Raw genomic sequence first — 57671 nt, 5'->3', positions numbered from 1 at the left:
TCAAGCCGGCTGTGCCCTCGTTTTAGGGCAGATAAAAACGCTTGAGGAAATTTGGCAGGATACAGCTGTTTATGTGCCCCCTTATGACCCAGCAAAACTGCTTAGGACGCTAAACCATTTAATCCAAGACAAAGAATTGCGGTCAAAGCTGTCTTCCCTGACTTCGTTAAGATCAAAGAATTTTACACAAGAGAAAATGGTGCGGGAGTATCAAAGTCTCTATAAAGAGCTCCTGAGACAAAAAGAATTTAACCATATGGTATCTGCATGAAAGTAGTTATGTTTTATCATTCCCTTGTCTCCGATTGGAACCATGGGAATGCTCATTTTTTAAGAGGATTTGCTCAAGAATTAATCAATCGTGGTTATCAAGTTGAAGTGTATGAACCACAGGGGGGATGGAGTCTATCCAATCTTCTCAATGATTATGGCTCGGAAAAAATGGACGAGTTCAGAACCTATTTTCCGACCCTTGAACCGCATTTTTATGATCCCAAAAATCCGGATTACAACAGTTTGCTAAGTGGGGCTGATTTAGTCATTGTCCATGAATGGAATGAGCCTGAACTGGTTGCAACCATAGGCAAGCTCAAAAATCTATTTGGGTATAAGCTCTTGTTCCATGATACCCACCATCGCGCTGTATCAGATGAACCGAGTATGGCCAGGTATGATTTTTCAGAATACGATGGCGCATTGGTTTTTGGAAAAGTAATACAGGATATCTATCAACACAAACAATGGATTAGCAGAACCTGGGTCTGGCATGAAGCGGCAAACCACCATTTGTTTAGACCTCAATTGACCCAAGAAAAAAAAGGGGATTTGGTGTGGATAGGCAACTGGGGAGACAATGAACGCACCAAAGAGCTCATGGAATTCCTAATCAAACCCGTAAGCGAATTGAATTTGAAAGCCAAGGTATATGGGGTCCGTTACCCGCAGGAGGCTTTAGACGCGCTTGAAGAAGCAGGTATTGAATACGGTGGCTGGCTTCCCAATTATAAAGTACCGGAAGTATTTGCAGAGTACAAAGCGACCGTTCATATTCCTCGTGGTCCTTACGTAAAAAACCTCTCCGGAATACCCACCATTCGTCCTTTTGAAGCGATGTCTTGTGGGATCCCTCTCATTTGCTCACCCTGGAACGATTCAGAACAACTGTTTCATCCTGGGCAAGACTATTTAACAGTAAATAATGGACAGGAAATGAAAGACTGTCTTAAGAGATTATTAAATGATGAGCAACTGTCCCAACAATTAGCGGCTCACGCACGTCAGACTATCTTACAAAGGCATACCTGTTCCCACAGGGTTGATGAACTTGAAACCATACTAGAAGAGCTTTGAAGTGAAAATAAATAATAAATCATTAAAAATAGTATTTTTCGGATCCAGTATTGTTTCAGCGTATTGGAATGGAGCAGCCACTTACTACCGCGGTATCGTTAAGGCTTTGCATAAACTGGGTCATGAAATCACTTTCAATGAGCCTGACATCTATGACCGTCAGAAACATAGAGACATTGCTGATCCTGACTATTGCAGCGTGAAAGTGTATGAAAGTGAGGAATTTGAGATAACAAAGCTTCTCGAGGCTGCCTCAACTGCCGATGTAATCATAAAAGCCAGTGGAGTGGGTAAGCATGACGAATTTCTCGAACGGGAGTTGGTTAAGCTTAAGAATAAGAACAATCTTATCGTTTTTTGGGATGTTGATGCGCCAGCGACCTTAGACAGGATAAACAATAATCCGGCCGATCCGTTTAATCAGTTAATTCCCCAATATGACCTCATCCTCACTTATGGAGGGGGACAACCTGTTATTGATGCATATGCAAAGAAAGGGGCTAAAGCCTGTGTCCCCATTTATAATGCACTTGATACGGACAGCCATTTTCCAGTCGAAGCCAAGGAACATTTCCATGCGAGCCTTGCTTTTTTAGGCAATCGTTTGCCTGATAGGGAGGCAAGAGTGGAAGAATTTTTTCTTGCGCCGGCAAGCCAGCTTCCGGAAAAATCCTTTCTTCTTGGTGGAAGCGGTTGGGAAAATAAACCGATGTCCCCCAATGTTAATTACATAGGTCACGTTTATACCAATGATCATAATGCCTTTAATTGCACTCCTTTGGCCGTGTTAAACATTAGCAGAGACAGCATGGCGAAATACGGTTTTTCTCCTGCAACGAGAGTATTTGAAGCGGCAGGGGCCGCAGCCTGTATCATCACGGATCATTGGAAAGGTATTGAATTATTCTTTGAACCGGACACAGAGATACTGGTTGCTCATAATGGTAATGAAGTGGCCGAAATTGTGAAGAATCTCACAAAAGAACAAGCGCGTGAGATTGGTAATGCGGCTTATAAAAAAGTTTTGGAACGTCATACCTATGATAACAGGGCAAAAATATTGCAATCAGTATTTGCGAACGCGTTATTGTCTGTGGAAGAAGAGCTAACCATTTAAGGAAGACGTTTTATGAAATTTGCGGTAATAGGATTATCCATTACTTCCTCTTGGGGAAATGGCCATGCCACTACCTATAGGGCATTGCTGAAAGAAATAGCTAAGGCAGGACATGAAATTTTGTTTCTTGAGAGAGATGTCCCTTATTATGCAGCCAACAGAGATCTGCCCAATCCTGATTTTTGCTCCTTAAAGTTATACGGCTCAAATGAGGAGCTGTTTAACTTGTACGAAAAAGACATCGCTGCTGCAGATGTTGTAATTGTGGGATCTTATGTTCAGGGGGGGGTTGAGGTTGGTCAGTGGGTTAATGCAAGCGCGAATGCCGTTAAGGCCTTTTACGATATTGATACTCCTGTAACAATGGCCAAACTCCAGAGGGAAGACTATGAATACTTAACACCGGATCTGATTAGCCAGTATGATCTGTACCTGTCGTTTTCAGGTGGGCCTGTGTTAGAGCATATAGAAAGGCATTATGGTTCGCCCGCTGCCCGGCCTTTATACTGTTCAGTAGATCCAGAACATTATTTTCCCGAACGACATCCCAAAAAATGGGCAATGGGATATCTTGGCACGTTTAGTACAGATCGCCAACCGACAGTAGACCTTCTGCTTTGCAAAGCAGCACAAGCTTTAACAAATGAAACATTTATAGTTGCTGGACCACAATACCCCACGGATGTCATCTGGCCAAAGAATGTAGAGCGTGTGGAGCATTTGCCAGCTACTCAACATAGAGAGTTTTATAACAGCCAAAAATTTACCCTAAATGTTACTCGGGCCGATATGATAAAGTTCGGCTACTCTCCCAGCGTGAGGCTTTTTGAAGCTGCAGCTTGCGGAGTACCCATTATTTCAGATTTCTGGGAAGGCCTTACTGCATTGTTCGAAGAAGGGGCTGAAATACTCATTGCAAAATCTACAGAAGATGTAATAAGGCATTTAGAATGTCTTACTGAAGTAGAACGAATGCAAATTGCTGAAAATGCAAGAAAGAAAGTACTAAAGAATCACACTGCTAAAACCCGTGCATACGAGCTACTAGGTTATATTGAAGAAGTTAGGGATCAAAATAATACGAGAGAAAGGAAGCGGAGACATGATAGTAGAGCAGGAAATAAAAAAGCTGGAACCGTGGTTTCATAATATCCATTTACCAGATGGCAATCAGACAGCGCCGGATCATTTTTTAGGAGATTTCCCTTCATTTAAATGGCAAAAAATTCAACACTCCATTCCCCAGGACTTGACGGGGTGGCGTGTTCTGGACATTGGCTGTAATGCCGGGTTTTATTCCGTTGAGTTGGCTAAAAGGGGTGCTGACGTTGTCGCTATAGATCTGGATCCCCACTACTTAAGGCAGGCGCATTGGGTAGCTTCTCAGTTTGGTCTTGAAGACAAGATTACCTTTAAATGCATGCAAGTTTATGATTTGGCCCATACGGATGATGAGTTTGATTTGGTTTGGTTCATGGGGGTATTTTACCACTTGCGCTACCCGCTTTTGGCTTTGGATATAATCACTCAAAAAGTTAAAAACATAATGGTTTTCCAGACCCTCTCGGTTCCAGGTACAGAAGAAATGCAGATTCCTGATGACATTGGACTTGAAGAGCGGGAAATACTTAAAAATCCGGCTTTTCCTTTCATGGCTTTTATTGAGAAGCGTTTGGTAGGGGATCCGACCAACTGGTGGGTACCAAACCATCAATGTGTGCTGTCAATGCTGGCTAATTGCGGATTTGACGTGGCTGGAATGCCTGAGAAAGAAACCTACATTGCAGTGAAGAAAAAAGATTTTAAACCGGATTTTGCTACATGGAACCTTTCTGAGTATTTATCTGCCATAGGAAAGGAGTGGAAAGACACTATTGATAGTAAAGTAAAAAATTAATATTTTTTAGTAAATCGGACATTTGTTTATTGTAGTAAGTTTGAAATATTGAATTAACTCTACTTTTATGAGGCAGGAGCCATGAAAAAAATATTAATAACAGGAGCGGCAGGATTTTTAGGTTCGCATCTATGCGATCGTTTCATAAAAGAAGATTATTATGTTATCGGAATGGATAATCTGATAACTGGAAATCTTAAAAACCTGGAGCATCTTTTCCCATTAAAAAATTTCGTTTTTTACCATCACGATGTAACTAAATTTATAAATATACCTGAACATCTCGATTACATTCTGCATTTTGCTTCACCCGCTAGCCCAATTGACTATTTAAAAATTCCGATACAAACATTAAAAGTTGGCTCTTTAGGAGCTCACAACCTTTTGGGACTTGCCCGAGCAAAAAAAGCCAAGATACTCATTGCTTCGACTTCAGAAGTCTATGGAGATCCTTTTGTTCATCCTCAAAATGAGGATTACTACGGAAACGTCAATACAATCGGGCCCAGGGGAGTATACGATGAGGCGAAAAGGTTCCAGGAAGCCATCACAATGGCCTATCATACCTTTCATGGAGTAGAAACCCGAATTGCCAGGATATTTAATACCTATGGTCCAAGAATGAGGTTAAATGACGGTCGAGTCATTCCCACCTTTATGGGGCAAGCCTTAAGAGGGGAGGACCTCACTGTATTCGGTAATGGGTTGCAAACGCGTTCATTTTGCTATGTCGATGATTTAATCGAAGGAATATATCGGCTGCTACACTCGGATTATCATTACCCCATTAATTTAGGTAATCCGGATGAAATCACTATTAAAGATTTTGCTGAAGAAATAATCAAGCTGACAGGCACCAAACAAAAAATTATCTATAAACCACTTCCTGCCAATGATCCTCTCCAACGGAAACCAGACATCAGTAGAGCTAAAGCACTACTAGGCTGGGAGCCCAAAGTGGACCGTCACAGGGGCATGGAAATCACCTTTAATTATTTTAAGTCACTTAATAAGAAAGAATTGCTCGAAGAAGAACATAAGAACTTTGAAGAGTACATTCACTAGGCATCAGGAATAATCCAGATTTTCAGAGGGTTATCCACAGAACTACATAGAAGGACAGAGAGATGAATATTTCAGTATATGGGGCAGGGTATGTAGGTTTAGTCAGCGCAGCTTGTCTTGCTTCCCTTGGCCACGAAGTTGTCTGTGCTGATATTGATGCTGAAAAAATCGCATTATTACAGCAAGGTGGATGTCCTTTGCATGAAAAAGATCTGAAGGAATTGCTTGATGAAGGCCGTGAGAAAAAGAACTTGCAGTTTACCAAGGATCTATCTTTTGCCATTGCAAACAGTGATCTTCATTTTATAGCTACAGGGACCCCCTCCAGCCCGGACGGTTCAGCGGATTTATCGCAGGTATTTTCTGTGTGTGAAAAAATTGCCAGGGAAATAAACAGGGATGCGGTTCTCCTAATTAAATCTACCGTTCCCGTTGGGACAGGTGATGAGGTGTTTTCTTTTACGAAGGAAATTTTATTAAGAGAAAATAAGAGTTGCACAATTGATGTGGTTTCCAATCCTGAGTTTTTGCGTGAGGGAAATGCAGTATCTGATTTTTTAAACGCTGAGCGCATTGTTGCGGGTGGAAGTGAGGCGGCTTTAAGAGCAGTTCAGCGGCTTTATCAGCCACTTTTGGATAAAGGTATTCCCTTCCTGCGCATGAATCGCCGATCCTCGGAGTTGACCAAGTATGCAGCTAACACCATGCTCGCTTGCAAAATCAGTTTTATGAATCAATTGAGTCGAATAGCTGAAGCTGCCGGTGCAAATATTGACGATATTCGTTTAGGCATGGGTTACGATAAGCGAATTGGAACGGAATTTCTATTTCCAGGGGTGGGCTATGGCGGCTCCTGCTTTCCAAAAGACGTTCGTGCGCTCTGCGCTACAGCAAAGACCTTTCATGTGAATACAAACCTGATTGAGGCCATAGAAGCAGTTAATATCATGCAAAAAAATTGGGTCTATGAGACTTTGGAGACTTTATTCAAAGGCCAGTTTAAAGGGCGGACTATTGGCATTTGGGGTCTGGCATTCAAACCTGAAACGGATGATTTAAGAGAAGCAAGCAGCCTTAATTTAATTCAATCACTGCTCAAAGTTAATGCACGAATGAAGCTGTATGATCCGGCTGCCATGCAGAATGCCCAAAAAGTATTAAGTGGGGAAAAATTGATTCAATACTGCGAATCAGCCAGCCTTGCTGCCACCGATGTCGATGCTTTGGTCATCATGACTGAATGGTCTGAGTTCAAACAGTATTCTCTTCAAAAGCTTAGTCTGCAATTGAAGAATGCACCGCTCGTGGATGGGCGAAATTGCTATTCTCTGGAGTCTATTAAACATGCAGATATTGCTTGCTATGTTTCAGTTGGAAGGCCTGGAGTAAAGAATAGTGTTTGCAGCGAGAATAAAAGTTATGAGAAGGAATCAGCATAATCCCTTCAATTCCATCTTGTGACCTCAATTGGATTGGGGTCATAGCTGCTTAAACGTCGTATTCGTGATTAAGGATTGGTGATGCAGTTATGAAAATTGGAGTTCTTACATTTCACAAATGCATCAATTATGGCAGTTACTGGCAGGCAAAATGTTTGGCTGAAGGACTTCGGGCTCGTGGACATGATGTTTTGATATTGGATCATGACGCAACCACTATAAACCTGGCGGAATGGAAATGCGCCTATCGCCCGACACTTCCCACCCCTGTGGATCAATCTGACTATCCGCTGTACCGGGAGAAAATAAAGCAATTCTTTCGTGCTTTTGAATTGCTGCCTCTTTCACCAAAATTCAATATCAATCAGCCTCAAGGGATGGGGGATTATGATTTAGTGGTGGTAGGTAGCGATGAGGTCTGGAATTTGTCGCATCCATGGTATGGCAAGCTTCCGATTTTTTTTGGAGAAGGGATAGCTGCTAAGCGACTAATATCCTATGCAGCAAGTTTCGGTAATTATAGTGCCTGGAATGGATTGGACCCTTATTGGATAGAAAAATTTAAACAGTTCGACAGCCTCTCCGTACGTGATGAGAATGCTCAGGCTATCCTTAAGAACACGTTGGGTTTCATGCCTGAGATCGTACTTGATCCCTGTCTGCAATTTCCCACAAAGATAGAAGAGCGCAGTTACGAACGCCTCCAAGAACCTTATATAGCCTTATATGGACATAATTTCTCACCTCACTTTGTAACTGAGATGTGCAAATGGTCTAGGCGAAAAAATCTGCCAATCATCAGTATTGGATACCGTAATGATTGGGCTGACAAGCAGTGGATCTCAGCCGGTCCCTATGAATTTGCTTATTTTATGGGTAGAGCAGAAGCCATAATCACTAATTTTTTTCATGGATGTGTTTTTGCCTTAAAAAATCAAAAGCCTTTTATTTGCGAAGTATCGCCTTATCGCAGTACTAAGTTGCTGTGTTTACTGGATATCTTGAGTGGAAAACATCACATTGCCAACAGCGAGACAACAACGGCAACATTTGAAAGAGTACTAAGTGAGCCTTTAGAGGAAAAAATCATTAATAAAATTGAACAGCTTAGTGAGATTTCCAATGCTTTTATTGACCGTGCACTGCAGTGATAATGGACATGAATGAGCGGCTAAGCCCAAAAGAAATGGTGAAAAACGGACTTTGCATAGGCTGCGGTAGTTGTGTCAGCCTGGCCAAAACGGATAAGGCAAACATGAAGTTTGATCCCTACGGCCAACTACTGCCAAATGGCTCTAAGGGATGGATGCAATCCAGATCGGAGTTGTTGGCTAAAATATGCCCTTTCTCCCCGTCTGCTCAAAACGAAAATGAACTGGCGGAAAGATGCTTTCCTGAAACAGGAAGAGATTGCGAAGCTTTAGGTCATTACCAAACCGCATACGTCGGCTATGCGGCCGAAGAAGAATTTCGTCTGCAAGGCAGTTCAGGTGGGATGGTAAGTTGGGTCGCTAGTGAGTTGATGCGACAAGGTCATATTGATGGTCTGGCGCATGTGATAGCGTCTGGAGATCCTCAAAAACAGGAAAGGTATTTTTCCTACAGAATTTCACGAAGCGAAAAAGAAATTAGGGAAGGGGCAAAGTCAAGGTATTATCCTGTTGAGCTTTCCGAAGTGCTAAAAATAATAGCTGCTGAGGAGGGGCGGTATGCAGTGGTTGGAATTCCGTGCTTTATCAAGGCTATACAGTTACTTAGACAAGAAATCCCTCTGTTCCGAAAGAGAATAAAATATACCCTTGGTCTTTTTTGTGGCCATATGAAAAGTGCAAAATTCATTGAGAGTTTTGCTTGGCAATTAAATGTTCCAGTGAATGAAATACAGAAGGTGGAATTCCGCCATAAAGACCCAAATCGTCCAGCCAATTGGTACAATGCAAGGCTTACGCTTAAGAATGGCACAAGTGTCAACAGGGACTGGTGGCATCTTGTAGATGGTGATTGGGGGGCGGGTTTTTTTATGAATTCCGCTTGCAATTACTGCGATGATGTTATGGCTGAAACTGCTGATATTTCTTTTGGTGATGCTTGGATTGAACCGTTTACATCCGACGGTAAAGGTACAAACGTTGTGGTAGTCCGCTCTCCTGAAGTGGAACATATGATAGCTAAGGCTATTGAGGAGAGGCGATTGAAATTGGACCCAGTGAACAACGGGTTTGTAAAAGAAACGCAAGCTGCTGGTTTAAGGCAAAGACGTGAAGGTTTGGCTTATCGATTGGCGCGACATCGCATGAAAATCATACCGCGCAAGCGAGTAAAGCCAGACGCAAAATCACTTACTACAAGGCGCAAGCTGATTTATCGCATGCGCTACTCAATATCGATCTGGAGCCATAGAATGTTTTGGTTGTCGAAAAAGATTAATTTGCCGAAATTATACATCTACTGGGCCCGAGCGGTAGGGTCAATTTACCAAGGGTTAACCTATCAAAGGGGTAAAATAGGTGAGTTCATGAAGTGGTTAGGCTTGGATTAAAGCTTTAAAAAGTAAGGATTTAGCCTTTTGCAATACTTGAAAACCCTGGGCTGCTAAATTTGATCATTTTAGAAAATAAATATAAATTAGACCCTCCAACTAAACCGAATTACTTTTCTAAAGGATCTGCATCGGTACTACAAAGGATAGATTATGATTGAAGCGGTTAAATTCTGGAACGAGGCAAATAACAAATCACACTGGGATTTTGAAATTGATTCCGACTGGAGCATATATTCCGAAATGGTGAAATTGGCGGCAGCAGCCGTTAAATCCGAGAATCCTGATGTAACAAGGGTTTTGGGTGGCATTTCTCCAATCGATCCTTTTTTCATTCAAAGACTGAAAAGCAATGGAGTGTTGGATAACTTAAATGCCGTGGCCGTACATGGTTTTCCGCTTGATTGGAACAATTGGCAGATTCACCAATGGAGAGAAAAAATAGCGGAAATAGAGGCTGTGACTGATTTACCTGTATGGGTAACGGAAGTAGGCGTTTCTACTTTCGGAGCAGAAGAAGTACAAGAGTTCGGATTAGTTCGCACTGCTGAATTGCTGCTCGGCCGAGTTGACAGGATACATTGGTACAGTTTGTATGATCTGCCTAAAGCCTGGTCAGCTACCACCCGGCACAAGGAAGCAGAAGGGTCTTCCTATTACCGGCATTTTTACATGGGCTTATTGAGGGAAGATGGCGAGCCCAAACTGGCCTTAAGAAAATTTGCAGACTATACCCCTGAACTGGGGATTTGCCAGTGGTTTCATTATGAAGACCATCGCCTTGAAGATGCAGTAAAGTGGTTAAAACGATTAGGCGTTAGACATTTACGGACTGGATTAAGCTGGGCGGACTATCTTAGGCCAGGGGGAGAGAAATGGCTCGACAGAATGATGAAAACCCTGGAAGACTTTGAACTTACTGTAACATTCTGTTTTACACCCGAATCCAAAGCGATTCAACCGCATCACACAAGCCCTCCGCAAAGGATTGAGGAATTTGCTGAATTCTGTGTGCAAATGATGCGACGGTATGCAAATTAATTGCAAAACTTGGATATCCAGGCTTTAACAAGGTATAGAAAAAAATGCAGGGACATTTGTACGCAGCCAGGCAGGAGGCAAAATGACAAATTTTCTTCTAATACGGCATGCCACGAATGATACCGTAGGGAAACTGTTGGCCGGTAGAATGAAAGGTGTTACTCTGAATGGTGAGGGGCGCCTTCAGGCTGACCATCTGTCTATCCGCCTTGCGGGGCTTCCCATTACTGCCATATACAGCAGTCCTCTTGAGAGGGCTATTGAAACTGCAGAGCCGATTGCTCGAAGATTTAATTTGCAAATAGAAATCCGTGAGGAATTTACTGATATTGAGTTTGGCAATTGGACGAACTGTAAAATCAGTGACATTGAAGAATCCGAAAAATTTCGACAGTTCAACACGTTTAGAAGTTTCTGCCGTATTCCTGGGGGAGAAACAATGCTCGAAGCACAACAGCGAATGATCACAGGAATAGAGAAATTGCACGATAAACATCCAAATGAAACGATTGCAATCGTAAGTCATGCGGATTTAATCAAATCGGCAGTGGCCTATTATGCAGGGATTCATCTGGATATGTTTCAACGCATTGAGATAAGTCCAGCTTCAGTCAGCATGATTGGTATCAATGAACATTCAGCACGTATTTTTTGGCTTAATGATTCGGGAGAATTAAAAACAGAAAGGATGTGAAATGATGATTAAGGAAAATAAGGTAAAGCAGATAGAAAAGCCGGAAGGAAAACTTGCTGTATTGATTCCTGGCTTGGGAGCAGTTGCAACCACTCTGATTGCAGGTGTTGAGGCGATTAAAAAGAAGATGGGTTTGCCAATTGGTTCATTAACACAGATGGGAACCATCAGGCTTGGGAAAAGGACTGACAGCAAGCATCCATTGATCAAAGAGTTTGTCCCGCTTGCCGAGCTCAATGATTTAGTCTTTGGCGGATGGGATATCCGCGATGATGATGTGTATGAAACGGCGCTGAAAGCAGGGGTACTTGAGCGCAACCTACTTGAATCCCTAAAAGATGAGTTGAAAGCGGTGCGGCCTATGAAAGCTGTGTTCAACCGTTCTTATGTGCCTAACCTTGAAGGAAATCACATCAAGGAAGCGTCGAATTATTATGAACTTGCAGAGCAGTTGATCAATGATATTGAACAATTCCGCCTGGCCAATGCTTGTTCACGCGTCGTGGTAATATGGTGTGCATCAACTGAGAAATACATTGAAGCGTCTGAAGTCCATGCCACAATTGAAAATTTTGAGAATGGTTTAAAGAATAATCATCCCTTAATCAGCCCATCAATGATCTATGCTTATGCAGCCATTAAATCGGCTGTTCCTTTTATGAATGGCGCTCCCAATTTATGCTGTGACATCCCTGCCTTAATTGAACTGGCAAAACAAACGTCAACACCCATTGGCGGCAAGGATTTTAAAACAGGGCAAACGCTGATGAAAACCATACTCGCGCCGGGTTTACAGGCCAGGGCCTTGGGAATAAAGGGCTGGTTTTCTTCAAACATATTGGGCAATACTGACGGCTTTGTCCTTGATCATCCCGACAATTTCAAGACCAAAGAAGTTTCAAAATTAAATGTACTCGAGGAAATATTGCAGCCGGAGCTGAATCCTGAGTTATACAGCAATATGTACCATAAAGTTAGCATCAACTATTATCCTCCACACGGAGATAACAAGGAGAGCTGGGACAATATTGACATCTTTGGCTGGTTAAATTATTCCATGCAGATTAAGATTAATTTTCTTTGCAGAGATTCCATACTTGCCGCACCTGTGGTCCTTGATTTGGCATTGTTCATTGATTTGGCAAAACGGGCAGGGATGTCAGGAATACAGGAATGGCTGTCCTTTTATTTTAAATCGCCTCAGTGTGCCGAAGGCCTTAGCCCTGTTCATGATGTATTCAAGCAGCTTATTAAGTTGGAAAATACACTCCGTCATATGATGAGTGAAGATTTAATCACCCATTTGGGCTTGGATTATTATGGTTTAAGTCAGGATAAAGTATCTGATGTAACCTGCGAGTAAGCTTATTGTAGAATTGGATGAGGGTATTTGTGACTGGTGGTGAATTAATAAATTCTCTTAAGAAGCCAGGCTTTGCAGTCTGACTTCTTAAAATTTTAAAAATCCCAGATGAACCTATCCAAACTAAGCCAAACGTATTTTGCTTAGCATACCTGAGTGAATAAAATGATTGAAACGAATCCACACACTTATGAATTAAAAAAATGGTTAATAGAATCCTGTTCAGATGAGCCACCAAAGAATAGAACATTTGAAATAGATGGGAAAAAAGTAGAATTTGATCCCGTGCGAGCAGCTTTTATTATTGCGGGTACTAATAAAGTATATTTTCAGAAAGAGGTGATTCAAGCGCTCCATGATGAGCAAAATTTAAATAATTTGGTTCATGACATGCTGGCGTAATCAGATAATCGTGTTTCGCTCTTACGGTGGTATATACAACTACTATTCCATCGCGCCCAGCTCGATTTAATCCCCAAAAAATTTGCGTCATGCAAAAGAACCACTGCCCCTGACTTGCCAGTATTTGGGCAAGCACATCAAGCATAAGAAAACTCGACAAAATAAAAACACTCTCAAGGGCATCGCTTCTGTTTCCAAAAATAATTATTCTGCCGTGGATTAACGTGAGTTTATTGATGCGGAGATTTCTAATAGCTTATCTTGATTCGAAGATATTCGGCCAAAACCCGACCTACATGCTTTAGCTTCTAAGAAGTATTTTATTGTCTATAATTTATGCAACTACAAAAACGTAGACCATGGAGGGTTTATGTTTAGGTTAAGAGAGCGAACTTTAAATGCTTATGTAACGCAAGCACGGACAATTACTGTAATCAAAGGTAATTCAGGAGTGCTTTATCCCTTTTACAATTCTTCAGGTTTTAATAGTAAAAGCCTTGGCACCTGGTTCCCCTGGATGGGTTATTTGAGCTACCCGAATGATGACCCAAGCACTCATGAAGTGTATATGGTGAAACCGGTCACTAAAACCGTTTCGGAAGAGACCGCAGAAATCATCAAGAAACACCTTAAGGAAAACGCCGATAATTTTATTTCGCGTATGGGTAATGATGAGGCGGTTGCGATTTCCTGCTCTTTAGGCGGTGGTGAGTGGGATAAATTTCCAAAAATGCGTGAAGAAATTATGGAGGCTAAGGCCACGAGTAAGTTTATCAAGCCGGTGAGCAATATCATTTTTAGAGAGAGCTTCATTGAAGATCTAACTGAGACGGAAAAAAATACGGTTATTGATTTTTCAGGTATCGCTTGTAATGGTCCTGTTAAAAACAGTCATGCGAAAATGGCCTCGCATATGGAAGCAATTATTAACGAGGAATCCGAACGCTATGTTTCAAATTATTCCATCCAACAAAAGAAAGATTTTCCCAGCACCGATGAGGTCAATGAACGGGTTCAGCAGCTTACCCACGCTCGTGAATTAAGGGAGCGATATGTAGGCTCTGTCACACACATGGTCCAACAGGAGAAATGGAAGGAGAAGGCCGAAAGCAATTTGGATAAAGGGCAGATGGCCAATAAATCGCCAGAAGGCGAAAATTCCATAAAACCAAGATGACCGTCTCGTTTTGCATATATTTCTACAAAAATGTAGGTCAAGCGCAAGTTGTCCTTACTCTCAAAATAAACAATCAAAGAGTATAGGTCGGCCTTGCGCAAGATCACAAAGGCAAGAATCTTAAAAAGGGTATTTCGTTTAAGTGGTTTGAATAGCTTTGCCAATAGGTTAACTTATTGGATGTAGATGAATTATTCAATTGCCAGATTCACCGTAAAAAGTTGGCTGCACATGCAGGCGAGCTCGTCGATATTGAATTGGGTTGGATCATAATTTCCTTTTAAATATTTGTTACCAGCGTCTTTGTATTATTCAAGAGATTGTCGGGCCAAGCCCGACCTACCTTACTTGAATTATTTTGTAACCAATAGTGAATAAACAATGAAGCACTAGTAATGAACAGGTAGTTACATAGAAAGTTTCAATATTCCCCACTTATGGAATGACTATGTACCGAGGAAGAAATTGCCCAATTGAGACTAGTACTGTGATGATAAATGAAAAAATTATTGTATATGTTTTATGATTTTTTATTAAAAGAGCTATTGTTGAGAAACATATAGAAAATAACAAACCATACAGAGTAATGAAATAAATAACCAGCAACCACCATCCTTTTGCATCACTATTATTATATGAAAATACTAACGAGAGGAGGCACGCAAACAAGAAGCTAAAATTTAGCACAAATAAATCGCGTGCAAAAATTTTGGATTTTTCTAGATTATGTTCAGGTTGATTAATAAGAGAGGCTAATTTTTCAGAGTAGTAAACTGCAATAATAATCAAAGGCAAGGTTTGGATAACGCCTACAAAGGAAATATTGGTTGTATGATAATGCATTGCAAATATTGCACAAATAAATGCGATAAGAATAGACCAAGAATATCCGTTTAAGCTGTTAAACTTATTTTTTTTTGACGCAGCCATTTATTAATCTATGAATTGCGACGCACTGTTCCCTTCCGAGTGAGCATCTAAAAAATAGTGAGGCTAACATTTTTAAATAAAGTAAGAATACTGCACTTTTACAGTAAAACTAGAAAAAAACTAGGGTTAAAACGGTTAAATTTTTATTTTTCTTTCTTGGCTGTTAAGCAATGTCACTTAACACGTTGATCTTAATGGTGGCCAGAGGCAGAATCGAACTGCCGACACGAGGATTTTCAGTCCTCTGCTCTACCGACTGAGCTATCTGGCCGAAGAGGTTGCTATTAAACTCCGAGAATGCTTTTGAGTCAAGTGTCGTTTCAATTTTTTTATTAAAAAAATAAGATAATTATTGTGTCTGAGCAACTACTTATCTAGACGGTTTACTTTTGCTCTAATTGAAAGCATTAATTCTTGGATGGGGTTTTAAATTTTTGATAGGCGAGCGCGATTTCGGCACCTAAGCGGGCATTATTTTTAATAAGTTCCATATTCGCTTTAAGACTTTGGCCTGCAGTTAATTCGGCAATGCGTTGCAATAAAAAAGGGGTTATGGCTTTTCCTTGGATGCGATTGGCTTCGGCTTGGGCTTGGTTAATCGCAGGAAGAATTTTTTCATGGGGGATTTCTGCTTCTTTGGGAATTGGATTGGCAATGACGATGCCATTGTGCAATTTCAATTGCCGTTGGTAAGCCATAAGCTTGGCGATTTCATGCGCTTCATCGAGCCGGTGAAGTAGGGGAATGCCGCTTGAGTGGCTGTAAAAGGCTGGAAATTCATCGCTGCGGTAACCAATGACCGGTACTCCATGGGTTTCCAGCATTTCCAATGTTTTGGGTAAATCCAAAATGGATTTGGCGCCTGAGCAAACGACCGTAATTGGCGTAGAGGCAAGCTCAATGAGATCTGCGGAAATGTCAAAACTTTCCTCAACCCTCTGATGCACACCACCAATGCCGCCAGTGGCAAAAAGGGGCAAGCCGGCAAGATGAGCACAATACATGGTGGCTGCAACCGTCGTGCTGGCCGAGAGCTCCCGACTCAACACATAGGCTAAATCCCTGCGAGACGCCTTGATGATGTCTTTGCTGGTGGCTAAGTGCTTCATAATCTCGTCATCAATACCAATATGGATTTTTCCTTGATGAAGAGCTATCGTTGCAGGAGTGACTCCTTTATCCCGAATAATTTGCTCAACCATTTTTGCTGTCTTCAAATTATCCGGATAAGGCATGCCATGGGAAATAATAGTAGATTCGAGGGCTAATAAGGGACGGCCATGATCAATGGCTTTTCGCACCTCTGCATTATAATTAAGCAAATCCTGCCGCATACGTTCCCTTAACTATTCTTTTGGTACAAAGCCCGCTGGAGTGGTTGAACCCTCGCCAAAAAAATATTTACTCATTTCCTCTTTTAAAAACTCTCGTGCCTTGGGGTCAATAAGACTTAAGCGGTACTCGTTAATAAGCATGGTTTGATGAGTCAACCACATTTTCCAGGCTTGTTTTGAGACTTGATTATAGATTTTTTCACCGAGAGGTCCTGGAAAGGGTGCTGCTTCCAAACCTTCCGCTTCTTGCTGCAATTTAACGCAAAAAATGGTTCTCATACATCTTACCTGAGCTTATTAATAATCGCCCATTATGCTCTAATCTTAAATCAGCAGCAACGCATTCCCGCTAATCTGCACGACATTTTGATTGAGCTATCATAATGTGTTGCGATAGCAATATTTCCTGCTCATTGGATAGTCCTTCAAACTGGACGGCGGTTCGGTAATGGTTTTCATTATGGAATTGACTGTAAACTACCACCGCATCCACAATAACCGGCAGCATCTTGGGCTTAGTGTAAATAAGGATTTTCATGTGTGAGCGTTCTTTCACCCGCTCTTTGGTTTTAAATGACATGCCACCCAGGCTGATATTAACTTTTCGCAATTGAATTTTATCACCGATCATCAAATGCCTTGCCAGATGCTCAATTTTTGCATTCAATAAGTTTAGGTAATGGGCAATGGCTGGATCTTTTAAGGCCAGGGATTGCGTCAACTCAGACAATTCGTAATCAAGGCTCTGAAAGTATTGCGTCGTTTCCAAATATTGTTTGCCACTTTGCCCGAGTAATTCCTCAGTGAGAGATTTGTCGGAAAATATCTCTTCACCTTCGATTAATCGGTATTCAAAATAAATTTGATCCTCAATGCGGAAATGCTGGCGTCTTTCGTGTACTGGCATGATCACTCCATAAAGTCCATTTATAGGAATTCGAAGGGAATTGTTCCTTTCTATTCATAATATAGACAGTATTTTTTATTATTGAAAAAAAATGAGCGAATTAGCGTGATGAAGCCATTAAGGCTCGCCATCGGAGAATAAAGGCTGAGACCATATCCTGCACTGTTCCTCAACGACTTTGGGCAGACGGCCCAAACGCTTAAAAGACTGCCTTAACAAGTCCGTATCACTCATTCTGTCATGCACTCTTTTTTTAATTTGTTCTATTTCTGTCTCACTGCCAAAGTGCTTCGTGTAGGGGGCAATTAACTCTATGGTTTTGAGAATATCCTCAGCCAACAAGGTTTCCTTAAGTGTGGAAGGGTCGATAAACTGGCCATTTAAACCATAGCGGCTCGCATGGAAGCGATTGTGCGTGTAAAGGTAATATAAATTCTTATCAATGGTTAGGGGTTTTTCTTTCAACAAATAAAAGGCGAGGCTTTGAACGTAGGCTGCCAAATTGATGGCTGTGCACATGGACAATGGGGTGTCGAAAACCCGGATTTCAACGGTTCCATATTCGGGTTTTGGACGAACATCCCAGTAAAAATCTTTCATGCTGACAATGATGCCCATCTTGCGCATAAAATAGTAATATTCTGAGAATTCTGTCCAATTTAATAGAAAAGGGATATGGCCGCTTTGCGGAAAAGAACTGAATACGTTGGATCGTGAAGAGGCGTAGCCTGTATCAATTCCTTGATAAAAGGGAGAGGATGCGGAGAGGGCGATAAAGTGTGGTACATACCTTCCGAGGGCATGCGTTAAGTACAAGGCTTCTTCCGAGTTAGGGCAACCAAAATGAATGTGTTGGCCAAACACGGTAGAGCGTTTCGATAAGTAGCGAAACTTGCTTGAAATGCGTTTATAACGAGGGGTTGGAAATATTTTTTGCCGCATCCAGCGGACGTAGGGATGAGTCCCTCCTCCACAAATGCTGACTCCTAATTTTTCGGCCAAATGCAGTAAAAAAGAATGGATGGAAGCCAATTCTTCACGCAAGGTAGTGGTTGACTGATGAATGGATGAGTTAATCTCTATCATGCTCTGCGTGATCTCAGGCTTGATGATAGCCTCATAAGGCTCAGCCTTTAAACTTCGAATAAAGTCCTTGGAGCGTGAAATTAAATAGGAAGTGTTTGGATCGATGAGCTGTAGCTCAAGCTCCACACCAATTGAACCCGTTTTGGATTTTTTGAATGGTAGTTTCTTCATCCTAGTCTGGCACCAATTACCATGAATGTCCCTGCAGTTAAGTATAACTGATGTGGCAACAAATTTTGGGATAACCAATAACGAGATTAGCGCATTATTTTAGTGGCTAACCAAAAAATCGTTAAATGGGTGGGGTAGTAAACGTAGAAGAAATAAGGAATTCGAGCTATTTTAAAGTCAATTTGAGTGGCTAAAAAAATTAAAGGTAAACTGACAAGCGCCCAATGATTGCCATTTAAATAATCCAGTAAACCGTAGGAAACTAAGAAAGCGGCTAAACTTAATGGCGTTGAGTTTTTGCAAAAAAACCAGGCTGCTATGCAAAATAGGATGCCAATCCAGCTGTACTCTACAAAAATTCCAGCCACAAAAGCAACCAAACTCCCCAGAAAGAGATACAGGATTCCACCCATTTCGCAGCAGTAAAAGAAAAAAGCAGCCGCAAACAACATGAACATGATGTTTAAAGGCCAGAGATGCTGTAAGTGACGCATGGCCATGTAGGCGGGGGTGGCTAGGATACCGAATGCAATCAATCGCTTGAACGATTTATAGTAAGCTTGACGTTCCAGCGTTCCTGGCCTGGAAAGGTTGTAGGCAAAAATAAAGGCAAAAATAGGCATGGCCAGGCGGCCAACATCGTAAGCTCCCTCGACGCTGCCATTAAAAAAGAACCGGTTGAAATGATCAATGGTCATGGACGCAACAGCTATCCATTTCAGCGCCTCAATGGAGCCGCTTTTTATGTTTATAGAAAACAGTGCGTTTAAATGTTTGGTGTTGGCAGAGCTTGTCAAACTAAGAGTCCTTTAGCAATTAACAAGATTATCATACTGTCTAATGATGCAACTACAAAGAGATTTTGAATACTTGGCGTTTATTTTGCTTATTAATCAAGTTATTAAAATACCGAACCGCTCTAACCTGAGGTTTTTGGATCATTCTATCCACAGAATCTGTGGATAACTTTGTGTATTGCCTGGAGATTGTGAGATAATAACTTGCTTTAGGTGAAAGTTATATCGTGTCAGACCAAATTTCACTAGAATACTAACTTTACTAATTAGACTGACTATGTTTAAACCACTTCCCTTATTTATAGGTCTTCGCTACACACGCGCCAAAAAGCGTAATCACTTCGTTTCCTTTATCTCTTTGAGTTCCATGCTGGGGATCGGGTTGGGCGTTATGGTGTTAATTACCGTATTGTCGGTGATGAACGGGTTTGACGAGGAAATTCATAAGCGTTTTTTTGGCATGGCCCCTGAAATTACCGTAAGCGGTAGAGATGGGCGAATTAATGACTGGCCAAACCTTGAGAATCAATTAAGAACCACCCCTGGGGTCACAGCGATAGCTCCTTACGTCGGAGGCCAAGGGTTGTTGACTCGTGATGGGCAAGTTTTACCGGTGGTACTAACAGGGGTTGATCCAGTTCAGGAGCAGTCTGTTACCCATTTGCAAGACAAACTTCTGGCTGGAAATCTGACGTCTCTTAAAGACTTCGGAATTATTTTAGGGCGAGGATTGGCGGAAAGTTTAGGGGTGTTCGTCGGCGATAAAGTCACCATCATGGTTCCTCAGGCCAGCATTACGCCGGCCGGAATGATTCCCCGTTTTAAACGATTCACAGTCGTTGGTGTGTTCTCAGCCGGTAAAGGATTTAATTTTGACACCAAGATGGCATTCATCAATCTCAACGATGCGCAGAAATTGATGCAGTTGGGGAATGGCGTCACCGGTCTTAAAATGAAATTGGCCAATATTTATCAAGCACCGGCTCTTTCAGATCAACTGGCATTAAAGCTGGGCGAAGATTACGAAGTAGGAAATTGGACGCAGCAATTCGGCGAATTTTTCCAGGCGGTCAAAATGGAAAAAACAATGATGTTTCTAATTTTGATGCTCATCATTGCGGTCGCTGCGTTTAATCTGGTTTCATCACTCGTTATGGTTGTGAATGATAAACAGGCTGAGATTGCAATTTTACGTACCATCGGGGCCACTCCGGGAAAAATTTTATGGATATTTATTGTGCAAGGTATGATGGTAGGATTTGTAGGTACTTTAATTGGCTTGATTGGAGGGCTGTTGCTTGCTGCCAATGCCACGACCATTGTGAGTAAATTACAATCTTTTTTAGGCATGCAATTTTTTTCCTCAAACATTTATTTTGTCGATTATTTGCCTTCAAAAATTCTTGTCAGTGATTTATGGCTAGTTTGTGTTATGGCCCTGTTAATGAGTTTCCTGGCAACCATCTATCCTGCCTGGCGTGCTTCAAGAACCGTCATTGCGGAGGCTTTACATTATGAGTAATGCGATTTTAAACTGTGAAAATCTGAATAAAACCTATCGTGATGGCCATAATTCAGTTGAAGTATTAAAAGACATAAGCCTATCGGTACAAAAAGGTGATCGGATTGCCATCGTGGGGCCATCTGGCTCTGGTAAAAGCACTCTGTTGCACTTGCTCGGTGGACTGGACAAACCTAGCACGGGTAAAGTGTCTTTAGACAATCATGACTGGCAGAGCTTGTCTGAAAAAAGGCGTTGTGAATTACGTAACCGCCATTTAGGTTTTATTTATCAATTTCATCATTTGCTGCCTGAATTAACCGCTTGGGAAAATGTATCCATGCCTCTTTTACTGGGGGGGTGTTCAATAGCTGAAGCTCGTATTCGAGCAAAAACTATTTTGGAAGAGGTGGGTTTAGCCCAGAGATTAAATCATAAACCTTCACAATTATCCGGAGGGGAAAGACAGCGAGTGGCCATAGCCCGGGCTTTGGTCCATCAACCTCACTGTGTTCTGGCGGATGAGCCTACGGGTAACCTCGATCATGCAACGGCTCTTAAGGTGTTCGATTTGATGCTGAGTTTGAATGAAAAGCAAAATACCGCTTTGGTGATTGTGACTCACGATAGGCAAATTGCTGAAAAAATGGATAAAATCCTAACCATTCAAAATGGTTTGCTTGCTGACTAACTGTTCCAGACAGAACGTCATTTTTTGCAGAATTTTCGATCCTTTACTATGCTTATTAACCGATACCAGAATCAATTTTGGTGTCGGCTCTTACCTTAACCTATAAAGAGGAAAGACTATGAATAAGGATATTTTCGAAGGAAGATGGGAAGAAACAAAAGGCAAAATGAAACAATTTTGGGGATGGCTTACCGATGATGACTTAGCTGAGTTGGAAGGCAATCAACAAGAAATTTTCGGAAAACTTCAAAAGCATTACGGCTACTCCAGAGAAGAGGCTGAAAGGGCTGTTCGAGACTTTCAACGCCAACACAGGCACTAAGAGTCTTAAAAGCCAAATTCCGCGGTTTCTTACCGCGGAATTTTTATTGACCCAGAACAAACTCTCGGAAGAATTAAAAAGAATTGTTGATTGTGCAATTTTGTTAAATGACTTCATTCCTGTAAAATTGACCCCTTGATTGAAATCACTCCAAGGATAATCCAATGAGTTCCCTTCCCCAATGCCCTAAATGCCACTCCGAATACACCTATGAAGACCGTGGTCTTTTCATCTGCCCAGAGTGCAGCTATGAATGGTCTATAGAAATGGAAAGCAATAAGGATGATTCTTTGCTGGTCAAAGATGCTCATGGCACTTTGTTGCACGATGGCGACACAGTTACTGTGATTAAAGATTTAAAAGTGAAAGGGTCTTCTTCTGTGGTTAAAGTTGGCACAAAGGTGAAGAACATTCGCTTGGTGGATGGTGATCACAACATTGATTGTAAAGTTGAAGGTATTGGGCCTATGAAATTAAAATCAGAGTTCGTTAAAAAGGCCTGAATTTTACAAAATATAAATGATACGGAAGTTGTTAAATGACTTCCATGTCTTCTTTAAAAGTTTTTAAAATCCCAAATGGCTTTTGCAAGCCATGAGCAGCTTGGGATTTTAAAATGAGCTGTTTATTGAGCAGATTAGCAGGGAGTTGGGCGACCTAGCTGATTCATGATGATTAAGCCATGGCTAATTTTCGGGGTCTGTTTTTAATTGCCAGACTCATTCCAAATATGCAAAACAGAACCCCTGATATTAGAAATAAAATATCAGAGTAAAACTGTGTAGTTGTCGTCGCCCTTTGGATGACGTGATGCAATTGGAAAATCTGATGATCGAGGGTTCCTTCAACCAAATTAAAAATGCCCCACCCCGTAAACAAAAGGCCAACTAAATACCAGACCGAGTAGGCTTGTTGTTTTATGTTAAGGCCTTTCCACAACAGAAATACTCCAACAACTGTGGTTATCCAGGTAAAAGCATGAAACAGTCCATCCCAAAACATGTTGATCTCGGCATTAACCAGCGTTGAGGGAAAATAAACGTTTGAAAGCATATTATGCGCTTGTAAAATTTGGTGGAAGAGAATGCCATCAACGAAGCCCCCCAAGCCGATCCCCAATAATAATCCAGCAGCGAGTAAGTAGTTTTTATTCATGATTCCCTTTGAAGTATTGAATGATGCGTGTGGAGTAGATGGCTAGCCCGGCAATTAAAGAAAATAAGAGGAAGGGCAGAGCCGTACAAAATAAATAAAATAACAAGTCAGCATTAAAAATACCCTCCCGAACCAGCTGCCCTGTTTCTGAAATGCAAAATGGGCAGGCATGGGCTGAAATGGTCGCAGACAGTAAAACGATGAACAAGTTAAATATTATGGTTTTCATAATTAGGTCGTCCTTTTGGATTACTCTACCCTCCAGCCTCCAGAAAAACAATGCTGGTTATCCATAGGGGATAAGAACTTGAATTCAGAAGAAGCTCCTTCGCATGAACAGTTAAAACTCAGCTCATTCATTATGAGTCTCTCAGCTTAGAAACTGCGGATACCCCCTAAACAGGTATAAAAGATTAAACCGGAGGATGTCAGAACTTAATATGGCTTGGAATGAAGAAATACAACTATTAATTACACAGTAATTATGAATTCCTTGTGAAAAAAGAATAGGTTTTGTTAATGATTACTTAAATGATTCACTTTGAGTAAGTCTGTGTGCGCAAAAAGCTGTTTCAGCATGAAACGATGGGCAATGAGCCAGCTGCTGCTGGCTCCACAGTGCATTAGTATTCCGCATGCCCTGGAGTACGCGGGAAAGGAATCACATCTCGAACATTACCAACACCCGTGACATAACTGATGAGGCGTTCCAAACCCAGGCCAAAGCCTGCATGTGGCACGGTGCCATAGCGGCGCAAATCACGATACCATTGGTAATAATCGCGATTGAGATTGCATTCATCAATTCTTAAATCCAGGACTTCCAGGCGTTCTTCACGTTGGCTGCCGCCAATGATTTCGCCAATTCCAGGAGCCAGTACATCCATGGCAGCGACGGTGCGGCCATCGTCATTAAGGCGCATATAGAAACCTTTGATGTCCTTGGGATAATCCGTAAGGATAACTGGTTTTTTACAAAGTTCTTCCGCCAAATAGCGCTCATGTTCTGATTGTAAATCCAGCCCCCAACTGACGGGATATTCGAATTTACGATCGGCTTTTTCCAAATGCAAAATGGCATCCGTGTAGGACATGATCTCGAAATCTGACTTAACGATATGTTCAAGGCGTTCGATGCACCCGGGTGCTACGAATTGGTTAAAGAAAACCATATCATCCTGGCGTTGCTCCAAAACGGTTTTACAAAGAAAACGGAGCATTTCCTGGCTCAGCTGACAAATATCACTTAAAGAAGCAAAGGCAATTTCAGGTTCTACCATCCAAAATTCGGCCAAATGGCGGCTGGTGTTTGAATTTTCCGCACGGAAAGTTGGACCAAAGGTATAGACTTTAGAGAGAGCTAGGCAATAGGCTTCCACATTAAGTTGGCCAGAAACAGTAAGAAAAGCTTCTCGACCGAAGAAGTCTTTTGAAAAATCGACGTCGCCTTGTGCTGTTTTAGGTAAGTTCAGTAAATCAAGGGTACTGACACGGAACATTTCGCCAGCGCCTTCGCAATCACTTGAAGTAATGATGGGTGTATGTATCCAAAAATAGCCACGCTCATGGAAAAATTGATGAATGGCTTGAGACAGACAATGGCGGACTCTCATCACTGCACTGATCGTGTTGGTACGGGGGCGAAGATGCGCTACTTCTCTTAAAAACTCAAGGGTATGTCGTTTAGCTTGCACAGGGTAAGTATCAGGATTATCGACCCAACCCACGACTTCAATTGCCTCGGCCTGAATTTCAAAGGATTGTCCCTTCCCCTGCGAAACTACCAACTTGCCTGTAGCGCTAATGGCGCAACCGGTGGTTATTTTCAGGATATCATTGTGATAGTTTGCCAGCTCATCGGTTGCAACGATTTGAATAGGGGCAAAACAAGAACCATCGTGAAGGCTGATAAATGACAGACCCACTTTAGAATCCCGTCTGGTTTTTACCCATCCCTTTACCGTCACTACTTCATCAACACTGATTTCGCCTTCCAAACATTGTTTTACGGTATAAACCTCTGTCATTATTAACTCCAAAAACCTAATATGTGCAGTTTTAGCCTGTATTGGTCTGCTTTGCAACTCAAATACCAGAGTGAATGCAGGAAATTATCCAGTTTGGATGATACACTAAATAAAATAGATGGGGGAACAGATGCTACGCGCCGTTACAGCAGTTTTTATTGCATTCCTTTCTTTTAATTTATGGTCGCAAGATACTGAATTGAAGTTGTACCAACCTTTTGATGACCATGCTCAACAAAGTCCACGCATAATCAGCCAACAAGTTCAGGGGGAATGCTGGCAACAATCCCAGCGGATTAAACGTGAAGATGCATGGAGATGCATGGCTCAGGGAAAAATTTACGATCCCTGCTTTGTAAAGCAATATGGGGCAGCGAATGAAGCCATATGCCCTCAATCTCCATGGGTTGGAACAACGGTTAAAATCACTCTGTCGTCCCCAGTCGATAACAGTCAAAATGTGCCATTGGATATGGCTGAGGCTTACCCTTGGGCAATTGAGCTGACCGATGGGGAAAAATGCCAGGCTGTTGATGAGGGGGGCAATTATGACGGTTTGCCCATTCGTTACCAATGCGATAGACAATCCGTTTTGATTGGCCATATCCAGCGTTGCAAAGCAGAATGGGGTATTTTGCAAAAAACAGCCAGTGGGGTTTCCACAGCGATTGTCGCAAGGGCGTGGTTTTAAGCAGTAACCATCTGTTTTTTTAAGATTTAGTTGCTAATTATTTCAATTTAAAGAACTATACTATGTATAGTGAAGGACAATACCATAGCGCAAGGAGCCCTTATGTTTTCAAGATTCTTCCACTCCTATTTTTTGGCTCAGATCGTCGGCATGTATTTTTTAATCATGGCGATTATCATGTTGGCCCGTGTCAATTTCTATCGCAGGATAATAACCGGCCTCACAGGTAATTACGGGACAATTGTCGTAGCGGCTTCCTTTGCTTTAATAGTGGGTTTGATTATGGTGTTAACCCACAATTTCTGGTTGTGGACCCCCCATGTAATGGTGACTATTGTTGGCTGGCTCATATTGATTAAGGCAATCTTGTGGTTGTCCATTCCGGACACAATGGCCGCAATTAGCAAGCAAGTCTTTAATGGAGTGGGTTATTACGTCGCAGTCGCGATAATGGCCATTATTGCCATTATATTGCTTACAAGCGGATTTTATCCGCTCAACCCGAATCTTTAGCGGATAAGTGCTTTATACATTTCAGGACGCAACAATAAGGAATAGATAACATTCTATTCCTTCCTGTTTATTCAAGCGGCACAGCATCTTTGAACGCGCTCAATGACAGGCAATATTCATTAATTTGATTGATGATGGGGTAGTTGTTCATGGAAAACCCAAAACGCTGCGCATTATACACTTGCGGGATTAAACAGATGTCGGCCAAGCTCACTTCTGTGCCATAGCAAACTTGGTTTTTATGCGGCAAGGATTGCAGTTTGGCTTCCAAAGAATCAAAACCGAGCTTCAACCAATGGTGATACCAATCCATAACTTCCTCATCATTCGCTTTAAATTGATCTTTTAAACGATTGAGAACGCGTAAATTATTCAGCGGATGCATGTCACATGCAACGGTTAAAGCCATGCTCCTGATTTGTGCCCGTGCAAAGGGGTTCGTAGGCAATAGAGCTGGAGTAGGATTAATTTCATCAAGATACTCAATGATGGCAAGGGATTGAGTCAAAATATGTCCATTTTCATCCAATGTGGGCACCAAACCTTGAGGATTAAGTTTTAAATACTCTGGTCGATGCTGCTCACCGCCTTCTTTAACCAAATGGACAGGAATTTTCTCATAACTGATGTTTTTGATATTTAATGCAATTCTCACTCTATAGCTTGCCGTAGAGCGATAGTAGTCATAAAGTTTCATGTGTGCTCTCGTAGCGTTTGACCTTTTGATCAATAGCACCAAATAAGGATTTTCCTTCTGGGCATAGCATTTCAATGCGAATCTGATCTCCATAGGACATGTAAGGAGTAGTGGCTTTGCCCTCTGCTAAAATTTCCAGCATTCGCTTTTCAGCAATGCAGGAAGAGCCTTTAGAACGATCCAGATTTGAAACTGTTCCCGAACCTATAATGGTTCCTGCGGTTAAAAATCTTGTTTTCGCTGCATGAGCAATGAGTTCTGGAAAAGAAAAGGTCATGTCAATACCAGCATTGGGTTGGCCGAATAATTGCCCATTTAAATAACTGCGCAAAGGCAGGTGAATACGCTCACCATCCCAATGGGGCCCCAACTCATCGGGAGTGATTGCAACCGGTGAAAAGCTGCTTGACGGTTTGGATTGAAAAAAGCCGAATCCCTTGGCTATCTCGGCGGGAATTAAATTTCTTAAAGATACATCATTAACGAGCAAGATAAGCTTTATGTGTTTTGCCGCTTCTTTGGAGCTTATTGCCATAGGTACATCGTCTGTAATTACAGCAACTTCTGCTTCAAAATCTACGCCATAGGATTCGTCTGCTACCAGTATGGGTTCTCTAGGGCCTAAAAAATTGTCCGACCCCCCTTGATACATTAGTGGGTCAGTCCAAAAATTTGCCGGCATTTCAGCGCCTCTGGCTTTGCGAACCAACTCTACATGGTTCACATAAGCACTGCCGTCAGCCCATTGAAAGGCCCGAGGAAGAGGGGAACTCGCTTTTTCTTCATTAAAGGGAAAACTGCCTTTCAGAGAATTTTCGTTTAAAGCGAGATATAATTCCTGTAGCGGCTTCTCCACTTCTTGCCAATGATCCAAAGCGTCTTGCATGGTTTTAGCTATGGACTCAGCCTTTATGGCCCTGGTTAGTTCCTGATTTACAACACAAAGCTCGCCATCACGGCAATTGTCCGACTTAAGACTCGCTAACTTCATAATTATCTCTTTGAAATTAAGGTTGATAACAGGGCAGAAAATACTGCCCTTAAGTCATTTTGGTTTAAGATTCTTGCAAAGTACCGCGACGAATTTGATCGCGTTCAATGGCTTCAAACAAGGCCTGAAAATTCCCTTCACCAAAACCCTGATTGCCACGGCGCTGAATGATTTCAAAAAACACCGGACCGAAAACATTCTCAGTGAAAATCTGCAATAACAGGCCTGAGCTTGAGTCTTGTTCACCATCAATTAGGATTCGTTCCTGTTGCAGTTTGGCAAGCGGTTCACGATGCCAGGGAATACGATTATCAATCATTTCATAATAGGTATCCGGGACATCCAGGAAATTCACACCGCGTTCTCTAAGAGTATGCACAGTGTGATAGATGTCATCGGTATTTAAGGCAATGTGCTGGATTCCTTCGCCTTGAAACTCATGTAAAAATTCTTCAATTTGCGACACGTCGTCTTTGGATTCATTAAGAGGAATCTTAATTTTGCCGCAGGGGCTTGAGAGTGCGCGACTAACCAAGGCGGTCATTTGACCTTTGATGTTAAAAAAGCGAATCTCATGAAAGTTAAAAATGGTCTCATAGAAATTGGCCCACTTGTCCATATTACCGCGAAACACGTTATGGGTTAAATGATCGATATAAGTTAATCCGCAATCCTGATTTACAGAAGGAATGGTCTTTTTCTCCCATTGATTGGCAAAAGGTTGATGGTTCTCGTCGATGAAATAAATGACACTGCCACCAATGGCCTGGATGCCATAAAGTCCGTGATCAGCATGCTTGCAATCTTGAAAGGGGACTGCCCCTTGTTTTATGGCGTGATGATAAGCTTTTTCAGCATCTTTGGTGCGAAAGCCCATTGCACATGCGCCTGCGCCGTGTGCCGCGGCATGTTGCTCTGCCTGGTTGTCTTTGGCGTTATTGACAATAAAATGGATTGCCCCTTGTTGATAAAGGGTAATATCAAGTTCCTTATGTTGTGCAGCAACATCAAAACCCATGGCAGTAAATTGCTTATGAAGCAAAGAAGCATCGGGTGCTGAGAATTCTAAAAAAGCGAAGCCATCCAAGCCACATGGATTACTTGGCAGGCTTTTGTTGTTGTCATGCATATCTAACTCCCTTTGTTAATCGAATAATCCAAAAACAATAGGGATTTTAAAAATCCCTATTTAGAACGTGGCCTTAGAAGAAAGAGACCATCTGCAATAGCAAGCAAGCTAACGTCCACACGCTCATCTTCCTTTATCAGCTGATTAAGACGTCTAATCTCGCGGGTTTGTGCGCCGTGATCTTGCTCATCGATAACATGGCCATCCCAGAAAATATTGTCTATGGCTATAATTCCCTGAGGCTGGATTAATTGCAATGCCAACTCATAATAATTCACATAATTCGTTTTGTCGGCGTCGATGAAGATAAAATCAAACGTTTGAGCATAACCCTCAGCCAGTAAATTTTGTAAAGAATTCAAGGCTGGCGCCAGTCGCAATTCAATCTTTTTATCTTGTTGAGCCTCGCGCCAGAAGGGGTGGGCTTTTGAAGTCCATTCCACGTTAATGTCACAGGTAATCACTTTGCCGTCTTCCGGCAAGGCCAAAGCCATGGCCAAAGCGCTGTAACCCGTGAATGTACCTACTTCCAATACTGTTCTAGCTCCTATTGCACGCAACATAAACTGCATAAATTGCGCCTGCTCGGGGGACACTTGCATCATGCCTAGCGGCAGTTTTGCCGTTTCTTGACGCAGGGCTTGCAAGACTGGATGCTCTCTTAAGGAGACATCGAGCATATAGTCATAGAGAGCTGGCGTAAGATTTAAATGCTTCATCCAATCACCTCTTTAAACAAGCCTTTGGCAGTCCAAAGGCTGTTGTATTCATCATTAAGCCAACTTTTCCTGCGCCATGGTATCTGCAATCTCACTCGTGGGGCGATTTTCTTGTTGGGAGCGTTTAAAAATTTCCAGCATTGAGCTGGCAATGCCATTGATTTGTTTGGTCACTTCATCATCTGGGGTGTTGAAATATTTGCTGGCCGCAAATATCAATCCTCCGGCATTTAAAACATAGTCTGGTGCATAAAGAATCCCTTTCTCATGCAGTATTGAACCGTGATAGCTGTGAGCCAACTGGTTATTGGCAGCACCAGCAATAATGGTGGTTTGCAATTGACTGATGCTTATGTCATTGATAACGGCACCCAGGGCGCAAGGAGCAAACACATCGCATGGAACTTTATGAATCATATCCGTTGAAACAGACGTTGCTCCAAATTCTTTAACGGCACGTTCAACGGCCAAATGGTTGACATCGGCTACAGTCAGTTGCGCGCCTTGTTCGTGCAGCAAGCGCGCCAAGGCAAAACCAACATGTCCTAAACCTTGAATGGCTACATGAATGCCTTGCAAGCTATCCTTGCCCAATTTGAATGCTACAGCGGCCTCAAGCCCACTAAAAACACCACGGGCTGTGTAAGGAGAGGGATCCCCATTATGGCTGGATAAACTGGCGACATAGGGAGTATGCTGTGCAATGATATCCATATCGCTCAATTGGGTACCACTGTCTAAAGCCGTGATGTAGCGTCCACCCAGCTCATTGATAAAGCGGCCAAAAGAATGCATGTAGGCAGCACGGTCAAAAGGCTTATTTGGTTTAATAATGACTGATTTGCCACCGCCCAGAGGAAGATTAACAGACGCTGCTTTATAGCTCATGCCGCGTGCAAGACGCATGGCGTCATAAATGGCACTTGGGGTGTTTGGATATTCAATGAATCGGCAGCCGCCCAAAGCTGGCCCCAATTTTGTGCTATGAACAGCGATGATGGCCTTCATCCCAGTTTGAGGGTCAACTTTAAAATGCAGATCACCGAAACCATGCGATAAAGCGTAATCAAGAAAATCGTCTTGAATTGCTGCGCTGGTTTCATTTTTTTTTATTAAATCAATAGACATCATTGGGGATGCTCCAAGAAATTCTCGTGCACATGTTATAGACCCATTCAACAACTAAATCAATGGCAGTGAATACCTTCCTTTTAAGTCTATATCTTTTTTTGTTCAGCATAGGCAAAAAGTGGTTTTTTATTGGGCATTTTGACGCGCGTGGACTTAGAAAGCACTATGAAAAAAGAGGAGTGGAGTGGGTTTGTTGAATACAAATTTGGAAGCGCTGCCTTCCTTGGTGTAATATGACTGCAAAAAATGGCGGAGATAGAAGATGAAAAAAATTGCTGCGCTTGCATTAGCCTTATATGGTTCCTTAGCTATGGCTGTTAATCCCCAGTTCCTTCTGGATGGCGTTTTTTTCCAAATTTCTGCAAGACAGTGGGTTACCACGCAAACGGCTTTATTAACCGTTAATGTGAATGCCACCCTGAGTAATGCAGACCTGGTTAAAGCTCGTGCTGACATTATGGCCATGCTCACTAAAATTGCTCCGGGTGATTGGCATTTAACGCAGTTTGAACGTTCTCAGGATAGCTCGGGACTTGAAAAATTATTTGTCGCTGCTGAAGCAAGGGTCCCTCAAGCCAGTTTGACCGATATTTATCAGCATGCAAAAGACGTGAGTAAGCCTGGAGTTACCTACACAATAGGCGGTGTGGATTTTAAACCGAGTCTCGAAGAAATCCAGCAAGTAAAACAGCAATTACGGGAAAAACTGTATCAACAAGTGAATGATGAACTTACAAGAATTAATAAAATTTATGGCAATCAAAATTACAGTTTGAACAGCATGGTTTTCTTTGATGGTGAGACAGCTCCGGTACAACCCGAAGCGTATAAAGCTCGAGCCATGAATACCATGATGGCTGCGGTGGCAGCAGCCCCCGCTCCCGCGCTCACTGTGAGTAATGAGTTAATTATGAGTGCTATGGTTGAATTGGCTTCTAATCGCAAAGAGAGTAACAATGCAGTGGCAAATCCCTGAAAAAATAATTGGTCACCGCGGGGCTTCAGCTTATGCCCCGGAGAATACTCTGCTTGCCTTTGATAGGGCATTAGCGCTCGGCTGCCATTTTCTCGAATTTGATGTCATGGTCAGTGCGGATGGCGAACCTTTCATTTTTCATGATGATCATTTAAAAAGGACAACGAACGGACAAGGTGAATTTGGTTTAGTTACCGCGGAATATCTAAGTTCGCTGGATGCTGGAGCCTGGTTTTCGCGCAAATTCCGCGGTGAAAAAATACCGCATTTTCGGCAAGCGCTGGAGTGGCTTGATGAAAATAACGTGCAAGCCAATATTGAAATTAAACCTTATCCAGGGACTACTGAACAAACGACGGTGGCTGTTCTGTCACATATTAATCGTTATTGGCCCAGCAATAAGCCTCTGCCCTTAATATCCAGTTTCGATTTAGCTGCTTTGCAGTTATGCCGCAATCTTGCTCCCGAAATGCCGCTCGGTCTTTTATTGGACAAATGGGATGAGCACTGGCTGCAAAAAGCAAGAGAGTTGCAATGCTTTTCAGTGCATTACAACAAACGAGCGCTCACGGCTGAGCGAGTGGCTTCGATTAAGGCCCAAGGATTTAACCTCCTGGTTTACACCGTTAATCGAAAACGACAGGCAAAAAAATTGTTTGAATGGGGAGTGGATGCTATATTCAGCGATTATCCTGATTTACTAGCATGAATCGAATAGTTTTCTTCCTTCTTTATTGGTTTGCATTCTCTCTCCACGCCAAACCCGTTGAAATCGTAATGTGGCATTCTCTGGCAGGTTATTTGGGAGATGAAGTTCAAAAAATAGTCGCAGACTTCAATGGCGAACAAAAAAATTATCGAATCAAGCTGGTATACAAAGGCGAGTACTCTGAGGCAATTACCAGTTTTGCGGCGGCATTTCGCGCCAAGAGGCCGCCGGCCATCGTGCAAATCTTTGAGGTAGGGACTACCATGATGCTTTCACCTGCCGGCATCATCAAACCCGTTGAGGAACTGATGCAAGAGCAGGGGGCTAAGCTAGAAAAAGGCGATTTTTTACCTGCTGTACGCTCATTTTATAGTTTGAATGACCGGCTTATGGCTATGCCTTTTAATAGTTCAATCCCGGTTATCTTTTACAATGCGGATGCCTTGAAGCAATTGGGCTACAACTCAGAGAACTTCCCCCAAACCTGGGGGGAAATGGAGATCTTGGCTAGAAAAGCTAAACAACATGGATTTGCCTGCACTTACACCACCGCTTACCCCGCCTGGATTCAGATAGAAGCCTTTTCGGCCATCCATGGATTGCCCATGATTGATCCCAAACGTTCAGTAGCAGTTTTTAACAATGAGGCTGTGATAAAGCAGTTAAAACGGCTAAAAGATTGGCAAAGAAAAGGCTACTTTGAATATGGGGGGCGAAATAGTGATGCCACCATTTTGTTTACCAGCGGACGTTGTTTATTGTTTAGCCAATCCTCCGGCGCCTATAACGGGCTTGCGGAACTGGTGAAATTCAAAGTTGGCATGGCTCAATTGCCCCTAGATGCTTCCATAAGCGCTAAACGGCACAACAATGTAATTGGGGGCGCTGCTTTATGGGTCGTGGCCGGTCATCGTCCTGAAGTATATCAAGGCATTGCCCAATTTTTTTCATTTCTTGCGAGACCTTCCATCCAGAAAGAATGGCATCAGAAAACAGGTTATTTGCCTTTGGGAGTGAGTGGCAATTACGCGCAAATCGCGCCGACAACGGCTCATCCTGCCCTGAAACTTGCCCAAATCGATTTAGCCCAATCGCAAGCCAATTGGACCTCGCCAATAGGTCCTCAAAATTTAATTCGTACCATCAATGACGAAGCACTGGAAGCGATATTTGCTGCTATGAAAAGCCCCCAAAAAGCAATGGATGAAGCCGTATCGCGAGCGAATTACAGTTTGTTGCGATTTTTGCGCAACATTGACTCCTAAATTTTTTTATCCATTTTTCTGCTATGTTTTATGTGCAAGATTTTTAATTACTAGAAGGGAAGCTATCATGAATCCACATTTGCACCCAGACTCAAAGGCTTTTTTAAAACGCTTGAATGAACGTGCACAAACTGCACTTAACGGCTCTAATCTACTCGAACTTCCGCCTGAGCAGGCCCGTGTAGCATTCAACCAGTTAACTGCGCCGGTTGAGGGTAAATTAAAACCCATTGAAGTTCATGTTGAAGATAAAACAATCAATCTTGAAGACAGTCAGTTAACAGTTCGCCTTTACAAGCCCAAAAAAGACATGACCAATTTGCCTGCCCTGATTTACTGCCACGGCGGTGGTTATGTTTTTGGTGAATTAGACTTTTTAGATTATGCCTGTCGTGCCCTTTGCCAAGGAGCAGAATGTCTTGTTGTACAGGTTGGCTTTCGTCGTGCCCCAGAACATAAATTTCCAACGGCTCATATGGACTGCTACAACGTGGCACGTTATGTACAAACTCATGCTTCGGAATTTGGCAGCAATGGCGTCCTGGCTGTAGGGGGGGATAGTGCGGGGGGAAATGTGGCTGCAAGCATATGCCACATGGCCAAAAAAAATAAAGATTTAGACATTTGTTTCCAGCTTCTTTTTTATCCCTGGGTGGATTTAAATAACCAAATGCCCTCCGATAAAACATTTGAAACCGGCTATTTCCTGGAAACGGCTACGCTTCATTGGATGAGGAAGCAATATTTATCAAAACCAGAGGATGAAAAAGATCCTGTTGCCAATCCTCAATTTCAAACGGATTTTTCAAATTTGCCGCCGGCTTTAATCATTGCCGCTGAATGTGATCCCATTCATGATGATGCTAAAAAATATTTTCAACAATTGGTCGACGCAGGCAACTGGGCGCAATTTATGGAATGCGGAGGTATTTTGCATGATTTTTGTGCGCTTCCTTCACATTACGATGCGGCCTTACTCGCATACAGCGTCTCAAGCCATGCATTAAAAAAAGCCTTTAGCAAATAGTATTCACCTCATGCAGGTTCATCGCAAGACCCAACCTGCATGGAGTTAAACCATGCTCAACCTATGTTCATTCTCTAATGACCTCAAAATGCCTTTTTTAGCTCCAAATAAAGTGAAGTAATCGGCAATGGCTTAACGGGGGATTGTTCCTTTTTGAGAACAATATTTTCTGCCCCTTTGTCCTCATCCTTTCGTAAATAAAAAATTTGGCTGGCTAACATCAGAAACTGACTGAATTCATATTGCGTCATGATGCATTTAGATCGGATAAAACTGCCAGATTAAAGACTTTAAACTTAAGTAAAAATTAAATATTTATTCGAGTTGGGGGGAATTGCAATAAAAATTCAGGGGTTATATGATTCGGTGAACTAACAGCGAAGGATTTGCTTATGATGAAGAAAAAGATAGCTACCTCAGTTTTAACGTTCTTGACCACTCCTCTTGTATTCGCCGCAACTTATGCTCCGATGAAAGATGAACCCATTTATGTGCCTTCCTATTTTTTGAGCCTGAGCGTGGGTCCAGTTTGGGCAGATGATGCTGGAAGAACACAAACTTTATTGTTGGCGCCTGAGGTTTTAAAAACCTATGCGGCTGATAAAAGCACCGACGCCTTGGTGGATGGTGAGGTGTTTTTGGGTTGGCAAAAAACAATAAGTCCCGGCTTTATTGGGCAATTTGGACTGGCTGCTGCTGCCACGAGTAATGCAAGATTATCTGGTGATATCTGGGATGATGCCGATCCACAATTTAATAATTATACCTACAGCTATCGCATTCATCATAGCCATGTCGCCGCGAAGGGCAAGCTGCTGATGGACAGGGGATGGTATGTTATGCCATGGATTAGTGGAAGCGTCGGGGTCGGTTTTAACCGAGCGGAAGAGTTTAACAATGTGCCTACTATTCCGGAAGCAGTCGTCAATGCAAATTTTGCTTCTCACACAAAAACAACCTTCACTTATACGCTTGGAGCTGGATTACAAAAAGCAATCACTCCGAATCTTCAAGTGGGAGTCGGTTACGAATTTGCAGACTGGGGTAAAAGTGAATTAAGCCGTGCTTTAGGCCAAACCAATGGAACCGGTTTAACCTTAGATCACCTTTACACAAATGGCGTTTTATTCAACATTACATTTCTTGCATAAGGATATAGCATGAAAGAATTATTGAGCAGATTGCTTGTCTGCGTGAGCGCTTTGATTTTATGCAGCAAGATGTTTGCTGGCACCCCTCTGTGGACGTTTAGTCCTTTAACTGCAACCACCGTATCAGTTTCCCCCAGTGGCACAGCATTGATTCAATATTTAATTACCAACCAATCCAGAAAAACACATACTCTAAGCATGACGCCCATTCCGGGAGTCAATCCCATTCTCTCCGGCGCGAATGGTTGCCCAAATCCGTTTATTTTGGGTTATCAGCAATCTTGTGTTTTAACCCTGCAGGTGGTGGGTAGTACTTTGCAAGGAAATGTGGTTGGTGGACCTAAGGTTTGTTCTCAAGGTAATCCTTTGCAATGTTACCAGCCAAGCCCAGGACAAACTTTGAATATTAGGCTGCAGCCGGCACCCAGTGAAACGGTATTAAGCAGCAGTGTGTCCAACCTGGCCTTAACCGTCAATGGTAAGGCGAGAACCATTACCATCACCAATGCGGGTGCAGAGGCTGCAACGGGTGTGACTTATACGGCCAGCGCTTTACCAGCTGGAACAACCATTACGCCAACCAGTTGTGGAACAATTTTGCCTGGTGGCTCTTGTCAGTTAACCATAACTCCTGCTGCCACTCCCAGTGCGGCTCCTGGTGATGTCAATGCCACGCCAATCCGCTTGAGCATCAGAGGGGATAACAGCAACACGTTGGTTGTTAATGTCAATGTTCTTACCTATGGCAGCGTTTACCAATCAGGGTTTTTGTTTGCCATTGACGACAGTACCCCAGGTTCAACAAGCATTTCCGGGAAAGTGGCTGCACTGGTGGATCAGGCTTCCTTTGCGACAGGCGGTAAGATATGGAGTTCAGACAGCAGTGGCAACCCGGTTTTTGATGTTGTCCCCGGCATTTATCAACCGGCCGTTCCCCCGAATAATTGTGCAGCAAACATCGATGGAGCATGTAATACATCAGTGATTGTGGCTTACTATTCTGCTCGCATTACCAACCCGTCCATTGATTTGTCGCTGTATGCAGCAGGTCTTTGTAGGCTACCAATTGCCGGTTACAACGATTGGTATTTGCCTGCAATTTGTGAAATGGGTTATGACCGTACAAACCAGGGCACAGGTTGTGGAACGCAGGCCAGCCCTACTTTGCAAAATATGCAGTCTAATTTGGTGGAAAATGGCAATGTTGGCGGTTTATTCTTGGCATATTGGAGCTCGACAGAAAGCTCAATCATTATACCAACCAATGCCTGGAACCAATTTTTCTCACCGGGTCCGCCATTTCCCCTGGCTTTCCAGGATGAAGACAGCAAGGATGAACTTATAGCAGTACGATGCGTGCGGGCAATTACGCCTTAATTAAGAAGGTAGGGCATTAAGCCCTACCGCATCAGTCATCTAAAGCGGCGATAGTAAGGATAGGTTGCGTAAGCCAGAAGTTCTTTATCGCCGTAGCTGTCGCCATAGGCATAAACAATTTCTGGATGTCTAACTAATTCAAGCACGCGCCGCAATTTCTCGCGGCCGTTGCAACTTTTTCCTTCAAGACGGCCTGTAGCTTGTTCATTGTCATCAAACTGGATCTTAGTCGAGGCAATGTCATCAAAACCACTGGTTTTTGCCCAATAATCAACATAGATGTTGTATGCCGAGGTGGCTAAAATGCAATGGTGCCCCTGTTTTTTGTGCCAATTCAGTCGTGAGAAAGCTGAGTCTCGAATGAGTTTAGGAATGATAAGCTCGGCAAACTCAGCACCGTTTCTAAATAAAAAGTCCCTGGATAAGTTTTTTAAAAATCCCTCAGCAATTGCTGTATTTAATTGGTCGACATCAATCATCCTCAATTGATAAGCAATGGCCTTAGGGATTTTTTTTAAAAACTTCCAATTGAATTCATCTCCAGAGAGGAATTTTAAGAAAGGGAGGGTGCTGTTTTTATGGGTGATGGTGCCGTCAAAGTCAAACACGGCAACCGTTTTATAATCCCTAAATTTTTCCATGTGACTTTCCCGCAATCCTTTGATAATAAAGCGTCCAGGTAAAATAAGACTCTGTATTTAGCTTAGCCAAAATTTTTATCTTTGCTGTAAAAAAATCTCCCAAGGATGGGTTTTACAATGGCTTGCGAAAACAAGCCTTTTCGATATCATAGATCTCATATTCCTCCTCGTGAGGTCAGGATGAAAAGAGAAGAATACAAGCAGAACATTGCAATCTGCATGGAAAGGATCGCCAGCTTACCAGCAAGTGAAATTAAATATCATCTGGCCAGGCTAATTCATTGCCTACAAGAAACCAACAACGATTTCAGCAGAAAATTTCTGAACGATAGTTTGGATTTGGTTGCTGCTTTAAACGAGGTCATGGGGGTGGGGCTTACATCCCAAAAAATGGTCAGACAAGCTTATGCGAAAGTAATGTTAAAATATCGGCGGCTCTGTCATTTGGCTGCACTTGACCGAATCCACAACAAGATTGTGCATTATTTATTACTCCTAGGCTCATCCTTAGTGGCATTCATATCTGGTACTCTGGGTGGTTTAATTGGCAGCTTTGCGGGTTTGGCCCGTGGCATTTGGAATTTGGATAACCCGTTTAGCTCATTTGCCCTTGGCCTTACTGCGGGTATCCTTTTAGGCGGCATAATTGGTTTTCGCCTTCCACAAAAGCTTCTGAATAATGAGCTCATCAAACAACTCAGGTTGTGCCTTGAGGGCATTGACGAATGCATCACCCTTCTTAAGGAAGGACGAATCCAGCCTTTTAGCTATTATCGAGAACAGGTCAAAACAAAGCTTTTAGAGGATTATTTTGCTAAGGATATGGATGCATTCGAAGAATTCCTGCAGCGAACCGATGTGAATTACGAAGTGTGCACCATGTATGCCCAATTCTTAAGCCCTCGCTTTGAGCGATTCCTGGGCCATCATGCATTCATCAAGATCAATCTGCAGGTTGATCGCGAACCAATGTTCATTGAGTTTTCGACCGGAAAACCTAATTTAGAACGCCCTATTACTCAGCAAGAGTCGAGAGTTGTCTCTGGTGAGATGATTGTGGATATGCTTGCCCTGCATGAACAGCTGCAAGTTAACCATGCTTGCACCGCCACATACATCATCACCAAGATGAAACCGGGTGAGGTAGATTGTTTTAGTTATCTGAATACAATCCTTATGGGTTCATCCCAAACTCCTGTTGCTGTCAAACGCTTCAATGGCCGCGAAAACTGGATTGGACGTAATGTTATTGGTTTTTTCATGCAGAAATTGAATTCCTTTGAAGAGGATAATGTGGAGTTCAAAGCAACGGCAGGTTTAGCCACGACTGCTTGAAAACAGTTTTTCTCTTGCTGCAACTATAATTAATTTATAGAGGAAGCAATGAGAACAGTATGTCTAGCCATTTGGAAAATGAAGATTTAATTGCAAACGCCATAACAACGCTTTATGAGTCCTGCATGCAAGCGCATAGACAAGGACATCCCTTATTCCAAGCCAAAGATTATGACCTGGATGATCTGGCAGAAGCCTTGGCGGGTCCTGAGCCTATTGTAGAAGTCGATAATCAGTTTAAACTGAATCAGGTAATACAAAAATACCTTGTTTCCAAAGCCATTCGTATGAACGTGGCTGATTACCATCCTCAAATTGATGCCATTAAAGTCACTGATGTGAGCCACATCAATATGGTGTCTCAGGCCAACTGCATCTTGAGCTTAGAATTTAAATCGGGTGAAAAAAAACATTTTTTCATTAAAACCGGTTTTGAAGATGAAATCCGAGTGTTGATAAACCGCCTCCCGGAAGAAAACCTCGAGGTTGTTTCAAAAAAACAAAAACGAAGCACAGCCGCCCCCAAACCGAAGCAATTTTGGTCTGAGAATTGGGAAGAAGAGTCTCAAACCAAAATGCATTACGATAAAATCAACGATGACATCATTCTTGAAAAATTTGAAGGCTATGTGCTTCCACTTGCCCAAACGCATAAAAGATTATGCATTATGGACGTAGGAGGAGGAAAAGGGCGGCTTGGCAGTAAACTCATCGACTCTCTCATCAATCATCAAATCCCATTTAAATACATTTTACTTGAACCGGCTGTAATTCAATGTGATGCAGCGAACTATCAATTTCAAAGAAAATATCCCGTGGAACTGCAAAATAAAGACATCGAAATCATCAATCTGACTTTAGAAAATTTTGTGACCACTGAAGATTATCAAAAATATCAGGGAGGGGTGGATGCCCTCATCTTGTCAGGAGGCCCCATCAATCAGGAGATTGTCTGGTTAAAAGAAGCAGAGGAAAATCTTAGCCGCTTAACCCCTTTATTGGCCGACCAGGGAATTATAATTGCAACAGGGTTGTCGCCCCTTCATTTTACCGGGAAAGATTTTGCAGAAAAATACGATTTGCAAGTGCTTGGAACCATTAAACGGCGGCCTACCAGAAATCCTTACTTAAGAGGTGACCTGCATCAATGCTATGTTTTGCAAAACTCTGCGCCATCTCCTGCCTACAAACCGCCTTCTGAAGGGATGTTTTAAATCAGGATTCTTAATAGTATGTGGCAGTGGGCGGGACAGTATTTGCATAACTTGCGGGAAATAAACTAGATAGTATTTGCGCGACCAGTCGTTGTTACAAAGGGTGGAGACCTCTTGAGGCACTTCAGGCTGAATTGCACACCATGTCTACAAATCAGGTTTCCTAGAATTCAATGTTAGCTGAGCCACAAATACTATCTATACTCAAAATAATAGTATAAATATTGAACAATTACAATGCATGGCTTAAAAGAATACAGCACTTTTAAGCCTTTATTTGGGGCCTGATCGTTTGTATTCCCGCATCTCTTCCGATCTTTCTTTTAAATGTTGTTCTCGATCAGCCTTCCTGGCTTTGAAATCGCTTATGGTTTCCTTAATTTGCTGCTTAATCTCTTGCGTTTGTTTGATGGAACGTTCTATGGCTGATTTTTTCTCCTGAAGCTCTAAAAGCCTTTGCGAAGGAGACTTAACTCCCGCTAAATTATTAATGGCTTTTTGAATGCTGTTGACAAAGCCACTCAATAATTCACGCAATGAAGCAAACAGACCCTTACTCTCATATGAGCTCGGTTTCTGATTAACGGGTTCTAGTTGTTTTTGCTCAGGATGAATTTCTGGTTTATTGAGTCCTCTTGCAACTGCCGGAGCTTGAGGTATGGATTCTTTCTCCTCTGAAATGGTTTCAGGAGGATTGGTTTCTTCCCCTGCGGAAGATTTTTCATTGAGTGGGTGCTGGAACAATTCTCGCTCTCTTTCTTGCAACCTCTCCATATCCTTTTCCATTTGAGCTTTGCGAATTTGGCGTAACTCCTCACGGACAGCTCTTTCCCTTGCTTCAAGGCGTATTTCATCCATTACTTGCTCAACCACTTCTGCTGCCTGCTCCTCAAGGCTATCTTCTCGTTTGCGTTTACCAGTGATTTCCTCTGCAAGTTTTTCAAGGCGCACTTCATCACGGGCTTTGTTGATGTATTCTTGTAATTCCTCTTCCTTGGTTTGCGGGGGTTGAAAAGGAGTGTCATTCTTCTTGCGATTGGCCATTTGATTAAATTCCGAAGGGCATAATGATTTAGTATAAGCCATCCAGATTAATGCAACATGAAGCCTCACAGGTTTCCCTACAGAGGCTTGAGAAAAGCAGCTAAATCAGGTTTAGCGTTCATTCGGTATTGATAAACGGCATAAAAAGCAATGACGTTTTTAAGATAATTGCGTGTTTCCCGCCAGGGGAGCGTCTCTATCCAAATATCAATTTGCTTGGGAGGATGATTTTTCAGCCAGTAATTAACTTGTTGTGGGCCGGCATTGTACGCGGCGGCCACTAAAAGGAAATGCTGCCCATAACGATTTGATAATTGCCTTAGGTAAGCAACACCAATATTGATGTTTTTCTGAAATGAAAACAGTTGGGCTTTGTCGCCATAGGAAATTTTTTCATGTTTGGCCACTGCGTTTGCGGTCAGGGGCATAAGTTGCATGAGACCACGAGCGCCTGCAGGGGACACTACATCATCACGAAAACCGCTTTCCTGGCGAATGATGGCATAAATGAACTCAGGAGGAATGCTGTAATTTTTGGAATATTCACTCACCGTGCTGCGGTAGGGGAGAGGAAAACGCAAGCTAAGCTGGTTATTTAATTCTTCGGTGTTACTTAAGTAAACGGATTTCCCATGCCATTGTAAATCGTTGGCCAACCAATAGGCCAAAGCACTTTTATCTTCCTTGGGAAGTTCCATAACAAAATCATTGAGCAATCTTGAGGCTTGCAAGGCTTGCTTGGAAAGGTATAAGGTTTTCACGTTCTCGGTGATGGGCTGATAAGGTTTCAGGATAGAGGGATCTTTAACTGGAGGCTCATTTTCAAAATTGGGCTTGGTTTTAAGACGCAAGCTGGCCAGAAAACCATAATAGTTTCGGGACTTTGAAACGCTTTGATACATTTCTTTTGCTTTATTGTGCTCTCCCTTGGCTTCTAAAGCGCGTGCCAACCAATATTGCCAACAGGGGTTGTCTTTTTCTTTTGAATAATTGACCAGACGTATCACTTCAGACCATCGTTGGCGCTTGAGCGCATAACGGATTTGCCAATCCAACAGTAGGTCGTTGTAATAAGCAGGCTCAATTTTTGAAAACCAATAATCGGTGTCCTTGCTGTTCCGCATGGATTTATAAAGGACTAAATGCGCTAAAAAATCCTGCTGTTCGGCATGATTAAGCATGGTTCTGGTTTGGCTGCTGTTAAATAATTTAATGGCTTGATCCATATTAATGGACACCATTCGCTTTAAACCAAAGAGATAAAAGAGATCATGCAATTCACCAGGCTGCAGTTGAGTAATGCGCCCTGGAGACTGCCAGATTCCATCAAGAATTTTTACCTCTTTAAGCCTTGCCGGTTTGTATTGCTTTAATAAATAGTGGCTCAAGCCCAGATTGCGTTTATCCAGGGCCAAAGCCAGGCGTTTGGTAATTAATTTTTCATCGAAATTCTCGGTCAATAACAGATTGAACAAGGCATTGCAGCCCGGTGGCTGCGAATCTCCGTTTAACCAAAGCGGTATTGCCCCGGTTAATGCTTCCTGATGATTGCCGAGTTGGTACTTTGCCATCAAAGCAAAACACTGCAAATTGACATCATTAGACGGTTTGTAGTGCTTGCTGTAAGTGTCCCAATCCTTTTGGCGAACCAATTGATAAAGCCATTTTTCACGAAGCCGTTGTGCAAGGGGGGTGTCGCCATCGATAAACGCCAGAAATTCAGCATCCGCTTGCGTAGGCAGGTTTTGGCTCCATTTGCTGTATGTCATGAAGCGGTTCAAATAGTCTGTTCCTGATGTCGCCTGAGCTAATGAGGAAATGCATAGGAGGTAGATGGTTAATAATAGGGTTCTCATGGCCTTTCAAATTCAGAAACAATCCCACATAAAAATAATCTGAGTCTATGGGAAAGTCTAGTTTCTTCTTGAACTTCTCTTAATGGGTCACAGCACCGCAATTATCCTTAGGTTGCTGAGGGATGAGTTTTCAGTTTGTATGGCTAAGCAAGGGAAGGGCAGACCCTAAACACTGTGGTTTAATCTTTTAGGAAAATTCTTGCATCATTTAGCTGTAAAAGCACTCTAAACTTGTACTAATATGAACGATGAATAAATCAGCCAACATCCTTTCGGATTAACCATGCATCAATCCTCCAGGCGTTCTTCTGATGTATTGTCAGAAATGGTCCATCATGACTTTAAGACCGGTATGACCTATCAAGGCTTACTGGATAAGCTCGGTGAACGTGCTTTCGGGATAGCCTTACTCCTATTTGCCTTGCCAAGTGCACTGCCTTTTTCAGCCGTTCCTGGGATATCATTTATCTTTAGTTTACCGATTGCCATTTTCGCATGCCAAATGATATTGGCAAGAAATACCCTCTGGCTACCTAAGTTTGTGGCAAGAAAACAGGTTCCTTGCGACAGACTTGGCAAAGTGATTGAAAAGGCCTTGCCTTATTTAAAAAAAGTTGAGCATTTATCGAAACCGCGCTGGGCTTTTATGTCCATTCGTGCCATGGACATAATAACAGGCTTACTCATTCTTTTATTATCGATTTTGCTGATGTTACCCATTCCGTTGAGCAATTTTATTATTTCTTCATTAATTATTGTCTTCAGTCTGGGTTTTATTGAAAAAGACGGTGTGTTTATCGCCATTGGATACGTTTCGACTTTGACCTACCTGCTCTTAATGTACTGGCTATTTTGGGCGTCCATTCGAGCGATTGTCGGTTTATGAAGATAAACGATCACGCCTCAACGGCTTTCAATTGCGCTCTCATTTCTAAAATCGTTTGCCGATAATCCTGACTTGAAAAAATGGCAGAACCCGCAACAAACTGACTGGCCCCTGTTTTTGCCAAATTCGCAATGTTATCAATGCCCACGCCGCCGTCGATGCAAATGGGCAAGTGGGGAAAATGCTCTTTAATCCAGCTGATTTTTTCTTTGACTTCAGGAATGAGTTTTTGTCCGCCAAAGCCTGGGTTTACGGTCATTACCAAAACAAAATCAAGGCGGTAATGGCACCAGTTCAGGCATTCAGGACTGGTGGACGGGTTTAAAACAAGCCCAGCCTTGCATTGCTGTTGCTGAATCAAGTCAAGGCTTCTATCAAGATGAATGCTGGCATCAGGGTGGATGCTGATTCGCTTTGCCCCTGCCTTGGCAAACTGTACAATCAAATCATCGACTGGGGTAGCCATCAGATGAACGTCAAGGACCGCATTGGGAAAGCGTTTGTGCAAAGCGGCACAAACGGGAGGGCCAAAGGTTAAGTTGGGTACGTAATGGTTGTCCATTACGTCAAAATGAATCAAATCGGCTCCTGCATTCAGAACCGCTTCAACTTCTTCGCCAAGTCGTGTCATGTCGGCAGAAAGAATGGAAGGAGCGATGAGATAAGTCATAGTGAACTCAAAAATTAAGCATTCATCCAATAATTAAAGCCTATATTGAAGCTGTTAAATGACATGCGGTCATCCGAACTTTTCAATTGGCGGCCGGTCACGTAACGGTAATCGGCAAAAACAGAAAAATAATCATCCGCCTGGTAGGTGACTCCCAAAATACCCTGCGCCAGGGGTGAGGAAGAGCTGCCGTTTATCTGAAGCACCGGCGTGTAGTACAAGCCATTGCTTCCTAAAGAAGTACCCGTAGTGCTGTTGAAGTTAATAACCCCTTGGTTTTGAATATTGGCATAGCCAATTCCAAGGCCAACATAGGGAAACCAGGACACGTCATCCGCTTCATGGTTGTAAAAATCATAAATGACATTAAACAAGCCGGCGATGACTTGCGTATGGCCGCTCATGCTAAAGGGGTTGGTGACGATGAAGGTGTTTCCGGTAGAAGAAACTGATCCTGTGGTGGGTGTTAAGGGTTGGGTACCCATTTCTTTGCCAAATTGCACGCCGCCAATGTTGATGCTTTTGAAGGTGTTATAATCGTATAAGAGTTCCCCTTCAAAGCGGAAGCCGCACCAGCGATAACCGAATTGCCAGCCAATACCGCCGCCGAATTGGTATTTGATGTCGCCTTCACCGCTGTTGGGTAATGGTAGCGGAGGAGTACCTACAGGAAGCAGGGTTTGATCATAAAGTATAATATTACTTGCTAATGTGGCAAATTGCGCGTTGGAAAGGGTAAAATTTTGCTCAGGGAAAAAGCTGCCGACAAGAAAACCGCCGGTATACCAGCCATCGGCGGGAAAATAGGCATAAGAGGCTGTGCTGAGCATTAATGCAGGCAAACCTAATTTTAAAAACTGTTTCATACTCCATCCTTACTGGCTGTTTAAGCGTCTTACTGATTGGGGAACCAAAAATTAAAACTTAAATTGAGGGTGTGGATGGTTAAACGCTCATCCAAGATGCTTATCGTTTTGGTTGTTACATAGCGATAATCAAGACCCGCGGAGAAATTCTCGCTGAATTGATAGGCAACACCGGCAATGAGTTGGCCGACTGGAGTCGAGGTTGTTTCAGAAAATGTTGCCAAATCAAGGGTTTGACCAGCTACAGGTATTAAATTATATGGATCATTGGGATCAGGCTGGAATGATGAAGCTCCTGTAGGGACATTGTACTGGATAGAAAAATTATTGCGAACGCGTGCATAGCCAAGTCCCAAGCCTACATAAGGAATCCAGCTCACGTCCTCGTCAAAATTATAAAAATCATAGTAAATATTAAATAACGCGGCACCTAAGTCAGTTTTACCTCCGATGGCAAAATTGGAGATTGCAGAGTCATTAGCTGAGTTCGTAACTGTATAGCCGCCCAGCGTTAAACTGTCGTAAGGGTTGTGATCGAATAGCAGCTCGCCTTCAAAACGAAAGCCACAAAGACGATAGCCAATATCCACACCACCACCATAGCCTAAAGAATACTTAATCGAACCTGAAGGGCTGGCTAAGAGAGGAATTGGATTTAATGGGAATGTTGCATTAAAGAGGGTTATGCCTGTATTAATCTCGTTAAAATCCGCATAGGGAATCGTAAAATCCAAGCTCGGTGTTTTACTCAAGGTACCAAACAAGCCACCATACCATCCATCTGGAGGCACGTCACTGAATGCCGAACTGCTGGCCAGCATGAAACCGGCCAATCCAAATTTAAGATAAGTCTTCATCCCTTACATCCTTACTGATAAGTTGCGCCATCAAAGCGGTAAATTGCGCCAACGCTGGCTAAATGGGCCTGCCACACTTTATTAAAATCATCGGCACGCTCAGTTTGAATGTAGCGGTAAGCGATGTTTACCGCGTAATTTTCAGAGAAATTGTAGGTAAAGCCGGCGGTACCTTGAAATGCCCAAACGTTGTCATCAACTTTAAAGCGGGTGGGGTAAGCCGCCCCGTAAACTGGACCTGTGGAGTTTAGGCGTGCGGTGATGTAGCCATAACCCAGGCCTACGCCTAAAAATGGCGCAATGCAAGGAACCATTTCCGGGAAATCATAATAAACATTAGCCATGGCAAAGGTTCCGGTGGACTCCCCGTCAACCCCGAATTGGCGAATGGTATTGATTTTGAATTTTTTTAAATTGGCATTGATGTAAGTGACTTCTGCCTCATACCTTAAAGGCGTGCTTTGAAAGCCTACTCGTCCACCGCCGTTCCAACCGCTGTTGTATGAAGGATGAGCACGCAGTACACCATAAGTGGTGTTAGAAACGTTGTCGGGTACATAGCTGTAACCACCAAAAACGCTGGCATACCAGCCATCTATCGCTACTGCGGCTGAAGCCAGGCTTGACGCCATCAGCGCGGCAGAAAAGAATGCAATTCTCATGGGATCCCTTTTTTTATTATTATTAACAGCAACCCAATGTTAGCGATTTGACTTTATTTTGCAAGCAGCTTTTTATCTTTCTTTAGTGCTTGCGGCCTGAGAGGAAGTTTGCTTGAAAATCAAGCATTAATAAACGCACTCATTGGACAGGCGCATGAAAAAACCGGTGCTTGGAATGATTAAACCAAAGGCAATGATGATGAGAGCCAGCAACATGAATTGCTGATTGTCTTCTGAGAACTCAAGCTGTTGCTCCCCTTTTAGGTTTTGGTTTATTAGCAGCAAATAGCCCAACAGCAGTAAGCCATAGAAATAAAACGAAGAAAAGCTCAGCAGATCGATAAGGCCATGGATTTTTTTAAAATACATGTTATTCACTGGAAAGCTGATTAAGAACAAAGACAATAGCCAGATTTCCCGCGCTTTAAACCCCAAATACTTATCCTTTATCAGGTAAGACCAGGTGAGGAGCAAAGGCAGCAGCAACATTTGAAAATAATAAACCCACCCCAGGGGGCTTAGTAAAAGCATCATCACCAGGGTCAAAGCAAAAGGTTGGTGGTTGCGGTATTCATCTTTAGTCCCCAATCGCCAATAAAACAGCGCAACCAACAACAGAAACAATGAGGCATAAAGAAAAGGCAGCCACCGCACTTTAAAAACGCGGTCTGGCAAAACCATGTTTAACCTCGAAAGAAACCCATAAAGGGAGCCATTCCAACTGTCGACGTACCAATCAACCTGGCCCATCATGGCAAAATATTGTTTATATATCACAGGACCGTAAACCAAAAAGGGGAGGAGGCTGCAAAAGAGTGCCGTTGCCAAAGCTACCCATAAAACCCTAAATCTCCTTTGCTTTAACAAAAGGAAAAACAACAAGGCTGGGAAGAGTTTAATGGCGATGATAAAGCCCCAAGCCATTCCTGCGTAATAATCTTTTCTTTTCAAGTAGAAAGTGTAACCGAGCATTAAAAAGAAAAATAAAATACTGCCTAATTGGGCTAAAGAAAGGTTAATCATGCTTGAAAACATGGCTAAAAATAGAATGGCCAGGAAGCCATGCAAGGTTCTAAACGATTCTTTAGACAAGACGTAGTAAAAAACTAGATAGGCAGCGGCCAAGCCTGTAATTAGGCACATTAAAAACCAAATGGCGATTCCTGTTCCATAACTTAAATGGGCGAATGGCTGAAACAGTATTAAGAAAACAGGGGGGTTGAGGTTTAAAGCAATTTCCTTGGTGACGGGTAAATAGGTGCTAAGCCATATTTGATAAGGATTATCATGCCTGACACTGGCCAAGGTGGCAGAATAGAACGATGCAAAATCCAGCGTGTATTGGCAGCTCAGAGTGCTGTAAAACAACGTGAAATAACTGGCCAATACCAGAATAAACAGTATGAAAAAGACGGATTTAAAGGAACGATTCATCGTTGTTTAGGTTTGCAGCAATCCATAAGCAAGGCAATATGCTGGCATGTTCTTGGTTTTAGTGCAATGCAGTTCTGCTGTTCACAGGACTTAAATGTTTCATTAAGAAAACAAAGAAGACGAATAGCTCACAAATAAGTCTTAAAATCGAATACAACTAAACCATTTTTGTCTATTAATAAGCAAAATTAGTGAAATTTTGGTAGGATTGATTGTTTTAGCCGTTTAATCAGTTAAGATGATGTGAATCACAAGGAGCGAGGAGCAAGGAAATGCCAAAAATTATTCATAATTTAGAAGAATTTGCAGACAAAATAGTATCCTGCATTTATTTGGAAGGCTCAACTTTAATTGACATCTTTCAACAAGTTCACAAAGAATACACCAGCGAAGACTCACTGATTTGGTACTGGGTTTTCAGCCTCAGCCGAAAGCGCGGCAATGATTTGCACAGTGCGGAAGTATCCCTGCAGCGCTTTAATGATCCAACCATTCGCATTCAGGAATTCCAAAAATTTTTCAGTTCTGGCAAATGGGAAACCACGTCGGCCAATACAAGATTGTTCATTGCCTTAATTAATGCTATCCCGGGTTATGATAAAGAGTCTGAAAAGTATTTGCACACCGTTGTCATTCCACCATTAAAAGAATTGCTGCTTCAGAAAATGAAGTCCACTTTGGAAAAGGAAAAGGCAAACAAAATAATTGATGAAAGGGTCCTTTCTTCCCGCGAAGAAGAATTGAAAGGATTTTCGAGAGAGATGCCAAAAGACAGTGCAGGCATTGTGCTGTTTTCCAATGCAGAAGCTTGCAGGCTCCATGCAATGAACCACCCTGAGGAGTTCTCCTTCTATGTAAATTATTTAAATCAGGCCAAATCAAAATGGCAAATCAGCTGGTATGATTTTACTGGTGCCTCGACCAATTTGAGCATTGACGCAAACCTCGGTGAATATTTAAAAGCCTTTGAAATCGAGTATAAAAAATTATCCGAGTTAAATGCCAAACTGCAACCTCAAGAATCCGAAGCCTCAAATAAGTTGTTCGCAGAGGTGCTCAAAAAATCCGCCTTGGCTAACCCCATTAAAGTCACATGCAAGGAGGCTGCTCTATCCTTACTCAATAAAACAGTGGTGCTGGTTAATCCTCCGTCTGATCGCAAATCTTTAGTCTCTACTTACGTGATAAAGCGTGAAGGAAAGCAACTGGAATTGTACTGGTATGATAGTTTGGGAAAAGCAAAGAATTTGCAAGAGTATTCAGAGCTGCTGAGATGGATTGAGCAACAGGACGAATTATCAGGCCAAAGTTTATTAAGGTTGAAAATCCACCTCATGCATATGTCAATCCGGGGGGAAGTCGAAGAAGCAAAGATCAATAAAATTCAAAACCTGTTTAAAAAAACTCACGGCTTGGCGCTAATCACCACGGACGATTGGAAAACCATCCCACCGTATAAGCTCATTAAAGACACCTATATCTTGACGCGCGAGCCCGATCCGCAGAATGGCGAATGGGTACTCTACCAAAGGCAACGTGGCGGGCGTAACACCAAGGTCAACATCAAAGAATGGCCAAATACCGATGCGTTGGAGCAGTTTGAATTGATTCTTTCTAAAAATAAGCATTTATCGGCCGGTAATCTGTCTGCCGAGGTGAGAGAAAAATTGAGATTGTGCCTTAAAAATTCCAGCGTAATGAATGAAAAATCGATTTGTAAGCCCATCAATGCCTTTTCTGCCCAGGAGGAAGTAGAACTTAAACCGTTTACTTTTGTCATTACAAAAGAGGGCAAAGGCTGGCAATTATTTTATATTGATAGTTTAAAAAAACGAATTCGAGTGGCGATGCATACTTGTCCTGCACTGGCTAAAGAGTTATTGCAGCAATGGGAGATGGAGCCTGAGGATTTAGAGCCAGAGCAGTTGGCTGTTTTGTCCAAAGCATTAATTGGTTTTAAGCCTTCAGCCAAATTGAATATGAATGAATTTTCTCAGATAGCAGAAATATTGGGCAAGCGCAGTCAGCAAAAAAAATCGCACACTCCAGTGGCAGTCATTGAAATAAACGCTACGAATCCTGGCGAGGATAGGGTTGCTGGCAAAGTTCCTGGGAAACTGGATGTCAGTCAGTACGCTGTTGCCAGCCTATTCGGCCACAAAGACAGCAAGTCGCTTGAAAAATCGGTTATTGATGAGACTGAAAAACCAAATCCAAACTAGTTAAGGCGAGCAATGAGCTCGCCTCCTAAACTTGTTCCTTAAAACCTGAGGTTAAAGGGAGTCGCCAATCCCGCCCAAACGCTCGTGGGGACACTTTAATCCCTGGTGCTGCTTGCCTTCGTTTATATTCATTGCGTTTGATTAACGCAATAACCTTATAAACATCAGGCGCTGCATAACCGGCCTGAATGATTTGCTCGGCAGATGCATCGTTTTCCATGTAAGCTTTGATGATGGCGTCCAGTACTGAATAGGGCGGTAAAGAATCCTGGTCGGTTTGATTTTCAGCCAGTTCAGCAGAGGGGGCACGCGTCAGCACACGCTCAGGGATGATTGCGGATAATGCATTGCGATAGGCTGCCAAAGCATAGACTTGCGTTTTTAATACGTCTTTCAGGACTGCAAAGCCGCCCGCCATGTCGCCATACAAAGTGGCATATCCAACGGCCGTCTCGCTCTTGTTGCTGGTGGTCAGCACCATTTTGCCGGTTTTATTGGAAAGCGCCATTAACAACATGCCCCTAATCCTTGCCTGAAGGTTTTCTTCGGTGGTATCGGGTGAGTAATTGACAAAAGAAGGAGCCAGGGTGTTTAGAAAACTTTCAAATATGGCCTCAATCGGAAGGACGCTGTGTTCTACATTTAAAGCCTCTGCTTGGTTTTTAGCATCTTCAAGGCTCATGCTGGCCGTATAACGGGAAGGCATTAGAACGGCATGGACACGCTCCGCTCCCAAAGCATCCGCAGCAATGGCTAAAGTGAGCGCCGAATCAATTCCTCCCGATAAACCCAGCAATACGCCTGGGAAACCATTTTTATTGACGTAATCTCTGGTTCCACACAGCAGGGCTTTGTAAATTAATTCCTCGCGATTGAGCAAAGGCTCCACAGTACCGGAAATGCGCTTCCCCTCCAAAATGACGGTTTGCAATTTCTCTTCAAACGCAGGCAAACGGGCGCAAAGTTGCCCCTTCTCATCATAAGCCATGGACTGGCCATCAAAAACCAATTCATCTTGTCCACCCACTTGATTGACGTAGAAAATGGCTATTCCTTTTTTTGCCTGCCGAGTCAATAAGTCTTCACGGAGTGTTTGTTTCTCATAATCAAAAGGAGAGGCATTCAAGCAAAAAAAGGCATCGACGTTGGCATCCAGCAATTGTTCAACTGGACCACGCCACCAGATGTCTTCGCAAATGCAAACGCCTAATTGATAACCTTTTATCGAGAAAACACAGGGTTGCGCTTGGCCATGGTTGAAGTATCGCTTCTCATCAAAAACTCCGTAATTGGGTAAATGCTGTTTATGATATAGGGCCAAACGTTTGCCGTCGTAAAAAATGCTGGCTGCGTTAAAGCGCTGTTTGTTCTCGCGATGAGGATGTCCCACAATGACGTGGCACTGACTAGTGGATTGGCGAATGAGGTCCAAAGCAGCTTCAACACGTTGATAAAAATCATCACGCAGTAACAAATCTTCCGGCGGGTATCCTGTTAAGATCAGTTCAGGCAAAAGAATCACATCATGCTTCAGTTGATGTTCTTCAATAATGGTAACAATCTTTTCAGCATTCAGTTCAATGGCCCCAACAATGGGGTTTATTTGCGCTAAAAGTACACGTAATGGATTTGTCATTCGCTTAAATTCTTAATGGTTTTTTGCTCATTCTATAACTTTTACCGTCTTAAAATAAACCATAGTCGATTGGGACATGGTTTTCACGGGGTGGAATAAAACCATGATGCGTTTTGCTCGGGCAAAACAGTTCAAGGAAAGACCCTTAAAAGCAAATTTTGTTATTTTTTTATAATTTCTGCTCTGAATTTAATTATTTCTTAAGGATAATAGAGTAAAAATAGAGATTCGTTTATTTATAGGTGTCATAATGAAGCGTCGTTTCATCTCAGAACTCATTGCAGCTGATTTAAATGAGTTGGCCTACTCAGGTTCCGACTATATAGCCAGTGAAGAATCCATCCGATTTTTAGTCGATTTTTACAATGGACGAGGGCTTTTGACAAATGCCATCGTAATCCATAAGGATCAATTACTCGCTTATCTGCATGAAAAAATAAGTAACGACCCGGGTTTTTTAAAGACGGAGGCTCATTATCAATTTTTTATTGAAGTGGGTGCCCGCAGTAAAGCCCAACAAAGAACTCCGGCAGCGATTCATTACTGCGCCCTGGATTTATTTATCTCACCCGATTCCCCCCCCTTTGCATTCGTTGCGGATCATTATCAAAAATTTAGCGGCTATTATGCAGAATTTGCGCAAATTTCTGAAAAATTAGGTATCCAGTTTTTGGTGGTGGGCAGCAAGGACTACTTTCAGGCAGACTCTGTCCATTGTCCCATATTTACTTTGAGGCATTTGTTGCTGACGGCTCATGATGGGCACATTCATAATTTTTTAAAATCTTTAGTGAATCTGCAAACGTTCCCTTCAGTGGTTCAGTTTGACTGGAATTCTATGCCGCCAAATTATGTGCTGAATTCACAAAGTTTCACTATGTTGACTAAATACACCCAAAGCGTAAAAGATCAAGAGGGAGGAAGTTTGGACACACCTGCCAGCCTTCTCGTACAGCATCATTTTGATGAACAAATTTCATCGACGTTGTTTAATGACGCCCGTGTAAACAAAGTGCGAAATAAATCCATTCGCTATTTGGCTGCTGAGTATGCAGGTGAAGCCGTTGTTGCTTTGGAAGCACAGGAAGGATATCAGCTTGAGTCAAAGTTAATTGACCTCTGTTATCAAACATATCCATTATTGCACTCCGTTTTACGTAAAGCGTTTGAAATTCAAGTGCAGGAGCCCTATTTTGATGAGAAGGATTCGCCAAAATCAGAGGGGGCCCACCCGATATTTGAACTTGCTTTTTATCATGCACAAGTTCTAGAAAACTGTTTGAAAAATCCAAACTTCCATAAAATTTTTAATAATGATTCCATTTTAATGCTTATGCAAAAAGGATTTTTAAATCCTTATGATTTATTCGAAGCAATCACCCTCAAAAATCATGACATTCAAATTAAAAATGCGCAAATTAATATTGTTGTTGCCAATCTTGGGGCTTGTGAACCTTTGCTCACTTGTTTGATGCAGGTCAATGGTAGAAATCCAGAGGCTGTCCAGAAAGAAGTGGCTCAATTACTGGTTACTGCCAAAACAAAAGCGTTCTTCCAAAATCCTGAGCTGGTGGATTTACTCCTCCATGGTTATCTTACATTAGCCATGGTTGCTGAGATTTTTCCCCATCGGATTAATAAGCTGCAATTCAGCCAACTTCAAAGCCCAGAGGCTAAAATGAGTTACTTGATTAAAGAGTTTAAGTTTAAGCCTGACTTAGGAAGGGAAGGAGAGGGTTTTGAGAACTTATTCGGAAATGAAGATTTCGAATTGGAAAATGAGGCTTCTCCCAAGGATGCAACTGCACATAGCAAGGATGAATCCGATGTTGAGACGGGATTTGATGATCTGTTTGAGATCCCAAAACCTGTTTCAATTCCTTCCACGAAACCTGAAAAACCTGGTATTAACGTGGGGCTGTTGGTGCAATCCCTAAGCAGCTCAGTGTTTACAAAACCAGAGGCGAAAAAGACTAATAATGGGCAGATAGTTGAACAGGAAGAGATCACCGTCACAATATAGCAATAATTGAGCAGAGTTTGGATCATATCCAAACTCTGGTTTTCTTTTCAGGATTTATAGCATTCTCGGCGGTCTTGAGCTGTGAGATTCAGCAGATGAACTCCTGTTAAAGGAAGAAATAAATTGTCTGATTTGCTCATAACTTTCAAAATTATAGCTATTGCTATGACCTAAGCCTCGTCCCAGGCTGGCATTAAAGAGTAGCTTATCGGAGTTTTCTGCTTCTGCTTCTGCATACTGGCAAGCCTCGAGCGCAGCATTCAAGCATTTTTTTTTCGACTGGGAATCGTTTTTTAGAAAGTCTGCAAAACGTAAAAACGCTTCAGCCAACATCACATAAGCATAGCTGCCGTAATAATGGAGTTTTTTAATTTGAGCAATAAGGATTAGGAATTTCTCTTTAATCAATCCTTTTTCCATTTTGCCGAATTGAAATTGCTCATACCAGTAAAAATTCAAACGTTTCTGGGCATGAATCGATTCATATCGTATGGCTTCTTCGAGGTAAGTTAGTTCAAGATTGGTGAAATCTTTTTCATAATAACGACTCACTTCGATGGCCTTGTGATAGAAGAATATTCCCAACAGGAGGTCAAAAGGATGCGGTATTTCTTGCGAATACAAAGCATTACCAGGATCATTGGTGAGAATTATCCCGTAGGTGCTCCATAGTTTTAACCACTCATTTGAAAAAATTTGGTTCTTGCAAAGCTTCCGAAAATCATCATCATTAAATGCTAATTTAACGATAATGTCCAAAGATCCCTTTTCAATCAGTTGCATAACTCTAGAAATGTTATCTGCCGCAGGAGCCTGTTTAATTTCATGAAGCAATAGGGACTCGGCAGCATTAAGACGCTTAAACTCAGTCAAACTAGGAGGAGGATGGTTATTAAACATGATATAACCTATAAATTTCCTGTGTTGTTATACTAATTAATAGTAGAGGATGGACATGGATTTTGTAACTTGTGCTGAATTATAGCAAAAAAAAGACAAATATCGTTTATACTTTTCTGTTTAAATTAACAGTGTGGGCGCTATGCTTAAAGATGCATTATCACGGATGGCTGATGTTTTTTTACCTACCGTCTTGATGCGTGGTCAAGAATACCAGCAGAAAGGTCATGTATTAAATATCCGTTTAAGCGATGGCCTGCTCAAAGCACGTGTGAAGGGGCATTCGAGTCAAATCTATGATGTTCACATTGATTTGAAAACTTGGCCTAAAAATGCAGCCCATTGCAGTTGCCCTTATCGATTGGATTGCAAACATGCTGCCGCTGCGCTTTTTTCCTTGCAAGTTAGGGAAAATGTCAGCATTCCAGCCCCTTCACAGGAAAAAACCAATCAGTCGCTGGATTCATGGCTCGCTGATTTACGCGAGAAGACCACAAGTAAAATCGTAAAGGACAGCTCCTATCAAATCCTTTATTTCCTAAGTCCAGTGTTCCAAGGTTATGAGCACCGAATTTCGATTCAATTAGCCATGGCGAAGCGGCTAAAGAAAGGAGGCTTTGGTAAAAAAGCTCTTTTTAACAGCGTCACTGACAGTCGAAGGCGATATTTTTCACCGGCTGATGATCAAATCATTCCTGCATTGATGGAAAAGAACAACGTTCAATTCTGGTTTGAGAAACTGGTCATCCGTAACAGCGAATTGTTGGAAGAAATTCTTAAAACCGATAGAGCCTATCTGGATGGTAGGGAGGGAATCAAACTGAATTTAGGCGAGTCTTTGGACGCAGCTTTAACCTGGGAATTAAACCAGGACAGCAAACAATATCCAAAACTTAAGGCAGATGGGGAAGAGGTTCTGCCTTTATTTCTAGACAAAGTATGGTATTTCGATGAAGACGAACATCGTTTGGGTTTATTAAAATTTCCATATGCACTAAGCCATCTCAAGAAAACCTTGGATATGGAGCCTGTGGCTTTGGAGAAGGTTTCCGCTGTTGCAAAGGAGATGGAATTGAATCAGCCCGATATTCCCCTCCCTACTATTTTTAAGGAAAAACAAACTCGGGCCATCAAGCCACATACACTGATTCGTTTTGATGCCATGGAATTGGCGGAAGAACCGTCGCATCCTTCCAGGATGAATCAGCATTTTTTATTTGTTGCTGATGTTTTGTTTTCTTATGATGATCGTTTAATAAACAGTAAAGATCCTCATAAAATTTTATGGAAAGCAGAAAACCATTGTTTGATTGAAATGGCTCGTGATTTGATTTTTGAGAAAACGGTCCTTGGTGAAATTGAGCAGATTTTATCCCTTCGAAGTCCCACGGTTGCGGAGAAATTGTGGTGCAATTATGACATCAGCGAAGAAAGAATTCTTACTCATGTTCAGACGGAGGATGATTTGCCAAGGCTTTATAATCAGTTGATTCCTGCCTTGGAGAAAAAGGGTTGGCAAGTTGAATTTGCACATCCTGTCTATGAAGAGATTGTCAATGCCGATGAAGTGGAATGGTATTCCAATATTGAGGAAAGCGGCCATGACTTTTTCTCGTATGAATTAGGAATTCTTGTTGAAGGTAAGCCAGTTAGTATTGTGCCTTTAGTGGCGGAGCTACTCGGTAAAATCGATCGCCAAAAAATTGAAGAGTTGTCGGACCAGGTCCAAGTAAAAATTCCTCTTCCTGGTGGTAAAACATTGCGAATAGGATTAGGCCGCTTAAAGCCCCTCATTCGATTTTTATTGCAGTACGGCACACGTCATTTTAAACATCAAAACGACTTACGCATTTCCCGCTATCAACTGCTGTTGATGCGTGAAACCGAGTTGGCCTTAGCCGCTGCTTCTGCACGCTGGCAGGCTTCAGAGCGAATTGGACAACAACTTAAGCAGCTCGGCCATTTAAAAAGTTTGCCCGAAGTGGAAATGCCCCGTGGATTGAATGCGGTGCTTAGGGATTATCAGCGAGAGGGTCTTAATTGG

Annotated in this window: 57 protein-coding genes and 1 tRNA gene (2 of these 58 running past the window's edge); 32 read left to right on the top strand and 26 right to left on the bottom strand. The window is 42.4% G+C overall.

Annotation, left to right across the window (positions count from 1 at the left end):
• The 14 genes from EL203_RS09825 to EL203_RS09760 form a co-directional block, all read left to right on the top strand.
• On the top strand, window positions 1–271 hold the 3' end of the coding sequence (locus EL203_RS09825; protein ID WP_058469854.1) for a glycosyltransferase family 4 protein. It extends 842 nt beyond the left edge of the window; 271 of the gene's 1113 nt are visible here — the last part of the coding sequence; its start codon lies off the left edge, out of view; its stop codon occupies window positions 269–271.
• The gene (locus tag EL203_RS09820) at window positions 268–1350 is read left to right on the top strand and encodes a CgeB family protein (RefSeq protein WP_058469853.1); all 1083 of its coding nucleotides are present in this window, start codon (window positions 268–270) and stop codon (window positions 1348–1350) included. Before EL203_RS09825 ends, EL203_RS09820 begins: the two co-directional genes overlap by 4 nt.
• 1 nt (window position 1351) lies before the next feature.
• Window positions 1352–2467 carry a CgeB family protein gene (locus tag EL203_RS09815; RefSeq protein ID WP_197723113.1) on the top strand — a complete coding sequence of 372 codons (1116 nt, stop codon included), beginning with the start codon at window positions 1352–1354 and terminating at the stop codon, window positions 2465–2467.
• Between the two features lie 12 nt (window positions 2468–2479).
• Complete coding sequence (locus EL203_RS09810) at window positions 2480–3616, top strand: CgeB family protein (RefSeq protein ID WP_058469852.1); 1137 nt, start codon at window positions 2480–2482, stop codon at window positions 3614–3616.
• Window positions 3570–4364, top strand: coding sequence for a TIGR04290 family methyltransferase (locus EL203_RS09805; protein ID WP_058469851.1), 795 nt, complete (start codon window positions 3570–3572; stop codon window positions 4362–4364). Before EL203_RS09810 ends, EL203_RS09805 begins: the two co-directional genes overlap by 47 nt.
• 81 nt (window positions 4365–4445) lie before the next feature.
• Complete coding sequence (locus EL203_RS09800; protein ID WP_058469850.1) at window positions 4446–5429, top strand: UDP-glucuronic acid decarboxylase family protein; 984 nt, start codon at window positions 4446–4448, stop codon at window positions 5427–5429.
• 62 nt (window positions 5430–5491) lie between these two features.
• The gene (locus EL203_RS09795) at window positions 5492–6868 is read left to right on the top strand and encodes a UDP-glucose dehydrogenase family protein (RefSeq protein ID WP_058469849.1); all 1377 of its coding nucleotides are present in this window, start codon (window positions 5492–5494) and stop codon (window positions 6866–6868) included.
• A gap of 89 nt (window positions 6869–6957) precedes the next feature.
• Entirely contained in the window at window positions 6958–8019 is a 1062-nt protein-coding gene (locus EL203_RS09790; protein ID WP_058469848.1) for a polysaccharide pyruvyl transferase family protein, read from the top strand.
• Between the two features lie 8 nt (window positions 8020–8027).
• On the top strand, window positions 8028–9407 hold the full coding sequence (locus EL203_RS09785; RefSeq protein ID WP_197723112.1) for a Coenzyme F420 hydrogenase/dehydrogenase, beta subunit C-terminal domain: 1380 nt from the start codon (window positions 8028–8030) through the stop codon (window positions 9405–9407).
• 153 nt (window positions 9408–9560) lie between these two features.
• A complete protein-coding gene (locus EL203_RS09780; protein ID WP_058469846.1) occupies window positions 9561–10448 on the top strand; it encodes a glycosyl hydrolase in 888 nt (295 codons plus the stop codon).
• Window positions 10449–10530: 82 nt separating this feature from the next.
• Window positions 10531–11142 (top strand): histidine phosphatase family protein, encoded by a 612-nt coding sequence (locus EL203_RS09775; RefSeq protein WP_058469845.1) that lies wholly within the window; start codon window positions 10531–10533, stop codon window positions 11140–11142.
• 1 nt (window position 11143) lies between these two features.
• Window positions 11144–12505 carry an inositol-3-phosphate synthase gene (locus EL203_RS09770; RefSeq protein ID WP_197723111.1) on the top strand — a complete coding sequence of 454 codons (1362 nt, stop codon included), beginning with the start codon at window positions 11144–11146 and terminating at the stop codon, window positions 12503–12505.
• 156 nt (window positions 12506–12661) lie between these two features.
• Window positions 12662–12907, top strand: a complete 246-nt coding sequence (locus EL203_RS09765; RefSeq protein ID WP_126320116.1) for a hypothetical protein — start codon at window positions 12662–12664, stop codon at window positions 12905–12907.
• Window positions 12908–13277: 370 nt separating this feature from the next.
• Window positions 13278–14084, top strand: coding sequence for a hypothetical protein (locus EL203_RS09760; RefSeq protein WP_064108338.1), 807 nt, complete (start codon window positions 13278–13280; stop codon window positions 14082–14084).
• Window positions 14085–14519: 435 nt separating this feature from the next.
• Here EL203_RS09760 and EL203_RS09755 read toward each other — a convergent pair whose 3' ends face one another.
• The 7 genes from EL203_RS09755 to EL203_RS09725 form a co-directional block, all read right to left on the bottom strand.
• Complete coding sequence (locus tag EL203_RS09755; RefSeq protein ID WP_232003931.1) at window positions 14520–15014, bottom strand: hypothetical protein; 495 nt, start codon at window positions 15012–15014, stop codon at window positions 14520–14522.
• A 195-nt stretch (window positions 15015–15209) separates the two neighbouring features.
• A tRNA-Phe gene (locus EL203_RS09750) sits at window positions 15210–15285 on the bottom strand.
• Window positions 15286–15421: 136 nt separating this feature from the next.
• Window positions 15422–16348 carry a pseudouridine-5'-phosphate glycosidase gene (locus tag EL203_RS09745; protein WP_058469843.1) on the bottom strand — a complete coding sequence of 309 codons (927 nt, stop codon included), beginning with the start codon at window positions 16346–16348 and terminating at the stop codon, window positions 15422–15424.
• Window positions 16349–16360: 12 nt separating this feature from the next.
• Complete coding sequence (locus EL203_RS09740; protein WP_058469842.1) at window positions 16361–16627, bottom strand: oxidative damage protection protein; 267 nt, start codon at window positions 16625–16627, stop codon at window positions 16361–16363.
• Between the two features lie 70 nt (window positions 16628–16697).
• Window positions 16698–17255, bottom strand: coding sequence for a PilZ domain-containing protein (locus EL203_RS09735; RefSeq protein ID WP_058469841.1), 558 nt, complete (start codon window positions 17253–17255; stop codon window positions 16698–16700).
• 117 nt (window positions 17256–17372) lie between these two features.
• Window positions 17373–18512: a YbdK family carboxylate-amine ligase gene (locus EL203_RS09730; RefSeq protein WP_058469840.1), complete on the bottom strand. Its 1140-nt coding sequence runs from the start codon at window positions 18510–18512 to the stop codon at window positions 17373–17375.
• An 86-nt stretch (window positions 18513–18598) separates the two neighbouring features.
• Window positions 18599–19309: a TraX family protein gene (locus EL203_RS09725; protein ID WP_058469839.1), complete on the bottom strand. Its 711-nt coding sequence runs from the start codon at window positions 19307–19309 to the stop codon at window positions 18599–18601.
• A 277-nt stretch (window positions 19310–19586) separates the two neighbouring features.
• On the opposite strand from EL203_RS09725, the gene EL203_RS09720 reads away from it, so the two are divergent.
• The 4 genes from EL203_RS09720 to EL203_RS09705 all read left to right on the top strand — a co-directional run bounded on the left by EL203_RS09720 (window position 19587) and on the right by EL203_RS09705 (window position 22326).
• On the top strand, window positions 19587–20831 hold the full coding sequence (locus EL203_RS09720) for a lipoprotein-releasing ABC transporter permease subunit (RefSeq protein ID WP_058469838.1): 1245 nt from the start codon (window positions 19587–19589) through the stop codon (window positions 20829–20831).
• Window positions 20824–21501, top strand: a complete 678-nt coding sequence (gene lolD / locus EL203_RS09715; protein WP_058469837.1) for a lipoprotein-releasing ABC transporter ATP-binding protein LolD — start codon at window positions 20824–20826, stop codon at window positions 21499–21501. Before EL203_RS09720 ends, lolD begins: the two co-directional genes overlap by 8 nt.
• 118 nt (window positions 21502–21619) lie before the next feature.
• Complete coding sequence (locus EL203_RS09710; RefSeq protein WP_058469836.1) at window positions 21620–21823, top strand: CsbD family protein; 204 nt, start codon at window positions 21620–21622, stop codon at window positions 21821–21823.
• A gap of 164 nt (window positions 21824–21987) precedes the next feature.
• Window positions 21988–22326 (top strand): zinc ribbon domain-containing protein YjdM, encoded by a 339-nt coding sequence (locus EL203_RS09705; protein WP_058469835.1) that lies wholly within the window; start codon window positions 21988–21990, stop codon window positions 22324–22326.
• Window positions 22327–22498: 172 nt separating this feature from the next.
• Here the strand turns inward: EL203_RS09705 and EL203_RS09700 are convergent, their stop codons facing one another.
• The 3 genes from EL203_RS09700 to asnS all read right to left on the bottom strand — a co-directional run bounded on the left by EL203_RS09700 (window position 22499) and on the right by asnS (window position 25005).
• Window positions 22499–22978 carry a DUF2243 domain-containing protein gene (locus tag EL203_RS09700; RefSeq protein ID WP_058469834.1) on the bottom strand — a complete coding sequence of 160 codons (480 nt, stop codon included), beginning with the start codon at window positions 22976–22978 and terminating at the stop codon, window positions 22499–22501.
• Window positions 22971–23207: a hypothetical protein gene (locus tag EL203_RS09695; protein WP_058469833.1), complete on the bottom strand. Its 237-nt coding sequence runs from the start codon at window positions 23205–23207 to the stop codon at window positions 22971–22973. The genes EL203_RS09700 and EL203_RS09695 overlap by 8 nt, the downstream gene beginning before the upstream one ends.
• A gap of 394 nt (window positions 23208–23601) precedes the next feature.
• The gene (gene asnS / locus EL203_RS09690; RefSeq protein ID WP_058469832.1) at window positions 23602–25005 is read right to left on the bottom strand and encodes an asparagine--tRNA ligase; all 1404 of its coding nucleotides are present in this window, start codon (window positions 25003–25005) and stop codon (window positions 23602–23604) included.
• Window positions 25006–25135: 130 nt separating this feature from the next.
• Here asnS and EL203_RS09685 point away from each other — a divergent pair, with 130 nt between their 5' ends.
• Window positions 25136–25696: a hypothetical protein gene (locus EL203_RS09685; protein ID WP_058469831.1), complete on the top strand. Its 561-nt coding sequence runs from the start codon at window positions 25136–25138 to the stop codon at window positions 25694–25696.
• Window positions 25697–25798: 102 nt separating this feature from the next.
• Window positions 25799–26209: a hypothetical protein gene (locus EL203_RS09680; RefSeq protein WP_058469830.1), complete on the top strand. Its 411-nt coding sequence runs from the start codon at window positions 25799–25801 to the stop codon at window positions 26207–26209.
• A 67-nt stretch (window positions 26210–26276) separates the two neighbouring features.
• Here EL203_RS09680 and maiA read toward each other — a convergent pair whose 3' ends face one another.
• The 5 genes from maiA to EL203_RS09655 all read right to left on the bottom strand — a co-directional run bounded on the left by maiA (window position 26277) and on the right by EL203_RS09655 (window position 30876).
• Window positions 26277–26906 carry a maleylacetoacetate isomerase gene (gene maiA / locus EL203_RS09675; RefSeq protein ID WP_058469829.1) on the bottom strand — a complete coding sequence of 210 codons (630 nt, stop codon included), beginning with the start codon at window positions 26904–26906 and terminating at the stop codon, window positions 26277–26279.
• Window positions 26893–27897, bottom strand: a complete 1005-nt coding sequence (locus EL203_RS09670) for a fumarylacetoacetate hydrolase family protein (RefSeq protein WP_058469828.1) — start codon at window positions 27895–27897, stop codon at window positions 26893–26895. Before EL203_RS09670 ends, maiA begins: the two co-directional genes overlap by 14 nt.
• Before the next feature lie 64 nt (window positions 27898–27961).
• Window positions 27962–29026: a 4-hydroxyphenylpyruvate dioxygenase gene (gene hppD / locus EL203_RS09665; RefSeq protein WP_058469827.1), complete on the bottom strand. Its 1065-nt coding sequence runs from the start codon at window positions 29024–29026 to the stop codon at window positions 27962–27964.
• A 56-nt stretch (window positions 29027–29082) separates the two neighbouring features.
• On the bottom strand, window positions 29083–29745 hold the full coding sequence (locus EL203_RS09660) for a class I SAM-dependent methyltransferase (RefSeq protein ID WP_058469826.1): 663 nt from the start codon (window positions 29743–29745) through the stop codon (window positions 29083–29085).
• A gap of 54 nt (window positions 29746–29799) precedes the next feature.
• Entirely contained in the window at window positions 29800–30876 is a 1077-nt protein-coding gene (locus EL203_RS09655; protein WP_058469825.1) for a Leu/Phe/Val dehydrogenase, read from the bottom strand.
• 262 nt (window positions 30877–31138) lie between these two features.
• Between EL203_RS09655 and EL203_RS09650 the strand changes: the two genes are divergently transcribed.
• The 4 genes from EL203_RS09650 (at window position 31139) to EL203_RS09635 (ending at window position 34853) form a co-directional block, all read left to right on the top strand.
• The gene (locus tag EL203_RS09650; protein ID WP_058469823.1) at window positions 31139–31852 is read left to right on the top strand and encodes a hypothetical protein; all 714 of its coding nucleotides are present in this window, start codon (window positions 31139–31141) and stop codon (window positions 31850–31852) included.
• Window positions 31833–32561, top strand: a complete 729-nt coding sequence (gene ugpQ, locus EL203_RS09645) for a glycerophosphodiester phosphodiesterase (RefSeq protein WP_058469822.1) — start codon at window positions 31833–31835, stop codon at window positions 32559–32561. Before EL203_RS09650 ends, ugpQ begins: the two co-directional genes overlap by 20 nt.
• Window positions 32558–33826, top strand: a complete 1269-nt coding sequence (locus EL203_RS09640; protein WP_058469821.1) for an extracellular solute-binding protein — start codon at window positions 32558–32560, stop codon at window positions 33824–33826. The genes ugpQ and EL203_RS09640 overlap by 4 nt, the downstream gene beginning before the upstream one ends.
• Window positions 33827–33893: 67 nt before the next feature.
• Window positions 33894–34853: an alpha/beta hydrolase gene (locus EL203_RS09635; protein WP_058469820.1), complete on the top strand. Its 960-nt coding sequence runs from the start codon at window positions 33894–33896 to the stop codon at window positions 34851–34853.
• An 83-nt stretch (window positions 34854–34936) separates the two neighbouring features.
• On the opposite strand, the gene EL203_RS14430 is transcribed toward EL203_RS09635, so the two are convergent.
• Window positions 34937–35104 (bottom strand): hypothetical protein, encoded by a 168-nt coding sequence (locus EL203_RS14430; RefSeq protein WP_156413806.1) that lies wholly within the window; start codon window positions 35102–35104, stop codon window positions 34937–34939.
• Between the two features lie 144 nt (window positions 35105–35248).
• On the opposite strand from EL203_RS14430, the gene EL203_RS09630 reads away from it, so the two are divergent.
• Together EL203_RS09630 and EL203_RS09625 are read left to right on the top strand one after the other, a co-directional pair.
• On the top strand, window positions 35249–36004 hold the full coding sequence (locus tag EL203_RS09630; protein ID WP_058469873.1) for an outer membrane protein: 756 nt from the start codon (window positions 35249–35251) through the stop codon (window positions 36002–36004).
• 9 nt (window positions 36005–36013) lie between these two features.
• Window positions 36014–37381: a COG1470 family protein gene (locus EL203_RS09625; protein ID WP_058469819.1), complete on the top strand. Its 1368-nt coding sequence runs from the start codon at window positions 36014–36016 to the stop codon at window positions 37379–37381.
• Window positions 37382–37416: 35 nt separating this feature from the next.
• Here EL203_RS09625 and EL203_RS09620 read toward each other — a convergent pair whose 3' ends face one another.
• Entirely contained in the window at window positions 37417–38022 is a 606-nt protein-coding gene (locus EL203_RS09620) for an HAD-IB family hydrolase (protein ID WP_058469818.1), read from the bottom strand.
• Window positions 38023–38202: 180 nt separating this feature from the next.
• Between EL203_RS09620 and EL203_RS09615 the strand changes: the two genes are divergently transcribed.
• Entirely contained in the window at window positions 38203–39357 is a 1155-nt protein-coding gene (locus EL203_RS09615; RefSeq protein WP_126320115.1) for a hypothetical protein, read from the top strand.
• Between the two features lie 59 nt (window positions 39358–39416).
• Window positions 39417–40571, top strand: a complete 1155-nt coding sequence (locus EL203_RS09610) for a hypothetical protein (RefSeq protein ID WP_058469816.1) — start codon at window positions 39417–39419, stop codon at window positions 40569–40571.
• Window positions 40572–40844: 273 nt separating this feature from the next.
• Here the strand turns inward: EL203_RS09610 and EL203_RS09605 are convergent, their stop codons facing one another.
• Together EL203_RS09605 and EL203_RS09600 are read right to left on the bottom strand one after the other, a co-directional pair.
• On the bottom strand, window positions 40845–41684 hold the full coding sequence (locus EL203_RS09605) for a hypothetical protein (RefSeq protein WP_126320114.1): 840 nt from the start codon (window positions 41682–41684) through the stop codon (window positions 40845–40847).
• A gap of 8 nt (window positions 41685–41692) precedes the next feature.
• The gene (locus EL203_RS09600) at window positions 41693–43471 is read right to left on the bottom strand and encodes a lytic transglycosylase domain-containing protein (protein WP_058469814.1); all 1779 of its coding nucleotides are present in this window, start codon (window positions 43469–43471) and stop codon (window positions 41693–41695) included.
• Between the two features lie 283 nt (window positions 43472–43754).
• Between EL203_RS09600 and EL203_RS09595 the strand changes: the two genes are divergently transcribed.
• The gene (locus tag EL203_RS09595; RefSeq protein ID WP_058469813.1) at window positions 43755–44357 is read left to right on the top strand and encodes an exopolysaccharide biosynthesis protein; all 603 of its coding nucleotides are present in this window, start codon (window positions 43755–43757) and stop codon (window positions 44355–44357) included.
• A gap of 10 nt (window positions 44358–44367) precedes the next feature.
• On the opposite strand, the gene rpe is transcribed toward EL203_RS09595, so the two are convergent.
• The 5 genes from rpe to EL203_RS09570 all read right to left on the bottom strand — a co-directional run bounded on the left by rpe (window position 44368) and on the right by EL203_RS09570 (window position 48846).
• Window positions 44368–45027, bottom strand: coding sequence for a ribulose-phosphate 3-epimerase (gene rpe, locus EL203_RS09590; RefSeq protein WP_058469812.1), 660 nt, complete (start codon window positions 45025–45027; stop codon window positions 44368–44370).
• 14 nt (window positions 45028–45041) lie between these two features.
• Window positions 45042–45893 (bottom strand): outer membrane protein, encoded by an 852-nt coding sequence (locus tag EL203_RS09585; RefSeq protein WP_058469811.1) that lies wholly within the window; start codon window positions 45891–45893, stop codon window positions 45042–45044.
• Between the two features lie 29 nt (window positions 45894–45922).
• Window positions 45923–46750 (bottom strand): outer membrane protein, encoded by an 828-nt coding sequence (locus tag EL203_RS09580; protein WP_058469810.1) that lies wholly within the window; start codon window positions 46748–46750, stop codon window positions 45923–45925.
• An 11-nt stretch (window positions 46751–46761) separates the two neighbouring features.
• Window positions 46762–47412 carry an outer membrane protein gene (locus EL203_RS09575; protein ID WP_058469809.1) on the bottom strand — a complete coding sequence of 217 codons (651 nt, stop codon included), beginning with the start codon at window positions 47410–47412 and terminating at the stop codon, window positions 46762–46764.
• Window positions 47413–47538: 126 nt separating this feature from the next.
• The gene (locus tag EL203_RS09570) at window positions 47539–48846 is read right to left on the bottom strand and encodes a glycosyltransferase family 87 protein (RefSeq protein ID WP_058469808.1); all 1308 of its coding nucleotides are present in this window, start codon (window positions 48844–48846) and stop codon (window positions 47539–47541) included.
• A 272-nt stretch (window positions 48847–49118) separates the two neighbouring features.
• Between EL203_RS09570 and EL203_RS09565 the strand changes: the two genes are divergently transcribed.
• Window positions 49119–51068 (top strand): hypothetical protein, encoded by a 1950-nt coding sequence (locus tag EL203_RS09565; RefSeq protein ID WP_058469807.1) that lies wholly within the window; start codon window positions 49119–49121, stop codon window positions 51066–51068.
• Window positions 51069–51093: 25 nt separating this feature from the next.
• Here the strand turns inward: EL203_RS09565 and EL203_RS09560 are convergent, their stop codons facing one another.
• Window positions 51094–52704: an NAD+ synthase gene (locus EL203_RS09560; protein ID WP_058469806.1), complete on the bottom strand. Its 1611-nt coding sequence runs from the start codon at window positions 52702–52704 to the stop codon at window positions 51094–51096.
• 250 nt (window positions 52705–52954) lie between these two features.
• On the opposite strand from EL203_RS09560, the gene EL203_RS09555 reads away from it, so the two are divergent.
• Window positions 52955–54727, top strand: a complete 1773-nt coding sequence (locus EL203_RS09555; protein WP_058469805.1) for a hypothetical protein — start codon at window positions 52955–52957, stop codon at window positions 54725–54727.
• A 54-nt stretch (window positions 54728–54781) separates the two neighbouring features.
• On the opposite strand, the gene EL203_RS09550 is transcribed toward EL203_RS09555, so the two are convergent.
• Complete coding sequence (locus EL203_RS09550) at window positions 54782–55627, bottom strand: DUF5630 domain-containing protein (protein WP_058469804.1); 846 nt, start codon at window positions 55625–55627, stop codon at window positions 54782–54784.
• Window positions 55628–55769: 142 nt separating this feature from the next.
• Here EL203_RS09550 and EL203_RS09545 point away from each other — a divergent pair, with 142 nt between their 5' ends.
• Window positions 55770–57671: the 5' portion of a DEAD/DEAH box helicase gene (locus tag EL203_RS09545; protein ID WP_058469803.1), read on the top strand. 1368 nt of this gene lie beyond the right edge of the window; only the first 1902 of its 3270 coding nucleotides appear in the window; the start codon lies at window positions 55770–55772; its stop codon lies off the right edge, out of view.

Source organism: Legionella jordanis (genome assembly GCF_900637635.1).
In the GTDB taxonomy this organism is placed as follows: domain Bacteria; phylum Pseudomonadota; class Gammaproteobacteria; order Legionellales; family Legionellaceae; genus Tatlockia; species Tatlockia jordanis.
The sequence above is the reverse complement of the archived record's forward strand: the minus strand, read 5'-3'. Positions and strand labels throughout refer to the sequence as shown.

Bases quoted from the DNA above. Each gene is read 5' to 3' on its own strand.
- EL203_RS09820 (WP_058469853.1), top strand. From the start codon at position 268: ATGAAAGTAGTTATGTTTTATCATTCCCTTGTCTCCGATTGGAACCAT.
- EL203_RS09810 (WP_058469852.1), top strand. From the start codon at position 2,480: ATGAAATTTGCGGTAATAGGATTATCCATTACTTCCTCTTGGGGAAAT.
- EL203_RS09805 (WP_058469851.1), top strand. From the start codon at position 3,570: ATGATAGTAGAGCAGGAAATAAAAAAGCTGGAACCGTGGTTTCATAAT.
- EL203_RS09800 (WP_058469850.1), top strand. From the start codon at position 4,446: ATGAAAAAAATATTAATAACAGGAGCGGCAGGATTTTTAGGTTCGCAT.
- EL203_RS09795 (WP_058469849.1), top strand. From the start codon at position 5,492: ATGAATATTTCAGTATATGGGGCAGGGTATGTAGGTTTAGTCAGCGCA.
- EL203_RS09790 (WP_058469848.1), top strand. From the start codon at position 6,958: ATGAAAATTGGAGTTCTTACATTTCACAAATGCATCAATTATGGCAGT.
- EL203_RS09785 (WP_197723112.1), top strand. From the start codon at position 8,028: ATGAATGAGCGGCTAAGCCCAAAAGAAATGGTGAAAAACGGACTTTGC.
- EL203_RS09780 (WP_058469846.1), top strand. From the start codon at position 9,561: ATGATTGAAGCGGTTAAATTCTGGAACGAGGCAAATAACAAATCACAC.
- EL203_RS09775 (WP_058469845.1), top strand. From the start codon at position 10,531: ATGACAAATTTTCTTCTAATACGGCATGCCACGAATGATACCGTAGGG.
- EL203_RS09770 (WP_197723111.1), top strand. From the start codon at position 11,144: ATGATGATTAAGGAAAATAAGGTAAAGCAGATAGAAAAGCCGGAAGGA.
- EL203_RS09760 (WP_064108338.1), top strand. From the start codon at position 13,278: ATGTTTAGGTTAAGAGAGCGAACTTTAAATGCTTATGTAACGCAAGCA.
- EL203_RS09755 (WP_232003931.1), bottom strand. From the start codon at position 15,014: ATGGCTGCGTCAAAAAAAAATAAGTTTAACAGCTTAAACGGATATTCT.
- EL203_RS09745 (WP_058469843.1), bottom strand. From the start codon at position 16,348: ATGCGGCAGGATTTGCTTAATTATAATGCAGAGGTGCGAAAAGCCATT.
- EL203_RS09740 (WP_058469842.1), bottom strand. From the start codon at position 16,627: ATGAGAACCATTTTTTGCGTTAAATTGCAGCAAGAAGCGGAAGGTTTG.
- EL203_RS09735 (WP_058469841.1), bottom strand. From the start codon at position 17,255: ATGCCAGTACACGAAAGACGCCAGCATTTCCGCATTGAGGATCAAATT.
- EL203_RS09730 (WP_058469840.1), bottom strand. From the start codon at position 18,512: ATGAAGAAACTACCATTCAAAAAATCCAAAACGGGTTCAATTGGTGTG.
- EL203_RS09720 (WP_058469838.1), top strand. From the start codon at position 19,587: ATGTTTAAACCACTTCCCTTATTTATAGGTCTTCGCTACACACGCGCC.
- lolD (WP_058469837.1), top strand. From the start codon at position 20,824: ATGAGTAATGCGATTTTAAACTGTGAAAATCTGAATAAAACCTATCGT.
- EL203_RS09710 (WP_058469836.1), top strand. From the start codon at position 21,620: ATGAATAAGGATATTTTCGAAGGAAGATGGGAAGAAACAAAAGGCAAA.
- EL203_RS09705 (WP_058469835.1), top strand. From the start codon at position 21,988: ATGAGTTCCCTTCCCCAATGCCCTAAATGCCACTCCGAATACACCTAT.
- EL203_RS09700 (WP_058469834.1), bottom strand. From the start codon at position 22,978: ATGAATAAAAACTACTTACTCGCTGCTGGATTATTATTGGGGATCGGC.
- EL203_RS09695 (WP_058469833.1), bottom strand. From the start codon at position 23,207: ATGAAAACCATAATATTTAACTTGTTCATCGTTTTACTGTCTGCGACC.
- asnS (WP_058469832.1), bottom strand. From the start codon at position 25,005: ATGACAGAGGTTTATACCGTAAAACAATGTTTGGAAGGCGAAATCAGT.
- EL203_RS09685 (WP_058469831.1), top strand. From the start codon at position 25,136: ATGCTACGCGCCGTTACAGCAGTTTTTATTGCATTCCTTTCTTTTAAT.
- EL203_RS09680 (WP_058469830.1), top strand. From the start codon at position 25,799: ATGTTTTCAAGATTCTTCCACTCCTATTTTTTGGCTCAGATCGTCGGC.
- maiA (WP_058469829.1), bottom strand. From the start codon at position 26,906: ATGAAACTTTATGACTACTATCGCTCTACGGCAAGCTATAGAGTGAGA.
- EL203_RS09670 (WP_058469828.1), bottom strand. From the start codon at position 27,897: ATGAAGTTAGCGAGTCTTAAGTCGGACAATTGCCGTGATGGCGAGCTT.
- hppD (WP_058469827.1), bottom strand. From the start codon at position 29,026: ATGCATGACAACAACAAAAGCCTGCCAAGTAATCCATGTGGCTTGGAT.
- EL203_RS09660 (WP_058469826.1), bottom strand. From the start codon at position 29,745: ATGAAGCATTTAAATCTTACGCCAGCTCTCTATGACTATATGCTCGAT.
- EL203_RS09655 (WP_058469825.1), bottom strand. From the start codon at position 30,876: ATGATGTCTATTGATTTAATAAAAAAAAATGAAACCAGCGCAGCAATT.
- EL203_RS09650 (WP_058469823.1), top strand. From the start codon at position 31,139: ATGAAAAAAATTGCTGCGCTTGCATTAGCCTTATATGGTTCCTTAGCT.
- ugpQ (WP_058469822.1), top strand. From the start codon at position 31,833: ATGCAGTGGCAAATCCCTGAAAAAATAATTGGTCACCGCGGGGCTTCA.
- EL203_RS09640 (WP_058469821.1), top strand. From the start codon at position 32,558: ATGAATCGAATAGTTTTCTTCCTTCTTTATTGGTTTGCATTCTCTCTC.
- EL203_RS09635 (WP_058469820.1), top strand. From the start codon at position 33,894: ATGAATCCACATTTGCACCCAGACTCAAAGGCTTTTTTAAAACGCTTG.
- EL203_RS14430 (WP_156413806.1), bottom strand. From the start codon at position 35,104: ATGACGCAATATGAATTCAGTCAGTTTCTGATGTTAGCCAGCCAAATT.
- EL203_RS09630 (WP_058469873.1), top strand. From the start codon at position 35,249: ATGAAGAAAAAGATAGCTACCTCAGTTTTAACGTTCTTGACCACTCCT.
- EL203_RS09625 (WP_058469819.1), top strand. From the start codon at position 36,014: ATGAAAGAATTATTGAGCAGATTGCTTGTCTGCGTGAGCGCTTTGATT.
- EL203_RS09620 (WP_058469818.1), bottom strand. From the start codon at position 38,022: ATGGAAAAATTTAGGGATTATAAAACGGTTGCCGTGTTTGACTTTGAC.
- EL203_RS09615 (WP_126320115.1), top strand. From the start codon at position 38,203: ATGAAAAGAGAAGAATACAAGCAGAACATTGCAATCTGCATGGAAAGG.
- EL203_RS09610 (WP_058469816.1), top strand. From the start codon at position 39,417: ATGTCTAGCCATTTGGAAAATGAAGATTTAATTGCAAACGCCATAACA.
- EL203_RS09600 (WP_058469814.1), bottom strand. From the start codon at position 43,471: ATGAGAACCCTATTATTAACCATCTACCTCCTATGCATTTCCTCATTA.
- EL203_RS09595 (WP_058469813.1), top strand. From the start codon at position 43,755: ATGCATCAATCCTCCAGGCGTTCTTCTGATGTATTGTCAGAAATGGTC.
- rpe (WP_058469812.1), bottom strand. From the start codon at position 45,027: ATGACTTATCTCATCGCTCCTTCCATTCTTTCTGCCGACATGACACGA.
- EL203_RS09585 (WP_058469811.1), bottom strand. From the start codon at position 45,893: ATGAAACAGTTTTTAAAATTAGGTTTGCCTGCATTAATGCTCAGCACA.
- EL203_RS09580 (WP_058469810.1), bottom strand. From the start codon at position 46,750: ATGAAGACTTATCTTAAATTTGGATTGGCCGGTTTCATGCTGGCCAGC.
- EL203_RS09575 (WP_058469809.1), bottom strand. From the start codon at position 47,412: ATGAGAATTGCATTCTTTTCTGCCGCGCTGATGGCGTCAAGCCTGGCT.
- EL203_RS09570 (WP_058469808.1), bottom strand. From the start codon at position 48,846: ATGAATCGTTCCTTTAAATCCGTCTTTTTCATACTGTTTATTCTGGTA.
- EL203_RS09565 (WP_058469807.1), top strand. From the start codon at position 49,119: ATGCCAAAAATTATTCATAATTTAGAAGAATTTGCAGACAAAATAGTA.
- EL203_RS09560 (WP_058469806.1), bottom strand. From the start codon at position 52,704: ATGACAAATCCATTACGTGTACTTTTAGCGCAAATAAACCCCATTGTT.
- EL203_RS09555 (WP_058469805.1), top strand. From the start codon at position 52,955: ATGAAGCGTCGTTTCATCTCAGAACTCATTGCAGCTGATTTAAATGAG.
- EL203_RS09550 (WP_058469804.1), bottom strand. From the start codon at position 55,627: ATGTTTAATAACCATCCTCCTCCTAGTTTGACTGAGTTTAAGCGTCTT.